We start from the raw sequence: 56,399 nt of genomic DNA, 5'->3' as shown, positions 1-56,399 counted from the left end.
CATAGAGGCTGGCGACACCGACGAGCTCTCCCATCAAGCGTTGCATGTCCCGCCGCCATTCCTCGAATTGTCTTCCGGCCGGCGCGGCGGCAATGACAACGGGCAGGCGCCGCCCTTCCATGCAAACAATATCGAGCAGGTCGTCGACACCTGCAGCAGTCACAGCCGTGGGACCACTACGAAGAACTGCCTCGCCGTCCATCGCGTCAACGGCGTCTAGCAGCAGCCGGACAAGCTTCGGGGCTTTGGGAGAAGGCACGGCAACGCCCGACGGCGCGACCGGCTCGATATTGATCGAAAACCAGCTTCGCCGCTGCGATTTGCTACGTACGACCGCAACGGTACTTACCCATGTCACTTTGTCGGGACGGGTTTCTCGCAACTGCCAGCCACACGCGTCGTGAGTGGCCGCGTGCAACAGCACCACTTGAGGTGAGAGAGTGGGATCCCCGGTGTCGAATCGCTCTACGTCATAGCGCTTGAAGCGCAGCCAGGAGCGAAGCTGCTCCTTCACCCTTGCAATCGCCTCGTTGAAGTCGAGCGACAGCTCGAATGCCGTCCGGTAGGGGATGCCCGGCCTCGGGGCGGTGTCGGCTGAAGGAATCTCTATTTCAGCGCTTGGCATCGGGTGACCACTCCTCCGCAAAGGTTTCGGTCTGACGAAGGACCCGCTTGATCGCCTCTTCGGCGGCGTCCGGCGGGTAGCCGTGCACCGCGAGCAGGCGCTTGATGGTGGAACGCAGCTTGGCGCGTACGTCTTCGCGGGAGGTCCAGTCGACGGTGATGGACCGGCGGACGGACGCCACCAGGTCGCGGGCGATGCCGGCGAGCTGCCCCTCCTCCATCTCGGCGACGGCCGACGCGTTGTCCGCGACCGCGTCGTAGAAGGCCAGTTCGTCGTCGGTGAGCGCCGGGCTGAACTGCTGCCCGCGGTTGGCTTCCGCGCTCACCTCCTTCGCCATGGCCACCAGCTCGGCGATGATCTCGGCGGAGGTCAGGTTCTGGTTGGTGTAGCGGCGCATCAGCTCGACAAGGCGCGCGGAGAAGGCTTCCTGGCGCACGATGTTGTGCCGGGTGACCTTCCGCATGGTCTGCTCGATGGCCCGCCGCAGCGCCTCGATGGCAAGGTTCGGCGTCTTGGAGGCGCGCAGCTTCTCCAGGTACGCCTCGTCCAGGTGGGACAGGTCGGGCCGGTCGATGCCGGCGGCGGCGTAGATGTCGGTGACCCCACCGGCCTCGATGACACCGGCGGTGAGTTCACGTAGGTAGAGCGCCACCTCGGCGGGAATGGGCAGGCCGCGGGAGCGGCGGTTCTCCACGTCGTACTTGGCCATCCAGACGCGTACGGCCTGGAAGAAGGCGATGTCGTCGCGGAGGTCGTTGATGTCGCCGCTGCTGGCGCAGAGCGCGTAGAGCCGGTCGAGCTTGGCGGCGGCCTGCCGGAAGCGTTCGGCGAGGGTCGGCTCACCCGGCTCGGGCTGGTTCTCCGGCAGGCTCGGGTCGCGCAGATGGTCGATGGTGCCGAGGACGGCGGCGGTGAAGGCGTTCTTGGCGCCCGAGTTCAGCACGCCGCGCCAGTCGTACCCGGCCAGGATCGTGCCGCACAGGACGTCGTGCAGGTCTCGGACGCTGGCAACCGCCTCGCCGGTGTCCCGACCGACCGGCTGGGTGTCCTGGTCGCGCTTGGTGTATTCGGCGAGCGCCTCGTGCAGGCTCTGCGTGATCGGCGCGTAGCCGACCAGCAGGCCGTCCTGCTTGCCGCGGAAGGTCCGGTTGACCCGGGCGAGCGCCTGCATCAGCGCCGCGCCGCGCATCGGCTTGTCGAGATAGAGCGTGTGCAGCGGCGGGGAGTCGAACCCGGTGAGCAGCATGGACTGGACGATGATGAGTTCCAGCTCGTCATCGGGGTTCTTCGCCCGGTTGCGGATGACCTTGGTCTGCGAGGGCCGCCGGACGTGCTTGCGGATGTGCGGCTCGTCGTCCGGGCCGCCGGTGTAGACGACCTTGATCTTGCCGAGGTCGTCGGCGTCGGAGTGCCAGCCCTCGGGCAGCCGCGCGATCATCTCGTCGTAGAGCCTCGCGCAGATGTCCCGGGTCGCGCACACGATCATGGCCTTGCCGGGCCCGCCGATGTACTTGCGTATCTGCTCGGATCGGGCCTGCCAGTGCTCGACCAGATCGGCAGCGAGCGCCTCCACGCGATCTGGGGCGCCGTAGATCGCGTTCATCACCGCGACCGTGCGCTGGACACGTGCCTTCTCGGCGTCGTCCAGCCCGGCGGTCAGCGTGTCGGCCCGCTCGTCGATCGTCTCCGGGTCGATGTCGGCCGGCAGGTCCACCGGGATGAGCCGGCTCTCGTGGTAGACGCGGACCGTCGCGCCGTCGTCGACAGCCCGGGTCAGGTCGTAGATGTCGATGTAGTCGCCGAACACGGCCCGGGTGTCACGATCCGCCTCGGAGATCGGCGTGCCGGTGAAGGCGATCAGCGTGGCGTGCGGCAGCGCGTCACGTAGGTGCCGGGCGTAGCCGTCGAGGCTGTCGTAGTGACTGCGGTGCGCCTCGTCGACGATCACGATGATGTTGCGCCGATCCGACAGCAACGGATGCTTGCGGCCCGCGTCACGCTCATCGCGGGTACGCCCGAACTTCTGCAACGTAGTGAAGATGATCCCGCCGGTGCGCCGGTTGGTCAGCTCGTTGCGCAGGCTCTCCCGGGTGACTGCCTGCACCGGCCGCTCCGGCAGCAACTCGCTCGCGGCGAACGCCTCCAGGAGCTGCTCGTCCAGGTCGGTGCGGTCAGTGATGACCACGATCGTCGGGTTACCCATGCTCGGATGGGTGGCGATCTGGTGGGCGTAGAACTCCATCTCCATCGACTTGCCGGAGCCCTGCGTGTGCCAGACGACGCCGGCCTTGCCGTCGCTGCGGCTCGCCTCGACGGTCTTGCGGACCGCCTTCTCCACCGCGAAGTACTGGTGCGGCTTGGCGATGCGCTTGATTGCCCCGCCCCGCGCCTCGGCGAAGGCGACGTAGCCGTGCAGCAGCTCCAGAAACCGGCGCGGCGTGAACAGCCCGAAGAGGGCCAGGTTCAGCGCCAGCTCGTCGTCACTCTTCGGCGGCTGCGGCACCGGCTCGCCATCGTCGTCGACGTTCCACGGCGCGTAGTGCTCCAACGGCGTGAAGGCGGTGCCGTAGCGAGCGGTGATCCCGTCCGACACGACGCAGACGACGTTGGCCCGGAAGGCCAGCGGCAGCTCTTCGACGTAGGTGCCGACCTGCCGGTGGGCGCCCCGCAGATCGGCGTACGCGTCGCCGGCCTTCTTCAGCTCGATCAGCCCGACGGGCAGCCCGTTGAGGTAACAGACGACGTCGAACCGACGCTTGTGGTCGCCCTCAGTGACCGTCACCTGGCTAGCGACCAGGTAGTCGTTGGCCGCCTCGTCCCGTAAGTCGACCAGCCGGATGGTCGGGTTGCGCTCGGCGCCGTGCTGGTCGGTGTAGACGATCGACCGGATGCCCTTGACCATCAACTCGTGCAACCGCCGGTTCTCGGTGACGGCGTCACGAGACCGGGCGCTCAGCACCTGGGCAACCGCCTCGTCGACCTCAGCGGGCGGAAGCAGCGGGTTGAGCCGGGCGACGGCGTCACGCAGCCGGCCAGGCAGGATCAGCTCTGCCCACGACTCGCGCTCCCCGGTCCCGGGCGCAATCGACGATCCGGGAAAGTGCTCCCAACCCAACTCGCCCAAGGCATCGAGCGCAAGCGCCTCCCACTGTGCTTCCGTCATGTCGCGCAGATGGGGCAGTCGGTCTGCGTTCATGTCGCGTCCTCCACCGCCTTCTCAGCATCCCGCATTCGAATCGCCCCCGACATCAAACCCGGCAACAACGTATTTCGCAAAGCGGCAATACTCCCACTTTCTCGACCCTTCACGGTTGCCAAGTCGTCAAGTTCCCGGAGCGCTAGCTCCAATCTCTGACTGTCGCCGGCTGGCACAGCGATCGGCCACGATGCCAGCTCGGTCAGCGGAATGCGATCGACCGTCGCACCGTGAACGGCGCGCTGACGAATAACTCCCTGAAATGATTCACTCAAGAATGCATTGAGCAACGTTCGTGGTCCAACCTCCTCCTCGCGCGGCCTAAGCAACGCCATTCGTCGACCCAGACAGGCGCGTATTCCTGGGGGCATAAGCGCCGCCTCGCCGAGACGTGTCTCGTAAGAGAAGAGAACATCTCCTTGCTGGGGCGTTACTCGCCGCGTCCACCGCTCAAAGTCTTGCTCGGACAAGTGGGCCGATTCTTCAAGCATGAGCCGACCGCCTCTTAGGCTGCTGACACTCAGGAAGAACGGACCTGAATCTGTCTTTTTCGGTGTCGCATGAGGCCCATCGAAAATGTCAGCAATCTTGCCGATCGTCGTCATTTTTACGTCAGAAGTGGTCGCTTTCAAGTACTGGATTCTTGCCAAACGGTGGACAGTGGCCGCTATTTTCTCGTTGACCGCAATCTTGTCGTCTAGCGCCCCGAGCAGAGAGGCAACCGCCGACTGATAGAACCTGCTAGGCAGGCGTAGCGTTTCAGCATCGAGAAAACGTTCAAACTGGAAGTTGCTAATCCCGGTAGACTGATTTTCATAGCCTGCGGCCCTGCCAGAGTTATACATGTCCTGAAGCCCGTAGTATGCATAGCGCGGAACGACGGAGCTAGAGAATCGGACAACGCGACAGAAGCTGGCTGGAATTACCGGGGCATCGAAAGAATCGATTATTGACTGGTCGACAAAGAGAGTCCTGCCTGTCGATTGCCCACGGGCACTACTCCCGCCGGAGATCTCCAGGATGACATCTCCTGGCCGGAGAGTGCGTTGCGGGAGCTTGCTGTCCTTTTCCCAGCGATGTGGGACCCCGACTAGCCGCTTTGCCTGAACATTGGAGAAGTCAGTCCCGCGAATGATAGCGACGAGGGAATGGCCGGGAAGCGGCTGGTCCGATCCCCAGCCACCGCCCCTGGCGAAGTCAATGATTTCGCGGAACGGGACCCGTGGTGTCATGGCAGCTTCTCCAACTGGGTACGCAGGACCTGCTCCAACCTCACTGACTCGTCGAAGTGGTCGTAGAGCTCCTTCTTGAGACGCTCAATCTTGTCGGCAATCGGCTCGTCCCCGGAGGTGTCCGCCTCTGCTGCGGCCACATGTCGGCCCGGGGTGAGCACGTGGTCATGCTTGCGGATCTCATCGAGCTTGGCCGAGTAGCAGAAGCCGAGTTCGTCTTCGTACTTCCGGTCCTCGGCGCGGGCCGACGCGGTGCCGCGCCAGGCGTGGTACGCCCCAGCGATCTTCGCCAGGTCCTCGTCCGTCAGGACGCGCTCGGTGCGGTCGACCATCGTGCCCATGTTCCGGGCGTCGATGAAGAGCACCTCGCCGCGCCGGTCTGCGAGCCTCTTGCCTCCCTGCGGCCCCTTGTCCATGGCGAAGAACCACAGGCACGCCGGAATCTGGGTGGTGCGGAAGAGTTGCGGCGGCAGCGCCACCATGCATGAGACCAGGTCCGCCTCGACCATCGCCGCCCGGATCTCGCCCTCGCCCGACTGCTTTGACGACATCGAGCCGTTGGCGAGCACCACGCCCGCCGTTCCCCGCTCCCCGAGCTTCGCGACGATGTGCTGCAACCAGGCGAAGTTGGCGTTGCCGGCCGGCGGCACGCCGTAGCGCCAGCGCGGGTCCTCGACGCTGCGCGCCCAGTCCGACATGTTGAACGGCGGGTTGGCCAGCACGAAGTCGGCGCGCAGGTCGGGGTGCTTGTCCGCGTGGAGGGTGTCTTCCCAGCGCGGCCCGAGGTTGCCGGTGATGCCGTGGATGGCGAGGTTCATCTTCGCCAGCCGCCAGGTGCGCTCGTTTGACTCCTGGCCGTAGACGGCGATGTCGTCGCGCCGGCCAGTGTGGTTGAGCACGAACTTCTCGGCCTGCACGAACATGCCGCCCGATCCGCAGCACGGGTCGTAGACCCGGCCGGAGTAGGGCTCCAGCATGTCGACCAGCAGCTTGACCACGCTGCGCGGGGTGTAGAACTCGCCGCCGCGCTTGCCTTCGGCGCGGGCGAACTTCTCCAGGAAGTACTCGTAGACCTCGCCGAGCACATCGCGCGCCGGCCGGTCGCCGTGGCCGGTGAACCGGGCGTCGCTGATCAGGTCGACCAGCTCACTCAGCCGCCGCTGGTCGACGTTGTCCCGGTTGAAGATCTTCGGCAGCACGCCGAGCAGCGCCGGGTTGGACTTCATGATGGCGTCCATGGCGTTGTCGAGCAGCATCCCGATCTCGCCGCCCTTGGCCCGCTCCGCCAGGTGCTCCCAGCGACCCTCCGCCGGCACCCAGAAGACGCCGTGGCCGGTGTACTCGTCGACGTCGTCGAGAAACGCGTCCACCCGGTTCTCGGGGATGCCCTGGTCGAGCACCTCCTGCTTGATCTGTGCGCGCCGCTCCTCGAACGAGTCGGAGACGTACTTGAGAAAGACCAGGCCCAGGACGAAGTCCTTGTACTGCGCGGCGTCCATCGAGCCGCGGAGCTTGTCGGCGGCCTTCCAGAGGGTGTCGCGAAGGTCGGCCATGGTCGGCATGCCGGGCAGTGCGCTCTGCTCGGCAGCCCTCTTCCTGGGGGGCATGGTGCTCCTCGTATCCGTATCTGCGGTGCGGTCAGTCTTGCCGGTCACGATGGGGGCGGTCCAGCCAGCGGCGGGCCCTCCGTGATGGTCAGGGTGCCGTCGGTGAGCCCGGCCACAGCCTGCTGGCCTAGGTCGTCGAGCAGGGCGAGCTCTCGGCGGGCAAGGTTACGGCGCGCCTCCATGGCCGCGAGCAGCGCGTCGAGCCGCGCCACGTCGGCGGGAGGCAGCAGCGGAAGTTGCAGGTCAGCCAGCCGGGATGCGGCACGCACCGCTCCGCTCGGCCGCTGCTTCCGCACGGCGTTGACCAGTGCCTCCAGCACCCGGGGGGTGAACCGATCACGACCGTCCGGGCGGATGCGAAGGATTCGCGTCGGATAGTCGACAACTGAGAAGCCCTGCTCGTCGTGGTAGGCCCGCAGTCGGGGCGTCACCGTCACCAGGACGTCACCGGGTTCGGTCAGCCGGGCACGGGGGTACCGCTGCGCGAAGACGGCCCGGTCGATCCGGCGGGCGCCGATCTGGGCGCCGCCGGTCATCTCCGGCGGCCCGATCACGGGATTGTGGCCGTCGGCGCTGACATCGGCGGCGGCGATCCGGCTGCCTTTGAGTAAGGCGAGGTGGCCGTCCCGGACGAGCGCGGCGATGGACTTCGTCGGCGCCCGCCGGATCTCGTCCCGCGCGGCCACATGCGTGCGCAGCCGGGGGCGCGGTTCGGCTAGCCGGTCGAGCTCCACCTCCGAGTCGGCCAGCTCCGCGACGGTCACCCGTCCGTCGCGTGTCAGGTCACGCAGGGTGGCGGGCCGGCGCGCGCTCAGCGGGCGCCGGGGCGCCGTCAGGTCCGCGATCCGCACCTGACTGGCGTACGCCCGGAGGTGCTGGTCGGGCTGGTGGCCCTCGCGCCGCCAGGTGGTGACGTCGAAGACCAGGTCCTCGACCACGTTATCGGTGAGCGGCCGGTCGGAGACGTCCGCCAGCAGGACCCGCCCCTGCCACTCGGGGGCCTCCTCGTGCCTCAGCACCCACAGCGCGCTCTGGTAGCCGGGTCGGAAGGGCATGATCCCACCGGGGAGCTGGACGACGGCCTCGACCCTGCCGGTGGCCAGCAGGTCGTTGCGGGAGCGGGCGGCCGGCTTGTAGGGCGGCAGTGCGCCGACGAGCAGCTCGGCGGGGCCGCACACCACGGCGGTCTGCCCCGGCGTGAGCGCCCTGGTCAGCTCGACGAGCTCGGCGAATGGGTCGAGATCGGTGCGCGCCTCGGCCGGCCGGTAGGGCAGCCGCATGAGCACCACGTCGGCGGCGCGCGTGCCCGGCGGTCGGCCGGCGGCGATGTCGAGCTGCCAACTGCCTCGTGAGACGCCGTGCACCACCAGCCGGCGGCGAGCGAGGCGGGCCAGGAGCCGGTTGGCCTCGGCGGCGAACATGACCGGCTCGTGCTCCCCGAGCGCCTGTCGGGCTGCCATCAGCAGGTCGCCCACGCCGGCGTGCGGATCGGCGACTTGGACGAGGCCGTGCAGGTCAGCGTGCTCCCGAACGCCGGAAAGCTCGACCATCAGACGCCCCAGTTGCGGGACGACCGCTTCCTCGTAGAGCTGCGGCACGTTGAACCGGTGCCGGACGGCGAGCACCCGCTCGTACGCCTGGGCGGCCCCCCACGCTGCCTCGATCAGCTCGTCCACCACCTCGGCCAGCCAGGCCGCTTCGAACGGCATTGCCTCGATCTCCGACCGGAGCAACTCGTCGTCCCAGTCGACCTCGGTGGCACGTTCACGAAGTGCCTCGATGACGTGCCGGTCGGTGTAGCCCTCGGGGCGTAGCGGCTCGTCGTCGAGGTAATGCAGGCAGATCAGCGCCGTCGTGGCGCTGACCAGTTCCTCCGGGGTGAGGCCCCGACGCCGGCCGGCGCCTGACGAAGCCCCCGCCTGGAGTGCCAAGCACGAGAGCACGTGAAGGCGGAGGTCCGGCTCGATGGATCGACGCTCGGCGCGACCGGTGTCTACCAGCCAGTCGACGACTTCGCGCGCCTTGAACAGAGGCCGCCCACGATCCGTCTGCGCTGGTGCGGGGAATCCCGGGTAGCGGCGACGCCAAGTGGTGACCACGGGGCGTTGCACCGCGGCCAGCTCGGCGATCTCGGGCAGGGAGATGAGGTCTGTGGTGCCGGCCATGGTCACCTCCTTCCACTCGACGAACACCTTGGGCGAACGGGTCGACAATAGATTGTGGGACCGTGTTAATCAATCGAGACGCTGATAACCCTGGTTATCAGGAGCACGATCGCCGCTAGCTGGCCTTCGCCTGTAACGGACTGCTGTGATTCATCGGCATCAGCAAGCGGCCGATTACGGAGCCGCAGCATCCCATCTGGAATCGGAGTTCTTCATGCGTAAGACGACGACCCTCGCCCTGGCCGCCACCGCCCTCATCGCGCTCGGCTGCGGCGCCGGCTCCACCGATGAGCCCAGTAGCTCGGGTGGCGACAGCGCCGCCAAGGGCGAGGAGAAGGCGGCGAAGACCGCGAAGATCGGCCAGCCCGCCCGGGACGGGAAGTTCGAGTTCACGGTGAAGTCGTCCAAGTGCGGCGTCGCCAAGGTCGGCGACAGCGTGCTCGGCGAGAAGGCGCAGGGCCAGTTCTGCCTGGTCACGATCAACATCAGGAACATCGGCAAGGAAGCCCAGATGTTCGACGGCAGCAGCCAGAAGGCGTACGCGGCCGACGGCACCGAGTACTCCTCCGACACCGGCGCGGCCATCTACGCCAACAAGAACGCCGAGACGTTCCTCAACGACATCAACCCCGGCAACCAGGTCACCGGCGTCGTGGTCTTCGACATCCCGAAGAACGTCAAGCTCACCAAGCTCGAGCTGCACGACTCGCCGTTCTCCGGCGGCGTCACCGTCGCCCTGAGCTGACCCCGCCGCGCCGAGGGCGGCCCCGCGAAGCCCGCCCTCGGCGCACGGTATCCCGCCAACTGCCAGCACGAGTCTCTACGCGAGGAGATCGATATGCGCAGCGCGATGGACCGGACCGTTCCCGGCCCCACCACCCGCCCGGGCGGCCGCAAGGACCGCCGCCGACCCAACCCGCAGCAGCCCACCCTCTTCGACAGCCCGCTGCCGCCCGCACCTCCCGGCGTCTACCTGACCAATGTCTACCGCCTGCGGGTCCCGCCGACTCCCGACGGTCTGCGGGAAGCGCTCAACGTCGACTACCTGAGAGGAAGTGGCTTCGAGGCCGTTGCCCGGGAGGTCGCCGGTGCGCCGGCGCTGCTGGTGCACGGCACCGTGCCGCGCCTGCGCGCGGAGTGGTGCGACGTGCTCGCTGGCCTCACCGGCGAGGAGGTCGACCTGGGATACAGCAGCGGCGGGGGCACGCTGTTTCTGGCCGTCGACGAACGCGCCTACGTCCTGGCCTACGGCACCCTGGGCCGCTTCATGGTCGAGCACGAGGTGATCGACCCGACCTTCGGAGTCTCCTTCGCCGTCCGGGCGCTCCTGCCGAGCGAGATCCGGCAGGTCCGCCGCCGCGTCGTCGGCACCAGCGGCCGGGTGGACCGCAGCCTGGTCCCCGCCGGTCAGCCCATCCGGATGTACGGCATCGACAAGTGGGGCGAGATCGTCGGCCAGGTGTGTGGCCGTACGGACAATCCACGCCTGACGGTCTGCCGACGTACCGGCAAGCCGACCAGGGTCGAGGGCGGTGACGCCCTGCGCGTCCATCTCTGCGTCGAGCCCGAAGGGCTCCTCGCCGACCTGCGGGAGATCGAACGCGTCTGCCAGCAGGAGTCTCCCCTGGCCGACCTGGAGTTCATCACGCAGATCCGCCCGGTGGCGCCGTCCGATCCCCGGGTGCCCGCGCTGGTCGCCACCCTCGATCAGCGGCTGGGCCTGGCCGATCCGACGGCCCTCGGCGTGGCGGTGCCCGGCGATCTGGTCGCGGAGATCGAGCACGTCGGGTCGTATCGGTTCCAGGTCCCGAAGTCCGGCCAGCGCCCGACGCTGACGGCCGAACTGGATCTGGCGGCGATCCTCGACCACACCGGCCGAGCGTTGGACGGCGACAGGTGGACCGGTCTGCGCAACGGGAAGGTCACGCTCTTCGCCGACGCGGGTGGCACCGAGGAGATGGTGTCGACTCGGGCCTCACGCTGGCTCACCGCAGAGGTGGCCGTCGGTGCCAGCCACCTGCTGCTGCAGGAAGACGCCTGGTACGAGATCGGCAACCGGCATCGCGAGTTCCTGCGGCAGGAGATCGCCGAGATCCTGGCCCGCTCGTCCGACATCGTGCTGCCGCCGTGGACGCCCGACCTCGTCGACGAGGACGCTTACAACCGTGCGGCCGCCCGCCGTGATCCTCGGCTCGTGCTGCTCGACAAGAAGCTGCTGCGGACGGTGCAGCACCGGCGCGGCATCGAGGCCTGCGACCTGCTCGGGCCGGGTGGCGAGCTGATTCACGTCAAGCGGGGGTCGAGCAGTGCGCCGCTGAGTCATCTCTTCGCCCAGGGCATCACCTCCGTCGACGCGCTGCGCTACGAGGAGGACGCGCGCACCAGGCTCGTCGAGGTGGTGCGGCAGCAGCCGAACGGACGGGACCTCGGCATGGACTTCCGGCCCCGGAAGGTCGTCTACGCCATCGCGCTCGGCGCCGGCCGGGCCGTCACCGTCGACTCGCTCTTCACCTTCGCCCAGGTCGCGCTCTACCGGGCGATGAAGACGCTACGCGGCGAGGGCGTCGAGGTCGAGGTCGTCGGCATCCCGCCCGCCTGACGCGCTCGCGACGACCGCACTGTTCGCCGAGGCCGTCGATCACGACCTCGGGTCACGACATCTCCCCCGCCTTTCCTCAGACGTCAGGAGGCGTCCGTGCGTCCCGATGAGTTCCTGCGCGCCCTGGACCTGCTCCCCACTCCCCTGCACGAGCGCGCCGTCGCGCTGCGCGCCTACGCCCGCGTCACCCGCTGCGAGGACTGCCAGCGCATCGGCGACGCCGTGCGGCTGGCCCTCACCGCCGCGCACTACGACGAACTCGCCTCGGCCCGGCAGCTGCTCGACACGGCGGAGCAGCAGGCCGCCCGGCACGAGGTCCACCGCCCGCAGCCGAACCCCGAACGCGGACGCGGCCGGGTCGGCCGCTGGGCGGGGACGTCCGCGCCGCTCGTCGCCGCGACCGACGCGAGCTGGAAGGGTCGCGCCGGCGGCATCGCGTACGTCGTCAGCGACGGCCACTACGGCCTGCGCAGCCGGGGCACCGGCCGACTCGACCCGACGGGCCCGTCGCGCGTGCTGATCAACGAGCTGCGGGCGGTCGACCTCCTGTTGTCCGCGTACGACGAGGCGCCGGCCGGCATGACCGTGCTGCTGGACAGCCTGACCGCCCTGCGGTACCTGCACCGCTGGCAGGCCGGCGAGTCCGACGCCATGCCCGCCGGCTACAGCCTGCGCCCGCGCAGTTCGTCGGCCCAGCCGACCCTGGTCCGGCTCGCCGAGCTGGTGGGCCGACGGCCGGATCTGTCCTTCGCACACGTCAAGGGGCACAGCGGCCACCCCCTCAACGAGGCCGCCGACGGCCTGTCCCCCATGGCCCGCCGCCGGCTCGGCGAGCCCTTCGACGTGCGCCCCCGCGCGCACGCGCTGGTCGACGCGTTCCTCCGCGACTGGCACACCACCGTCGCCAGCTGACCACGCCGGCTCACTTCTCACCCCGGGAGATGATCGTGGTTCTCGATGGCCAGCACAGCGTCGACTCGTACACGGAGGCGTTCCCTTCCTGGGTCGGCCCCGGCCTGATCCTCCGGCAGACCGGCCCACCGGTGACCTTCCGCCTGCCGAGCCACACCCCCTGACCGTCCAGCCCGCTGACCCAGACCAGCCGCACACATCCGGAGACGAGCATGCCGGTCCCCCGTCAGCCGCCCGACCACACCATCTGGCTCTCCTCGATCACCGTCGCCGGGTTCCGTGCCGTCGGCCCGGAACGCACTCTGCGGATCGACCCCGGCCCCGGCATCACCCTGGTGGTCGGGCGCAACGGCTCGGGCAAGTCGAGCTTCGCGGAGGCCGTCGAGCTGGCGCTGACCGGCGACAGCGCCCGCTGGGCGGAACGCCACATCGACTGGCGTACGGGATGGCGCAACCTGCACTCCCCCGACCCGTGCTGGATCGTGGCGCAGCTGCACGTCGACGGGGAGACGAAGCCGGTGACGGTGACCCGGTCCTGGCCGCTCGGCGCGACGTTGGCCGACGCGGAGGTCACCGTCGCCAGCGAGCGGGGGCGGCACTGGAGCCTGGCGCAGCTGGGGCTGGCCCGCCCGCTAAAGCGGTATCGGCCGTTCCTCACCGCCGCCGAGCTGAGTCGGCTCACCGACGCCAGCCAACGGGTCCTGCCCTCCAGGTGGGCGCCGGAGAGCCCCTTCCGGTTCGTCGTCGCCGACGACCCGGTGCGGGGCATGGACCCGGCAATGGTGGACGGCGTGGCCCGGGTGCTCGCCGCGTTGGCCGTGCGGCGGCAGATAGTGGTCTTCACCCACGACGTCCGCCTGCCGAAGGCGGTACACCGGCTCGGCCCGGGCAGGGTCCGGATCGTGGAGGTGACCCGTGCGCAGCGGTCGGTGGTGACGCTGCGGCCCACCGGCGACCTGTGACGCGCTGCTGGCGGGGAGCACCTCGTTGTCGACCTCGAACGGCACTCGGCGGTTCGGCCAACGAGCGGCGGGACGGCCGGAGATCGATGGCACTCTTTACGAGCGTGAAATCGGCTGTTACCTTTTCAAAAATCTTGCAGGAACTTGCAAGCACCCGGTTTCGCGTCCTGTCCGGAGATGACCATGCCCGTACCGCCAGCCTCGCGTGCCCGAGCCACCCTCGCCGCCCTGCTCTGCGCCGCGCTGGTCAGCGTCGCCGCGCCCCTGGTCACCGGGCCCGCACCGGCCGTCGCCGGGATCGACTCCCGCACCCTCGGCGCCCGGTACGACAGCGCCGCATCGCGAATCACGTTCCGGGTCCACTCGTCCGCGGCCACCCGGATGACGGTCAATCTCTACGCCGCACCCACCGGTACCCAGGAGAACGCCAGCTACCTGCTCACCAGGGACACCGCCGGCACGTTCAGCGTTACCGTCGACGTCGCCGCGCTGCGCAACGCGGGCATCACCAGCACCGTCTACTACGGCTACCGGGCATGGGGACCGAACTGGCCGTACCGCACCGGCTGGACGAAGGGTTCCTCGGTCGGATTCGTCGCCGACGTGGACGCCGCCGGTAACCGGTTCAACCCCAACAAGCTCCTGCTCGACCCGTACGCCCGGGAGATCAGCCACGACCCGCTGCGGCCCGGCATGACCACCTCGACGGTGTACGCCTCCGGCCCGACGCACCGCAACGTCGACAGCGGCCCGCACGCGGCGAAGGGGGTCGTCCTGCCGACCACCACGCCCGCCTTCGGCACCAAGCCGGGCCGCGCCCTGAAGGACGACCTCATCTACGAGGTGCACCTGCGGGGGTTGACCCGCAACGACCCGTCGGTGCCGGCCGCCTACCGGGGCACCTACCGGGGCGCGGGAATGAAGGCCGCGTACCTGGCCTCGCTCGGAGTGACCGCAGTGGAGTTCCTGCCGTTGCAGGAGACGCAGAACGACACCATCGACGTCGACCCGACCGGCACCGCGGGCGACAACTACTGGGGCTACATGACTCTCAACTACTTCGCCCCGGACCGCCGGTACGCCTACGACCGCTCGCCGGGCGGGCCGACCCGTGAGTTCCAGCAGATGGTGAAGGCGTTCCACGACGCCGGGATCAAGGTGCTCCTCGACGTGGTCTACAACCACACCGGCGAGGGCGGCGTCTACAGCTCCGGTGGGTCGAACGTCTACGACATCGTCTCCTGGCGTGGGCTGGACAACCCCACCTACTACTCGCTCACCGCCGACCGGCAGTCCTCCTGGGACAACACCGGCGTCGGCGGCAACTACAACACCTACAATCCGGTCGCCCAGGACCTGATCGTCGACTCGCTGGCGTACTGGAAGAACACGCTCGGGGTCGACGGCTTCCGGCACGACCTCGCCTCGGTGCTCGGCAACACCTGCCAGCACGGCTGCTTCTCCTACAGCCGCACCGACCCGAACACCGCACTCAACCGGATCACCCGGGAGATGCCGCCCCGACCCGGCGGCGGGGGCACCGGCGTCGACTGGATCGCCGAGCCGTGGGCCATCGGCGCCGGGACCTACCAGGTGGGCAACTTCCCCGCCGGCTGGTCGGAGTGGAACGGGCAGTACCGGGACACGCTGCGCCGCGACCAGAACAAGCTCGGCGTCAGCCCGGTCACCCCGGGCCAACTCGCCGACCGGTTCGCCGGCTCCTCCGACCTCTACGGCGACGACGGCCGGCGGCCGTGGCACTCGGTCAACTTCATGGTCGCCCACGACGGGTTCACCCTGGCCGACCTGTACGCCTGCAACGGCAAGAACAACAACCAGGCGTGGCCGTACGGGCCGTCGGACGGCGGCAGCGACGACAACATCTCCTGGGACCACGGCGGGATCGCCGCCGACCAGCGCCGGGCCGCCCGCAACGGGCACGCCTTCCTGATGCTGTCGGCCGGCACCCCGATGGTCACCGGCGGCGACGAGGTGCTGCGCGGCATCCGCTGCAACAACAACCCGTACAACCTGGACTCGTCGGCGAACTGGCTGGGCTGGAGTCCGACCGCCGAGCAGAGCACCTTCCGCACCTTCGCCTCCCGGCTGGCCGCCTTCCGCCACGCGCACCCGGCGCTACGGCCAGCGAACTTCTACTCCGCCGCCGACACCAACGGCAACGGGCTTGCCCAGCTGGCCTGGTTCACCCCGGCCGGCACCAGCCCGGACGGCGCGTACTGGGGCAACGCCAACAACCACGCGCTGGGCTGGCGGATCGACGGCACCGAGTTCGGCGACCCGGCCCCGGCGATCTACGTCGGCTACAACGGCTGGTCGGGGGACGTGAACTTCACTCTGCCGTCCCCTGGAGCCGGGAAGAGCTGGTACCGGGTCACCGACACCGCCACCTGGGCGGAGGGCGCCAACCAGGTCGCCGTACCGGGGTCGGAGACACTGCTCGGCGGCCAGGGCACCGGCTATCTGCTGCGCGGTCGCAGCCTGCTGCTACTCATCGCCCGCTGACCCAAAAGGCGATGCGCCGCCGTCGAACTGGGGTCCGACGGGCGCGCCTACGCGTCAACCCTCGAAACTCACGCCGAACGGCGTCAGGTCAGAGGGAGTGCGGCCACTGCCTGGATCTCGATGAGCAGGTGCGGGTGGGGTAGTTGGTGCACGGCGACGGTGGTGCGGGTGGGGCCGGTGGCGTCGAAGTACTCGGCCCAGACCTGGTTGTAGCCGCCGAAGTCGTTCATGTTGACGAGGTAGGTGGTGACCTGCACGAGGTCGCTCAGGTCGGCGCCGACCGTCTTCAGCAGATCTTGGATGTTGTCGATGACGGCCCTGGTTTGCGCGCGGATGTCGAGGTTCGTGGTGCCCAGTTCGTCGACGTCGACGCCGGCGAAGGTGTTGTTGGGGCGGCGGCTGGAGGTGCCGGAGACGAAGACGAACCCGCCGGCGACCTTCACGTGGGGAAACGCGCCCCGGGGTACGGCCTTGCCGGCCACGACGTGCGCCTGCGCGCCCGTGCCGTGGCCTGCTGCCGTGTGCTGGTTCGTGGTCGTGTCCTGGTTCGGGGTCATGCCGATGCTCGCAGGGAGGTGGTGCCGAGGTGTTCGACGACGGCGCGGACGTGGGCGCCGGGTTTGAGGGGCACGGCGGCGGTGGCGGCGCCGGCGAGGAACACCCAGCCTTCGCGTAGGCGTACGCCGTGGCGGCCAGCGAGGCGGATGCCTTCGTCGAGGGCGCGGCGGGGGTCGCCGAGGATCGCGGCGGTGGAGCCGACCTGCGCCACCCGTCCGTCGATCTCCAGCAGCACCCCGAGGTTGTCGAGGCCGTCGGGGACCGGGGACCAGGGGCCGATGGTGAAGGCGGCGGCGGAGGTGTTGTCGGCGACCACGTCGGGCAGGGAGAACGTGAAGTTGGCGTAGCGCGAGTCGATGACCTCGATGGCCGGGGCGACGGCGCGTACGGCGTCGGTGAAGTCCCCGACCGGCTCGCCCGGTTCGGGCAGCCGGTCGAGCAGGAACGCCACTTCGGGTTCGACGCGGGGGTGGATGAACCTGGTGGGGTCGAGGGTGCCGCCGTCGGGGACGTGCATGGTGTCGGTGAGCCGGCCCCAGATGACCTCGTCCACGCCGACCTGCGCCATCTTCGCCTTGCTGGTCAGGCCCATCTTCAACCCGATCAGCCGCTCGCCGCGGTCGAGGCGACGCTGGATCAACGCGGTCTGCACCGCGTACGCGCCATCCACGTCCAAGCCCGTCTCCGCCGCAAGCTGCGGAATGGCGGTGGCGGTGTCGGCCGCCTCGCCGAGGCGCTCGGCGATACCGGCGGTGTCCGGCCCGATCATGGGGTCTCCCTCGTTCGCGACTGCGCGGCTCGCACGCCAGGCTCGATTCTCGCGCTCACTGTGCCGCGCCCGTCTGTGCGCGACCGTCGGCGAGGTCCAGTGCCACGTCCACGATCATGTCTTCCTGCCCGCCGACCATGCGGCGGCGGCCCAACTCGACCAGGATCGAGCGCACATCCACCCCGTACTTGTCCGACGCCCGCTCCGCATGCCGCAGGAAACTCGAATACACCCCCGCATACCCCAGCGACAGGGTCTCGCGGTCGACCTGCACGGGCCGGTCCTGCAACGGACGCACGATGTCGTCGGCGGCGTCCATCAGCGCGAACACGTCACAGCCATGCTCCCACCCGTGCAACTCCGCCACCGCCACGAACACCTCCAACGGCGCGTTACCCGCCCCCGCACCCTGCCCCGCCAGGGACGCGTCGACCCGCACTGTCCGACCGTGCGCCGAACCCAGCGGCCCGTCGCCGAGGATGCGCCCGTGCTCCACGGCGACGACGCTGTTGGCGACGCCGAGGGACAGGTTGTGGTGGGCGTGGATACCGATCTGCGTTTCCGGCTCCAACACCTGCCGGTACGCGTCCACCCGCTCGGCGACGTCGGACATGAGCAGTCGGCCGCCGGAGTCGGTGACGTAGACGCAGTGCGCCCCGTACGACTCCATCAACTTCGCCTGCCCCGCCAGAGCGGCCGGGTCGTTCATGTGCGACATCATCAGGAACCCCGACACGTCCATGCCGTTCTCCCGCGCCCACGCAATGTGCTGCGTCGAAATATCGGCCTCCGTGCAGTGCGTCGCGATCCGCACACTCGTCACCCCGAGCGCCTTCGCCGCCTTCAAATCAGCGATCGTGCCGATCCCCGGCAGCAGCAGCGTCGTCAGCTTCGCGTTCGTCATCACCTCGGCCGCCGCCGCAATCCAGTCGGCGTCACTGGCCGCACCATGGCCATAGTTCACACTCGACCCCGCGAGACCGTCGCCGTGCGCGACCTCGATCGCGGCCACCCCGGCGGCATCGAGCGCGGCGGCGATGGTGCGGACCTGCTCGACCGTGTAGCGGTGAGCCACGGCGTGCATGCCGTCGCGCAACGTCACGTCCTGGATATACAGATCAGTCACGACAGCACCCCCGAAGCAGCCTCGGAACGCACCGCCACCAGCCGCTCCGCCGTGCGCAGCGCCGCCGACGTCATGATGTCCAGGTTCCCCGCGTACGCCGGCAGATAATGCCCCGCGCCGGAGACCTCCAGGAACACCGACACCTGCAACCCGCGCAGACGCCGACCCAACGACGGCACGTACGCATCGACCCGGTCGAACTGCACGTCCTGCTTCAACCGGTACCCCGGCACGTACTCCCGCACCGCCGCCACCATCCGCGCCACCGAGCCGGCGATCGCCGCCCGATCCGCATCCGCGTCCTCGCACAGGCAGTACACCGTGTCACGCATCAACAACGGCGGATCCGCCGGATTCAACACGATGATCGCCTTACCACGACCAGCGCCACCCACCACCTCGATCGCCCGCGCCGTCGTCTCCGTGAACTCGTCGATGTTCGCCCGCGTCCCCGGCCCCGCCGACCTGGAAGCGATGGAGGCCACGATCTCGCCGTACGCCACCGGCGTCACCTGACCGACGGCCGCGACGATCGGCACGGTCGCCTGCCCACCACACGTCACCATGTTCACGTTGCGCTCACCCAGGTGCTCGTCCAGGTTCACCGGCGGCACCACATACGGACCGATCGCCGCCGGCGTCAGATCCACCACCAGCCGACCATGCGCCGCCAACACCGCGTCGTTGTAACGGTGCGCACCCGCCGACGTGGCATCGAACACCAACTCCACCTCGGCGAACTCCGGCATCGCGACGAGGCCGTCGACACCCTCGGCGGTCGTCGCCACACTTAACCGCCGGGCCCGCGCCAGACCGTCGGAGTCGGGGTCGATGCCCACCATCGCCACCATCCGCAGCGACTCCGACAACCGCAACACCTTGATCATCAGATCGGTGCCGATGTTGCCCGACCCGATCACCGCCACACCAACGCTCACGACGCCTCCCCCTCACCGAAGACCGCGACGGTCGCCAGGCCATTCCACGCACGCACCGCGAAGACCGCCGGCGCGCTCACGACGCTTCCCCCGAGAAACAGGTACGCACCGAACCCAGCCCCGAGATGCGCGCCTCGTACGCCGCGCCGGCTGTCACCGGCACCATCGGACCGAGCGCCCCGGACAGCACCACATCCCCCGCACGCAACGGATCACCGGAGCGTGCGAGGGTCTGCGCCAACCACTGCACCGCGTGCAACGGATTACCCAGACACGCCGCGCCCGCCCCAACCGACACCGGCTCACCGGCCTGCTCGAGAACCATCCCGCACAACCGCAGATCCACATCGGCGAGCCGACGCGGCGTCGTACCCAGCACGAACAGGCCGCTGGAGGCGTTGTCCGCCACCGTGTCCACGATCGAGATGTCCCACCCCGCCACCCGCGAATCCACGATCTCGATCGCCGGCAACACATGATCGACCGCCCGGATCACATCCGCGCTCGTGATCCGCTCGTCCGGCAGATCCGCACCCAGCACGAACGCGACCTCCGCCTCCACCCGGGGCTGCAACAGCCGGTCGAGGTCGACCTCCGCGCCGTCGGGCACCGCCATGTCGTCGAGCAGCACACCGAAGTCTGGCTCGAAGACACCGAAGCTCTCCTGCACCGCCCGCGACGTCAACCCGATCTTGGCGCCCACCCGCCGGTGCCCGGCGTCCAGCCACTGCCGGACCTGGAGCTGCTGCACCTGGTACGCCGTGTCGATGTCGGCCTCCGGCAACAACCGCCCCCGCAGCGGCGCACACGGCTTACCGCTCTCCCGCGCCTGGAACAGTTCGTCGGCTGCCGACTCCATCGCGCTCATGTCAGGTCCACGCAGACGTTGGTCAACTCGGAATAGAAGTCGAGGGAGTGCACGCCACCCTCACGCCCGATCCCCGACGCCTTCACCCCACCGAACGGCGTCCGCAGATCCCGCAGGAACCACGTATTCACCCACACGATCCCCGCGTCCAACCCCATACCGGCCCGGTGCGCCCGACCCACATCCCGCGTCCACACCGCCGCCGCCAACCCGTACTCCGTGCCGTTCGCCAACGCGAACGCCTCATCCTCATCATCGAACGGGGCCACATGCACCACCGGCCCGAAGATCTCCTCGGTATTGGTCCGCGCACCCGCACCCAGCCCGGTCAACACCGTCGGCTGCACATAAGCCCCGCCATCACGGGCGTCACCGAAGGCCGGCACGCCGCCCCCGGTCAGCACCTGCGCACCCTCGCGCCGGGCCAGGTCGTAGTAGCCGAGCACCTTGTCCCGGTGCTGATGCGAGATCAACGGCATGTTCACCGTCGCCTCGTCCGCCGGCCACCCGAACGACAGCCCGGCAGCCCGCTGCGCCAACCGCGCCGTGAACTCCTCGAACACCGGCCGCTGCACATAGACCCGCTCCGTGCACAGACACACCTGACCACCATTGGTGAAACTCGACCGCACCGAACCCGCCACCGCCACGTCCAGATCCGCGTCCGCGAACACCAGACCGGCGTTCTTGCCACCCAACTCGAACGACACCGGCCGCACCCCATCAGCCGCCGCCCGCATGATGGCGCTACCAGTCGACGACTCACCGGTGAACGTGATCGCGTCCACACCCGGATGACGGGTCAGGAACTCGCCGGCCGAATCCGGACCGAAGCCGTGCACCAGATTGAACACACCCTCCGGCACCCCAGCAGCGGCCATCACCTCCGCCAACAACGTCGCCGACGCCGGCGTCTCCTCACTCGGCTTCACGATCACGGCGTTACCGCAGGCCAGCGCCGGAGCGACCTTCCAGGTGAGCAGCAACAGCGGCAGGTTCCACGGCACGATCACCGCCACCACACCCACCGGCTTACGCACCGCATAGTTCAACGCCCGGCCGCCGGTCGGGGTGACCGTCGTGAACGACTCCGTCGGCGCCGTCGCCACGATCTCCGCAAACGCACGGAAGTTCGCCGCACCACGCGGAATGTCCAACGTGCGCGCCTGCGAAATCGACTTGCCGGTGTCCGCGACCTCGGCGGTCACCAGATCGTCGAAACGACGCTCCAACTCGACGGCGACCCGACGCAACACCTCCGCCCGCTCCCGCTCCCCCATCCGCCCCCACGGCCCCCGCAACGCGGCCCGCGCGGCGGCGACCGCGTCGTCCACACACCCCTGGTCGGCCTCCACCACCTCGAAGACCGGCTCACCGGTGACCGGACTGCGCTTGACGAACCGCCGCCCACCCTCGACGAACTCACCGCCCACGAAGTTGCGCAGGGTCGGTGGGTCGGCGCCCGGGTGGCCGTCGCGCAGACTCACCGGCCAGGATGACTCGGCCATCGTCAGGTGTCCCTTCCGGTTCAGGTGCGGGGTTCGGTCCGTTCGCTGCCGGGGTCGGCGACGAGCGCGACCACGGCGGCGTCCACGGTGGGTTGGCCGGTCACGGCCGCCGCGGCCTCGTCGGTGACGACCAGGACGGTGGTGCCGACGCCGACGTTCAGAGGGTCGACGGCGACGAGGTCGGGCCCGTCGCCGTGCGGGCGGACCAGGACGAGCCGCCTGCCCTGCAACGCCGGCAGGATGCGGTCGGCCCACACCTTGCCGACGACGTCACCGAGCACCATCGGTTTCTCCCCGCAGGCCGGCGATGACCTCGCGGATGCGGGCCGGTTCGGGCGCGTCCAGCAGGGCCGCCGTGGTCGGGTGGGGCTTCGGGTAGACCTGGGAGCTGCGCAGCTCACCGTGGGCGCGGATGGCGGCCTCCCCGGCGGAGACTGCCTGGCGTACGGCGGCGAGGGTGCCCCGGACGGCGACCGCGAGGTAGCCGCTGGTGACCCGTTCCACGGCCACGCACCGGACGTCGGCGGTCTTGATCATGGCTTCGATACCCGCCGAGAGGGCCACCAGGCCGCGTGTCTCGACGATTCCGATCGCGATGTCGGAGGACATGGCTGATTCTCCTTAACCGGTTGTCAGTTGCCGACGAGGTCAGGCTCGGCGGCCAACGCGCTCACCGCGTCGCAGGGGCTGGCGAAGACGATCGAGCGCACCGAGCGGCTGCGCGCCCGGGCGGTCTCCTCGCCGATGTCCACCGCCTCCTCGACGGTGGCGAGGTCGCCGCGCACGGCGACCGCGACGATGCCGCCGCCGAGGCGTACGACCTTCGTCACCTCGACCTCGGTGGCCTTCACCATCGCGTCGACGGCGTCGAAGATGGGGGTGTAACCCTCGGCTTCGACGAAGCCCACGGCCACGTTTCGCATGTCTGCTCCTTGCTCTGGTTGCGGGTCGGCTTCGGTCAGGGACGCTCGGGCAGGTTCCAGGACAGGACGGCGGCGCCGGTGCCCCAGATCGGGCCGTACGAGTGCAGCTGTGCCGGGCCGTTGGCGGCGCCGGTGCCGGCGGCGAACGCGAGGGCCCGGAACTGGCTGTCCGCCTGGGCCTGCCGGGCGTAGTCCTCGCGGATCGCGAGCGCCTCGTCGACCTTGCCGGCGGTGAGCAGGTCGAGTACGCGGGTGTTCCACTGCTCGTGCGCGGGTGTGCCGATGTGGTCCTGGCCCGGCTCGATCCACTGCTGGATGAGTCCGGAGGAGAGTCCGCTCACCACGACGACGGCGGCGCGCACTCCGGCGTCGCGGGCGGCGGCGGCACCGGCCCGGCCGACGTCGGCGAGGGTGTCGGCGTCGGCGTACAGGTTGCAGGAGACCTGCGCCCAGCGCAGCTTGCGCTCCGGGTCGAGCAGCGCGGAGGTGACGATGGTCCCGGCGTCGATCGGGAAGCCCTCGTAGCGGGTGCGGCGCGCCTGCTTGCCGTCGGCCTGCACCCGGTCGGCCCACCGCTCGCTGAACTCGACGTCGAAGCGCAGGTCGTAGCGGAGCAGGCCGTAGTCGTAGGCGTACCAGTTCTCGTCGACGTGTTCGCCGCGCGGGTTGGGGTCGCACTGGAACTGGTGGCCGAGGACGGTGAACCACTGGGTGGACAGCAGCAGGACGACGTCGGGCTCCAGCCGGCGCAGGCGCTCGCCCACGTCGCGGGCGGCCGAGGCCAGTGCCGCCCAGCTCGGTGCGGGTTCCTTCGCGAGCAGGTGGGGCATGCCGGGCACGAGCGCTCCGGCGACGATTCCGGTCCGGTCAGCCATGGGGGCTCCCCTCGGGCAGCCACTCGACGACGGCGTTTCCGGTGCCGATGATCGTGCCGTAGCCGAGCACGTCACCGGCGACCTTGGGCCAGCCCATCGCGGCGAGCAGCCAGGTGAGGCTGCCGGCCTTCGTCTCCGACGCGGTCGCCTCGATGTGTTCGGTGATGAGTTCCCGCAGCGGGGCGGTCGGTCCCCGGCGGATCGCTTCGAGCAGCTTCATGTCCCACCGGTACTGGTGGTTGTTGTACGGGTGTTCGCGTTCCATGTCCTCCGGCAGCGCCGGCTCCTCGTGCCAGTGCAGGTGCGACAGGGAGTTGGAGGCGAGCAGCACGGCGCGGCGGCCGGTGGCCTCGACGGCGCGGCGGGTGGCCTCGCCGAGCACCTCCATCTCCTCCAGCGCCGCGTCGGAGTAGAAGTACGGGTTATTGTTCGCCGACAGGGAGACCACGGGGATGTCCCAGGCGGGGTTGGCCAGGTGCAGGGCGCCGATGGTGGCGTAGTCGACGCGTACCCGGGGGTCGCGCATGGCGCGGGTGACCAGGCCGAGGCCGCTGGCCTCCTCGACGAGGGCCTCGCCGAGTTCGACGTCGGTGCGGAAGTCGTAGCGGTAGCGGAAGAGGTGCGGGAAGATCGGCTCGACGGAGATGCCGCGCGGGTTGGGCGCGCAGTTGACGTGGTGGCCGACCATCGTGATCCAGTGCGGGGCGTGCACGATCAGCACGTCGGGGCGGTGCACCTCCTGGATGCGCTTGCGCAGCCGCTCGTAGGCCCAGCGCAGCGTCTCCCAGCCGCCGGTGGAGCGGGGCTCGTTCTGCGGCGGGTTCTCCGCGTAGATCAGGTGGGGCGGGTGCGGGCTGAGGCAGCCGGCGACGATGCCGGCGCGGGCCGGGGCGGCCTGCGGGGCCGGGGCGTTGCCGGCGCCGCCGCCGGGGCGGGGCCTGGTGGTCGCCACCGGCACCCGGAAGACCCTGCTCATGACCGCCCCTCCCCGGTGAGGACGCGCACGTACGCGCGGTGCTCGGCCGTGCCGCCGAGGATCTGCATCCCGTCGTCGTCGAGGGCTATCTCGTCGGCGGCCAGCGCGGCGTCGTGCCGCAGCCAGGCCCGCAGGGGTGCCGGGTGTACGCCGTGCAGTTCGACGAGGCTCTCCTCGGCCAGGCCGCTGCCGGGCGCGACGTAGGCCAGCCGGCGCTGGCCGCGCCGCCCGGTGTAGGCGGGCCGGTCGGTGGTGGTGAGGCGCAGCCAGCTCCGCTCGTCGCGCAGCCGCTGCCGCTCCTCGGCGGTGGCGGCGCGGTCGGCCTCGCCGTCGGCGTCGAGGACGACGCCGTAGCGCTGGCGGGCCTCCTCGCCGGTCAGGTAGTCCTGCCGGACGTCCTCGGCGACGGCGTCGGGCGCGCGGTCCAGCGGGTCGCCCCAGCCGCCGCCACCGGCGGACTCCATGACCAGCACGTCCCCGGCCCGCATGGGGAAGCCGGCGATCTTGCCGGGGGTGTCGAAGTCGACCCGTCGGCCGTCGGCGCGGCGCAGGTGGGTGACCGTCTGGGCGCCCGGGCCGCCGTGGCGCAGCCCGTACGGGGGGACGGTGGTGCGGTCGGTCTGCACCGAGTACGACCCGCCGCTGGCCAGCAGCCGGGTCTCCCGCCGGCTGCCCAGGCCGCCGCGGTGCGTACCGTCTCCGCAGGAGCCGGCGCGCAGCTCGCAGGCCTCGACCAGGATCGGGATCTCGGTCTCCAGCCGCTCGACGGACTGGATGGTGGAGATGTCGCCGAGGTCGACCGGGTTCATCGCGCTGGGGCCGTCGGATTCGAGGAAGCCGCCGTTGCCGCCGGCCGGGTAGTCGTAGTAGAGGTAGGGCTGGCCGGTGTGCTCGTCCACGCCGCCGATGAGGTTCTGGAAGGTGGTGCCGAACTGGTCGGCGGCGATGAGGTCGGGTGCCACCTGGCTCAACGCGGCCATCACGGCGGAGATGACCCGCTTGCGGACCTCGCTGTGGGCGTTGGCCGGGGCGGGGTAGCTGACGTGGACCACCGTGCCGGGCTCGGTGCGCACCCGCAGGGGCCGGAACGCGCCGTGGTTGACCAGCCCGCCGGGATCGAGGGCGGACTTGACGGCGATGAACACCCCGGCGACGGTCATCGCCCGCGACGAGTTGACCACGGCGGCGACCTGGGTGGAGGAGCCCCGGAAGTCGGCTTCGATCTCGTCGCCGTCGACGGTCAGCCGGCAGCGCACGATCGCGGCGTCGTAGTCGCCGTCGGTGTAGAGGTCGAGGTAGTCCTCGTAGCGGTAGGTGCCGTCGGGCAGCGACCGGATCATGTCCCGCAGCCGCTGCTCGGTGCGGTCCATGTTGGCGGCGACGCAGTCGAGGATCAGCCCGGTGCCCCAACGGTCGACGAGCTCCGTCAGCCGTCGTTGCGCGGTGTGGCAGGCGGCGATGCTGGATTCGAGGTCGCCGCGGCGTTCCTCGGCCATCCGGACGTTGGCGAAGAGGATGTCGAAGGCGGCCCGGTTGGGGCGGCCGGCCTCGATCAGCTTGATCGGCGGGATCCGCAGCCCCTCCTGGAGGATCTCGGTGGCCTGGCCGGAGACGCTGCCGGGGGTCATGCCGCCGATGTCGGCCCAGTGCATCCGGACGCAGGGGAAGAGGAACAGCTGCCCGTCGACGAAGACCGGGCTGATCAGGGTGACGTCGTTGAGGTGGCTGCCGCCCCGGTACGGGTCGTTGACGATGTAGAGGTCTCCGGGGCGCATCTCGGCGGCGAAGTCGGCGAAGATCTCGGCCACCGAGGCGGGCATGGCGATGACGTGTCCCGGCATGTCCCGGCCCTGGGCGACCATCTGCCCCGAGGGGTCGAAGAGGGCGCAGGAGAAGTCCTGGGCGTCGGCGATCACCGGCGAGTGCGCGGTACGGAAGATCGTCTGTCGCATCTCGCGGACGATCGAGATGAGACTTTCGGTGACGACTTCCAGGTCGATCGGATTCACAGTCATGCGGATGCCTCACTGATTTCCGGTGTCGGTCCGTATCTGCCGCCGGCGGGGACCTGGACTGGTCAGGGCGAGTGGACCACCGTGGGTTGAACCACCGTAGAGTGGACCACCATGTGGTCCTAGAGTTATATTATGAAACCTAGCAGCCGGAAAGGCAGGGAAGCAAGATGTCGTACGCCACTGACCCGACGCCCGACGAGGGCGCCGCCCCACGCGAGTCGGGCACCCAGGCGCTGGACCGCGCCCTGGGCGTCCTGCTGGCCTTCCGGGGTGACGCCGTCGAGCGCAAGGTCAGCGACGTCAGCCGCGAACTGGGCCTGCACAAGTCCACGGCCAGCCGGCTGTTCCGCGCGCTGGCCGACGCCGGCTTCCTGCAACGCAACGAGGAGAACGGCACCTACCGCCTCGGCGTCGCCGTCTTCGAGCTGGGCGCCCGCTTCCTCGCCGGCATCGACCTGCACGCGCTGGCCCGGCCGCTGCTGCACCAGCTCGCCGAGCACGAGGGCGAGAGCGTCAACCTCGCCGTCCTGGAGGGCTCCGACGCCATCTCGCTCTACGTCGTGCAGGGCACCCGCAACGTGCAGCTCGTCAGCCGCCTCGGCCGGCGCATCCCGCTGTGGTGCAGCGCGGCCGGCAAGGCGCTGCTCGTCGACCACGACGACGACGCCCTGCGCGCCCTGCTCGCCACCGTGCCGCTCAGGGCGCTGACCAGCAACACCATCACCGACCTGGACACCTTCGTGGCGCACATGGCCACCGTGCGGCAGCAGGGCTGGGCGCTGAACGACCAGGAGAGCGAGCACGGGCTGCGGGTGGTGGCCGCCCCCGTACGCGACCGGCACGACCGGGTCACCGCCGCGATCAGCATCTCCGGGCCGATCTTCCGCCTGGACGACACCCGCACCCGGGAGCTGGCCGACGCCGCCTGCCGTACCGCCGCCGAGCTGTCCCGGCAGCTCGGCCACGGCTTCGGCGACAGGTGGGGCGACTGACCGCACCGTCAGAACCGCTCCTGGGTGACCTCGGGCAGGATCCGCACGTGCAGCACCGCCGGCCCGGTCACCGGCAGCACCTCGTGGAACGCCGCCTCCGCGCCGGCCTGGTCGGTGACCGTCCAGGCCGGTACGCCAAGGGACCGCGCCACGGCGGCCAGGTCCCGGGCCGGGAACCGGGCCAGCGCCGGGTCGACGCCGCGCGGGCCGAACTTGCGCACCTCCGCGCCGTAGCCGCCGTCGTCGAGGACCACCAGCAGCACGGGCGCACCGACCCGGGCCAGGGTGTCCAGCTCCCCGAGGCCGGTGAGCAGGCTGCCGTCGCCCTCGAAGGCGACCACCGGCCGGTCCGGGCGGCCCACCCCGGCCCCGACGGCGTACGGCAGGCCGACGCCGATGCTGCCGAACTCCCAGGGTGCGATGAACGCGCGGTCCACGGCGGACGAGTCGAGCAGCAGGTTGGGCCAGCCGCCGAACTGCCCCACCCCGACCACGGTGGTGCGCCGGGCCGGGAGCCGGCGGGCGCAGATCCGGATGAACGCCCGGGGGTCGATCCCCGCTGCCCCCTCGACGAACTCGATGCCGTCGAACGGGTCGGCCGCGGCGATCTGCGCGGCCAGGGCGGGGCTGCGCCAGTCCGGGCGCTCGCGCGGGTCGAGCCGGGCCGTCACGGCCCGCGCGGTGGCCGCCGCGTCCCCGACGATCCCCAGGTCGACGGGCCAGCGCGCCCCCAGCGCCCGCGCGTCGGCGTCGACGGCGACCACCCGCGCCGCGGGGAAGAGCGCGCCGTGGTCGGCCGTCCACCGGTTGAGTCCGGCGCCGAAGGTGACCACCAGGTCCGCGTCGGCCAGCACCCGCCGGGTCAGCGGGCGGGCCAGGCCCCCGGCCACCCCCAGGTGGTACGGGTGCCCGGCGAAGAGCCCGGCGGCCAGCACGGTGGTGGCGAGCACCGCGCCGCAGCGGTCGGCAAGCCGGCGTACGCCGTCGGCCGCCGCCTCGGCTCCCCGCCCGGCCAGCAGCACCGGGCGGCGGGCGGCGGCCAGCAGGCCGACGAGGTCGGCTACGGCCGCGTCGGTGGGCGGCGTCGGCGCGGGCCGGTGCGTCACCGCGCGGGCCGGCGCGGGCGCGGCACCGGCCGGCACCGGCTCGTCCTGCAGGTCGATGGGCACGTCGAGGACGACGGGGCCGGGCCGTTCGGCGGCGGCCCGGAACGCCAGGCCGACGTCGCGGGCGGCGGTGGCCGGCGCCGCCACGGGCACGAACGCCCCGGCGGTGGCCAGCGCGAACGGCTGCTGCGGGAAGCTCTGCACGTGCAGCGGGTCGCCGGGCGGGGTGTCGCCGGCGATCAGCACCAGCGGCGTGCCGGCCTGCCGGGCGATGGTCAGCGCGGCGCCGGCGACCGCCAGGCCGGGGCCCTGGGTCACCGTGACGACCCCGCACCGGCCGGTGGCGCGGGCCCAGCCGTCGGCCATCATCACCGCGGCGTTCTCGTTGCGAGCGGCCACGAACCGGACGCCGTGGCGCTGCACCAGGTCCGCGACCAGGAACATGTTGGCGTCGCCGAGCAGCCCGAAGATCGTGTCGACCCCGTGCGCCACGATGGCGTCGGCGATCGCCTCGCCGGCCCTCACCGGGGGTCCCGGGCGAGGTAGTCGCCGGCGGGGCGCAGCGCCACGCTCAGCGCGCCGAGGTAGGAGTCGTTGGCGGCGGCCTCGAAGCGGGGCCCGGCCAGGCGGGCGGCCCGCTTGGTCATCGACCGGCCGACCGGGGAGGTGGCGAGCAGCCGCTCGGCGATCCCGGTCGCGGCGTCGGCGAGCCGCTCCGGCGGCACCACCTCGGTCACCAGGCGCAGGTCGCGCAGCTCGTCGGCGGGGATCCGGTCGCCGAGCAGCAGCCAGCGCTTGGCCAGGTCGGCGCCGACGAGGTCGGCGAGGATCGCGATGCCGCTCCAGGTCAGCGGGATGCCGAAGCCGACCTCCGGGAAGGTCGCGAAGCAGGTGTCGGCGGCCACCCGCAGGTCGCTGGCCAGGCCGAGCACCGCGCCGGAGCCGATGGCCGGGCCGTTGAACGCCGCGACGGTGCTCTGCTCCAGCCGGTACCACCGTTCGACCAGCTCGGCGGTGCGGCGCTGCACCGACATCGTGGCGCGGGCGTCGAGGGTGGCCAGCTCGTGCAGGTCGGTGCCGGCGCAGAACGCGGTGCCGGCGCCGGTGAGCACGACCACCTCGGTCCCCTCGTCGCGGGACAGCTCGTGCAGCACGTCCTCGAAGCGGGCGAGCATCGCCAGGTCGAAGCTGTTGCGCCGGGCGGGCCGGTTCAGCGTCACCCGGGCCAGCCGGCCGTCGCGGTGCAGCAGCACGGACTCGTCGGCATGGTGTGCGGCGGTCATGGCGACTCCGTATTCAGTAGGGCACGGTCGACAAGCGCGGCGGCGTGGCCGACGTACGACAGCGGGTCCAGCAGGCCGGCGAGTTCCTCCGCCGGCAGGGCGGCGGTCACCTGCGGGTCGGCGCGCAGCGTCTCCGCGAACGGGCGGCCCGCATCGAGGCTGTCGCGGACGATCCGCATGACCAGGTGGTGGGCCTGCTCCCGGCCGAGCGGACCGGCCAGGCGCAGCATCACCGCCTCGGAGAGCACGAGCCCGCCGGTGAGGTCGAGGTTCGCGCGCATCCGGTCGGGGTTGACGCCGAGGTCACCGAAGACGTCGACCAGCCGCTGCATCGCGCCGCCGAGCAGGATGAAGCACTCCGGCAGCAGCTTCCACAGGGTCATCCCGACGCCCATGTCCCGGTCGTCCTGGGCGACCATGGTCTGCAACGCCAGGGGCACCTGGGCCCGCAGGGTGCCGGCGGCGGCGATCACCGCCTCGCAGCGGATCGGGTTGCGCTTGTGGGGCATCGTGCTGCTGCCGACCTGGGTGGCGCGCTGCGACTCGTACGCCTCGCCGACCTCGGTGCGGCCGAGGAAGTAGACCTCCCGGGCCAGCTTCTCGGCGCTGGCGGCGACGAGGCCGAAGACCATCAGGCACTCGGCGAAGCGGTCCTGGGTGGCGTGCCAGGGGGTGTCGGCGACGCCGAGTCCCAGGTCGGCGGCGACCGCCTGCTCCAGCGCGAACGCCTGCGCGCCGTAGCCGGCCATCGTGCCGGCCGCGCCGCCCATGCTGGTCACCAGCAGCCGCTGGCGCAGTTGCCGCAGCCGGACGCGGTGGCGTTGCAGCTCGTCCTGCCACACCGCGCAGCGCAGGCCGAACGTCGTCGGCAGCGCCTGCTGCCCGTGGGTGCGGGCGGCCATCGGGGTGGCGCGGTGGCGCAGCGCGAGCCGCCGCAGCGCGCGGACCAGCTCGTCGACCTGCCGCTGCACGATGTCCAGGCCGTCGCGGGCCCGCAGGACGAAGCCGGTGTCCATCACGTCCTGGGTGGTGGCGCCGAGGTGGACGTAGCGGCCGGCGTCGCCGGGGCAGGCGGCGGTGAGCGCCCGTACCAGCGGCACCAGGGGGTGCACGGTGTCGGCGGCGTCGGCGGCGAGCACCGCCGTGTCGAGCCGCTCGACGCGGGCGGCCTCGGTGATCGCCTGCGCGGCGGCGGATGGGATGATGCCCAGCTTCGCCTGGCCCCGGGCGAGGGCGGCCTCGACGTCGAGCCAGGACTGCATGAGCTGCCGGTCGTTGAAGACCCCGCGCATCTCGGCGTTGCCGAAGAAGCTGGTGACGGTCAGCGAGTCCAGGAAGCACGATCCGAGCTGCATCAGCGTTCCCCCTCCGCGACGAGCAGTTCCCGGGCGGCCCGCCGGTCGACCTTCCCGGACGGCAGCAGCGGCAGGTCGGCGACGGTACGGATGAGAGTCGGCACCTTGTGCCGGGCCAGCCGTTCGGTGGCGGTGCGGGTGAGCCGGTCGACGTCGCAGTGCCCGCCGGGGACGGTCACGACCAGGGCCGCGATCTCCTCCCCCCAGCGGGCCGACGGCACGCCGAGGACGCACACCCGGGCCACGGCCGGGTCGTCGGCGAGCACCGCCTCGACCTCGGCGGGGTGCACGTTCTCGCCGCCGCGGATGATCAGTTCCTTGATCCGGCCGGCCAGGGTGAGGACCCGTTCGTCGGTGAGCGCGCCCAGGTCGCCGGTGCGCAGCCAGCCGTCGCTGGTGATCGTGGCGGCGGTGGTGAACGGGTCGTCGGCGTAGCCGCGGGTGACCGAGGCGCCGCGTACCAGCAGCTCCCCGACCTGCCCGGCGGGCAGCGGGGCGCGGGTGGCGGGGTCGACCACGGTGGCCTGGAGGTCCGGCAGGACGCGGCCGACGGTGTCACCGGGCGCGCCGCAGGTCCCGTCGCCGGGGTCCAGGCTGATCGTCGGGCCGGCCTCGGTCTGGCCGTAGACGACCGCCACCCGGTCCAGGCCGAGCACCCGTCGGGTGCGGGTGAGCAGCGCCGGGGTGCACGTGGCGCCGCCGAGGAAGCCGACCCGCAGCGACGACAGGTCCCAGCGTCCGGGTTCCCGCTCGACACGGTCGGTGAGCATCGACGCCATGGTGGGCACGGCCTGCACCACCGTGCACGCGTGCCGCTGGATCTGGTCGAGGACCGGCTCGGTGCGGAACCGGCGGGCGGAGACCCAGAGCGCGCCCGTCACGAGCGCCAGCATCGCCCCGCTGCCGAGCCCCGCCGCGTGGGCCAGGGGCAGCGGCGAGGCGATCCGGTCGTCGGCGCGCAGCCGGGCCGCCTCGGCCGTCCAGGCCGCGTTGGCCAGCAGGTTGCCGGCGCTCAGCGACACCATCTTGGCCGGGCCGGTGGAGCCCGAGGTGAACTGGATGTTGCAGGGGGCGTCGGGATCACCCACGGGTGCGGGAACCGGGCCGTCCCAGCCGGGCAGCCCCGACAGAGCCCCGGATCCCAGGTCCGCGTCGAGGACGTGCCAGCCGTCCGGGCGCTCGCCGGGCGGCAGCGCCGCCAGGACCCGCGTGACGGTGGACGGACCGTGCCGGTCGCGGACCCGCTCGGCGGCGTAGAGGCGCCGGGGCCGGCTGCGGGCCAGCGCCGAGGTCAGCTCGGGCCCGGTGAGGCCGGGGTGCAGGGTGGTCAGGGCGGCGCCCCGCCAGGCCGCGGCGGCCAGCAGCACCAGCCAGGCCAGCCCGTTCTCGGCCCAGACCGCGATCCGGTCGCCGCGGCCGACGCCCTGGGCCGCCAGGACGGCGGCGGCCCGGCCGGCGAGGTCGGCGAACTCCCCCGTGGTCACCGGCCGGGCCGGATCGTCGAAGACGTACAGGGCGCGGTCCGGCTGCCGCGCGGCGCGTTCCAGCACGGTGAGGTCGAGGGCTGGCGGGATCACGGATCACTCCTTGGTCAGCAGCAGGTTTCCGTGGTCGTCGACCGTGGCGGCCCATCCGCCGCCGACGACGGTGGTGCTGCCGTTCTCGCGTACGACGGCGGGTCCGACGACGGCGCAGCCCGGCCCCAGGTCGGCGCGGCGCCACACGGTCGCCTCGACCCAGCCGCCCGGGCGGTAGAGACGGGTCCTGCCGGGCTGCGCCGGGCCGCCGGTCGGGGCGGCGAAGCGGACGGCCGGGCGGGGCCCGAACGCGGTGAGCCGGCAGTTGACGATCTCGGCGGGGTGGTCGGAGCGGGTGTAGGCGTACCGCTCGGCGTAGGCGGCGTGGAAGGCCGCCACCAGCTCGTCGGCGGTGGCCGGCAGCTCGGGCAGGGCGACGGCGAGGTCGAAGCTCTGGCCCCGGAACCGCATGCCGACCGACAGGCCGAAGCTGACCTGGTCGGGCTCCACGTCGTCCTCGGCCTTGAGCTGGGCCAGGGCGGTGTCGCGCAGGTCGGCCAAGGCCGCCCGCACGGCCGCCAGGCCGTCGTCGTCGGCCGGTACCAGCACGGTACGGACGTAGTCGTGGCGGGCCTGGGCGGTGACGAAGCCGAGCGCGGAGAAGTTGCCCGGCACCGGCGGAACGAGGACCCGACGGATGCCGAGTTCGTCGGCGAGGTCGGTGGCGTGCATCGGGCCGGCGCCGCCGAAGGGCATCAGCACGAAGTCGCGCGGGTCGTGCCCGCAGGCGACGGAGATCTCCTTGATCGCGCTGGTCATCTTGACCGTGGCGAGGGTGAGGATGCCGTGCGCCAGGTCCAGCTCGTCGAGGCCGAAGTCGCCGGCCAGCCCGGCCAGGGCGGTGCGGGCCGCGTCGGGGTCGAGCGGCACCTCCCCGCCCAGGCTCTCCTGCGGGTCGAGGTGGCCGACGAGCAGGTGCGCGTCGGTGGTGGTCGGCTCGGTGCCGCCCCGGCCGTACGCGGCCGGACCGGGGGTCGAGCCGGCGCTGCGCGGCCCGACGCGCAGTTCCCCGCCCCGGTCGCGCCAGGCGATCGAGCCGCCGCCGGCGCCGATCGTGTTGATCTCGACCTGGAAGGTGCGGTTCGGGTAGCCGGCGATCTTCCCGTCGTTGGTCATCAACGGCGCGCCGTTCTTGATCAGGCAGACGTCCGTGCTGGTGCCGCCGATGTCGCAGGTGATGACGTTGGGATAGCCGGCGAGCGAGGCGAGGTGCACGGTGGCGGCGACCCCGCCGGCGGGCCCGGAGAGGGCGAGGTTGATCGGCAGCCGCCCGGCCTCCTCGGTGGAGACGACACCGCCGCTGCTCGTCATGATCGACAGCGGGTGGGCGTAGCCGCCGTCGGCGAGGGCGCCGCCGAGTCCGCGCAGGTAGTCGGCGACGGTCGCCCGCACGCTGGCGTTGAGCACGGTGGTGGCGAACCGCTCGTACTCGCCCTGCTCCGGCACCACGTCGGAGGAGACGGTGCAGACCAGGTCGGGGTACCGCTCCGCCAGCCGCCGCGCCGCGGCCCGCTCGTGGGCGGGATTGCGGTACGAGTGCAGCAGGCAGACCGCCACCGCCCGGGGACCGGCGGCGGCCACCCGGTCGAGGGCCTCGTCCAGCTCGTCGGTGTCCAGCGGCCGGACCACGCTGCCGTCGGCGCCGATGCGTTCGCGCAGCACGTGCCGGTGCCGGCGCGCGACGAGCGGCGGCCGGGCGCTCTCCTTGACGCTGTAGAGGCGGGGCCGGTGCCCGAGGCCCATCTCCAGCACGTCCCGGAAGCCCTCGGTGGCCAGCACCGACACCGGCTCGCCGGAGCCTTCGAGCAGCGCGTTGGTCACCCGGGTGGTGCCGTGCACGAAGCGGTCGACCGTGTCCAGGCTGACACCGAGCTTGGCGAGGCCCTCGAAGATCGCCGCCGCCGGATCGTGCGGGGTGGAGAGGGTCTTGGCCTCGGCGAGCCGGGCGGTGGCCGGCTCGTAGACGATGACGTCGGTGAAGGTGCCACCGATGTCGACGCCGATGCAGAGCATGGCGAGCCTTTCGGATAGGGGGTGGATGGCGTCGGCGACGGGTCGGGCCGCTAGAAGTTGACGCCGTAGCGGCGCAGGGTCCGTCCCGTGACCAGACGCAGGATCCAGTCGAAGAGGTAGCCGAGCAGGCCCAGGGCGATGATGCCCACGAAGACCCACTCCGTCTTGGCGTAGTTGCGCGCCGTCCAGATCAGCGATCCCAGGCCGCTCTGGGCGGCGACGATCTCGGCGGAGACGATCGTCAGGAACGAGTTGCCCATCGCCAGCCGGGCCCCGGTGACCACGTGCGGCACCGTCGACGGCAGCACGACCGAGACGAGGCTGCGTACGGGGCCGGCGCCGAGCGCGCGGGCCGCCCGCATCCGGATCTCGTTGACCGACAGCACCCCGGCCAGGGTGTTGAGGGCGACGATGAAGACGGTGGTGTAGAAGATCAGCGCCACCTTCGACGCCTCCCCCGGGCCGAGCCAGATGATGGCCAGGGTGACGAAGGCGATCGGCGGCACGAAGCGGAAGAACTGGATGTACGGGTCGAGCATCAGCCGCAGCCAGGGGATGCAGCCCATCAGCAGACCCATCGGCACGCCGACGAGCACGCCGAGCAGCCAGCCCGTGAGGATGCGGGTCGAGGACGCGCTGACCGAGTCCCACAGGGTCCCGTCGCGGACGAGCTCGACCGCGCCGTCGAGGGTGAGCCGCGGCGAGGGCAGGAAGAAGGCCGTGTAGTTGCGGCTGACCAGGTCCCAGATCAGCACGCCGAGCAGCACCGACAGGACCGACAGCCCGATGCGGGTCAGCCGGGGCCAGCGGTTGCGGCGGGGGCCGGTCGTCGCCGCCGCCCTGGTGCGGTCGGGGACGGTGGGTGCCTCGACTGTCATCGCCCCTCCGTCCGGTCGTCGCCCGCGCCGGGCCGCCCGTCGTGGCCGTCGTCGAGCCCCTGGGCGCGCAGCGTCCGGGCCACCTCGGCGCCGATGTCCTCACGCAACTCCCGGAAGAGCGCCGCGCAGGCCGGATCGGTCAGGTCACGGGGGCGGGGCAGGTCGCAGCGGTAGTCCTTCTTGATGGCCGCCGACGGTCCCGCGGTCATCGTGACGATCCGGTCGCCGAGCAGGATCGCCTCGCCGATGTCGTGGGTGACGAAGATGATCGTGGCGCCGGTCTCGCGCCAGATCCGGTCGAGTTCGACCTGCATCACGAGCCGGGTCTGGGCGTCCAGCGCCCCGAACGGCTCGTCCATCAGCACGACCGAGGGGTCGTTGGCCAGGACCCGGGCGAGCTGGGCCCGCTGGCGCATGCCGCCGGAGAGCTGCTCGGGGAACCGCTCGGCGCTGTGCGCGAGGCCGACCATCGCCAGGTACCGCTCGACCACCGCGTCGCGCTGGGCCTTCGGCACGCCGCGCATCTGCGGCCCGAAGGCGACGTTCTGGCGTACGGTCAGCCAGGGGAACAGCGCCTCGGCGCTCTGGAAGACCACGCCGCGCGACACGTCGGGTCCGGTCACCGGCTCGCCGCCGCAGGTCACCTCGCCGGCCGCCGGCCGGACGAAGCCGGCGACCGCGTTGAGCAGAGTGGACTTGCCGCAGCCACTCGGGCCGAGCAGGCAGACGAGTTCACCGGCGGCGATGTCGAGGCTCGCGCCGCTGACGGCGACGAACTCGCCGAAGCGGATGTCGACGTCGCTGATGCGGATCGGGGAGCCGGCGCGGCTGGCGGGTCGGCCGGCGAAGGTCGTGGCGGGTGCGGTGCCGTCGACTGTCACGCCACCCCCTTGACCATGACGGTCGCCGGGTCCGCCTTCTGGGTGACGATCTTGCTGTCCTGCTGGAACTGGGCGATCTCGCCGTAGCGCTTGAGGTCGTCGTCGGTGAAGTCGCGGACCTGGCACTGGACGCCCTCCAGCAGCGTCTGGGCCTCCTTCGCCGGCACCTTGATGGCCTTCTCGGTGACCGTGCCCGCCTTGGCGGGGTCCTTCGTGAGCTGCTCGCACGCCTGGCCGATGGTCTGGACGACCTTCTTGGCGGTCTCCTTGTTGGCCTCGTACCAGGCGCCGTCGACCCCGATCACCAGGTTGTAGACGTAGCCGATGTCGCCGCTGGTCAGCAGGACCTTGCCGCCGTTGGCGACGCCGCGCGACGGCCACGGCTCCCACATGATGTAGCCGTCCACGTCGCCGCGTTGCAGCAGGGCCGGCATCTCGGCGGGCGAGGCGTTGACGAACTCGACGGACTCCCGGCTGATGCCGCGCGCCGCGAGGACCTTGTTGGTGGCGTACTCGTTGACGGTGCCGGGGACGACGCCGTACTTCTTGATGCCGGATACGTCGCTGACGCCGGAGCGCGCCACGAGCTTGATGAAGCTGGGCGACTGCGAGAAGACGGCCAGGCCCTTGATGTCGCCCCGGGTGGCCCGGTTCAGCAGGCTCGACTCGGTGCTCGCCGTGAACTGGCCCTGCTTGGCCAGGATCGCGTCGAGGCCACCGGTGCCCTCCTGGAACTGGGTGACGGTGACGTTCAGGCCGTTGGCTCCGAACAGCTTCTCCTGGTCGGCGAGGTAGATCGGGGAGTACGCCGGGTCGACGCCGACGCCGAAGTTGACCGCCGCCGACGGGGCCGCCTCGCCGCCACCGGACTCGGTCGGGGTCTGGTTCTCCGCGCATGCCGCAACGGCGGCGGTCACCAGCAGGGCTGCTACCGCAGCTCGCAATGCTCGCATTCTCATGGCTACCCCAGATACCTAGCGGCTCATATTATGGTTACCGTTGCTTAATATGGGACGCTACTGCCGGACGGTGGGCGCAGTCAAGAGATTCGACCTCACCTTCCTGCAACAGACAGTAGCCGTCGATGATCGCCAGCTGACGGGTCGAATCCGCGATCACAAACCGGGAGCCCGATGAACACGCAGGACAAACGGGCCCATGCCGCCCGGCCGCACCCGCCGCCCACCGCCGAGGCGACCGGGTCGACCACTCTGCGTAGTCAAGGATCCGCCAGCGGCGGTCGGCTCGTCGCGCAGGCGCTCGTCGGACTGGGCACCTCGCTGGAGCGGACGTGGACCCCGACCGAGACGATCCTCTACGCCCTCGGGGTCGGCGCGGGACAACGCGACCCGGCGGCGGAGCTCCGCTTCACCACCGAGAACTCCACCGGACACCCGCAGCGGGTGCTGCCGACCTTCGCCAGCGTGCTCGCCGCAGACCCGCCGCCCCTGGGCGAAGTCACCGCGATCCGGCACGCGGAGGAGGCGCTGACCCTGTTCCGCCCGCTGTCACCCGCCGGGCAGGTGCACACCACCGCCGCCGTGACCGCCCTGCACGACCAGGGCAGCGGCGCCCTGGTCGAGGGCCTGGACGGGGTGCCGCACCTGCTGCTGCCGCACGCCACGCCGCGCACGTCTCCCGGCTCCACGACCCGGCGGGCGCGCTCGTCGGCACCGTACGCCGGGCCATGTTCGTCATCGGCGCCGGCGGATTCGGCGGGCGTCGCGCCCGGCCCGCCCGCTGGCAGCCGCCGGCCGACCCGCCCGAGCACCGGATCGTCGCCACCGTCCGCCCGGACCAGGCGCTGCTCTACCGGCTCAGCGGAGACCGCAACCCGCTGCACTCCGATCCGGCCATCGCCGGTCGGGCCGGGCTGCCCCGCCCGATCCTGCACGGCCTGTGCACCTTCGGCTTCGCCGGCCGGCTCCTGCTGCCCCTCGTCGGCGACGACCCGACCCGCGTCCGGCACGTCCGCGTCCGCTTCGACGCCCCGCTGCACCCGGGCGACACCCTGACGGTGCACGCCTGGCGGCGCCCGTACGGCGTGGTCTTCCGCGCCACCGACGGGACCGGACGGGTCGTCCTGGACCGGGGCGTGCTGGCGGTCTCCGCCCGGTGACCGCCCGCCTGCCCGCCCAACGGTGAGGCGCCGACCGCGGCGGGGCGGGGCCTACGGGACCGTCTGGCCGCGGTCGGCGGTCACGCCGTCACGGGCCCGGCGCGCGGAGCCGCTCGACCGCGTCCAGCCTGCGGCGCAGCAGGGCCCGTTCGGGTTCGGTGCCGGCCAGGCCGAGCGCCTCCCGGTACGCCCCGGCGGCGTCGGCGTGCCGGCCGAGGCGGTGCAGCAGGTCGGCCCGGGCGGCCGGGTAGGGGTGGTGGCCCCGCAGCAGCGGCTCGTCGGCCAGCTCGTCCAGCAGCGCCAGGCCCGCCTCCGGGCCGTCGCGCATCGCCACCGCCGCCGCCCGGTTCAGCGCGACCACCGGGGACGGCGCGAGGGCGAGCAGCACGTCGTAGAGCGCGACGATCTGCGGCCAGTCGGTGGTGGCGAGGTCCGCCGCCTCGACGTGCAGGGCGGCGATCGCGGCCTGCACGCCGTACGGGCCGGGCGGGCCGCCGGCCAGCGCGACGGGCACCAGGTCGAGGCCCTCGGCGATCATGCGGCGGTCCCAGCGCCCACGGTCCTGCTCGTCGAGCAGCACCAGCTCGTCGTTCGGGCCGGTGCGGGCGTCGCGACGGGCGTGGATCAGCAGCATGAGCGCGAGCAGCCCGGCGACCTCCCGGCCGGCGGGCAGCAGCCGGCGCAGGATCCGGGCCAGCCGGATGGCCTCCTCGGCGAGGTCGAGCCGCTGCAGGCGCGGGCCCCCGCTGGCCGCGTACCCCTCCGTGAAGATCGAATACACCGCCTGGAGCACGCCCGGCAGCCGCTGCGGCAGCTCCTGCGCCCCGGGCACGCGGAACGGGATCCGGGCCTCGTGGATCTTCTTCTTCGCCCGGGTGATCCGCTTGGCCATCGTCGCCGTCGGCACCAGGAAGGCGCGGGCCACCTCGGGCGTGGTCAGGCCCGCCAGGTAGCGCAGGGTCAGCGCCCCGTGGTCCTCGGCCGCGAGAGCCGGGTGCGCACAGGTGAAGAAGAGCTGCAGCCGCTCGTCCGGCAGCTCGCCGCCCGGCATCCGGGCGGGGGCGGGCTCCGCCCGGTCCGCCTCCGCCTGGAGGATGGCCAGCCGCGCGGCGAGGGCCTGGTCCCGGCGCAGCCGGTCGACCGCCCGGCGGCGCGCGGTGGTCATCAGCCAGGCGCCGGGCCTGGGCGGAACGCCGTCGACCGGCCACCGGGTCAGCGCCGCCTCGACGGCCTCGGAGGTGACCTCCTCGGCCAGGTCCAGGTCGCCGAAGCGGCGGACGAGGGCCGCCAGCAGCCGGCCGCGTTCCTCACGGAACACGGCCTCCACGACCGCCGCCGGCGCCTCGTCCGTCCCCCCGGTGTCGGCGGGCGCTCCGCCCACCGCGCTCAGCCCCCGAACTCGGCGACCGGCCGGACGACGACGGCGCCGTTCCCGCGCGCGCCGGGGCAGCGCGCCGCCCAGTCGAGCGCGACATCGAGGTCCGGCACGTCGATCACGTAGAAGCCGCCGAGGATCTCGCGGGTCTCGGCGAACGGCCCGTCCGTGACGGTCCGCCTGCCGTCCTCGCCGACCCGCACGGTGGTGGCGGTGACCAGGTCCGCCAGCGACTCGCCGGAGACCAGGATCCCTGCCTCGCGCACCTGCTTGTCGTACGCCATCCAGTCGCTGACGTCGCAGCCGGCGGCCCCGCCGTCCTCGCCGACCGCACCCGCGGTGATGAGCAACATGTACTTCATGATCCGACTCCCCTCAGTGTCGCGTCGCCGCTGCCGTACCGGGCGACGCCGTACGACATCACTACGGACGGGGGACGGCCGATTGGACAGCCCGCCCGAAGATTCTTTCCCGACGCGGCTCCGGCTACCGGTGCAACCCGTCGTTCACTCAGGCCTCCGGCAGGAGGTGACCCAGCCCGGTCAGTTCCAGCACGGCGTGGGCGGGGCTCTGCGGGGAGGCGGTGACGCGCAGGTGCGCGACGATGCGGGCGACCTCGTGCAGAACCCGTACGCCGGTGCTGCTCAGGTGGGTGACCGGGGTGAGGTCGATGGTCAGCGGCAGGCTGCCGCCACGGCTGGCCTGCATGATCGCGGCGCGCAGCCGAGGGCCGGTGACCAGGTCCACCGGCCCCCGCACCCGCAGTTCCCGGCCCGCCGGGGCCTCGACGACAGCGGCGGCGAACTCGTCAGCGACGGTGGCCTGCTTGTGGGGGCCGGCCGCCTGGGCGGCAGCGGCGGTGGTGACGTTGGCGGCCTGGCCGATGTGGTGGTGCATGCTCACGGTGGTGCCCGCGTCGGTGTGGCTGACCTCCGCCCGGTCGACGAGGCCACGGATCATCGTCAGCCCACGGCCGCGACCGCCCGGGTCGCGCGCCGGTGGCCGCCACCGTCCCTCGTCGGTGCAGGTGACGTGCACGACGCCCTGGTCGTCCAGGGCGCCGTGCACGGTGAACGTCCCCGACGTGCCATCCGGGTAGGCGTGGTCGACGGCGTTGGTGGCGGCCTCCCCCGCGGCGTGGACGAGGTCGCTCACGTCCGGGCCGCTGGCCCCGAGCCGGGCGAGCCAGTCGCCCATGACCTGACGCATCGGCCGCAGCGCCGTCGTGTCGGCGGGCAGCGTCAGGTGCAGGGGCGCGACGGGCTCCGGCAGAAGATGGGCGGCGAGGAGCGTGGTGTCGTCGCCGAAGCCACCGCCAGCCAGGGCGAGACGTTCCGTGACCAGGGTGCAGATCCGGTCGGGCAGCCGCTGCGGGACGGTCGTGGCCGCGTCCAGTATCGCCCGCCGGGCCGCCGCGGCGGCGTCGGCCAGGACGCGGGCGCCGTCGTGCAGGTTCTGCCGGGGTCGCTCGATCAGGCCGTCGGTGTAGAGCAGCAGGACGTCGTCGGCCCGCAGCCGGCAGGTGTGCACCGGGGCGGGGCCCGCTCCGGTGCCCAGTGGCCCCGCCGGTGCCAGCGGCAGGTACCGGCTGTCGCCGGTGGCGCCGACCACCAGCGGCGCCGGGTGCCCGTGACTGGCCGCTTCGAGCGCCCCGTCGCGGGGGTCGAGCACCGCGAGGCAGGTGGTGGCCGCCCGGGTCGCGAGGGCGCGGGCCGCGAAGTCGTCCAGGACCGCCAGCACCTGTGACAGGTCGCCGCCCGACTGCAACGCCTGCCGAGCGACCGTACGGAGCTGGCCCATGGCCGCCGCGGCCGTGGCGCCGTGCCCGACGACGTCGCCGACGGTCAGCGCCAGCCGCCCGTCGGGCAGGGGAACCACGTCGAACCAGTCCCCGCCGGCGACGAGGTCGCTGCTCGCGACCAGGTAGTGGGCGGCGACCTGGACGTGCGGCAGGACGGGCAGCACGTCGGGCAGGAGGCTACGTTGCAGTTCCAGGACCAGACCGGCGGCCTGCCGGTAGCGCCGTTCGGCGGTGGCGGCGGCGGTCTCGGCGGCCTGCCGGGCGGCCACCACGGGGGTGGCGTCGACGGCCTGCACGATCACCCCGCGCACCGAGCCGTCCGGGTTGCGCCACGGCGCCATGTCGAACGTGTAGAAGGCCTCCGTCAGCGTGCCGTCGCCGTTGCGGTCGGTCAGGACGCGCTGCTCGTAGCCGTGCGAGCGGATGCCGTGCAGTGCCTGGTCGAGCAGTTCGAAGACGTGCTGGCCGGCAAGTTCGGGCACCGCCCGACGGAAGGGCTCACCGATCAGGCCGCTGCGGTCGCCGACGGCGGCGCGTACCGCCGGGTTCGCGGCCACCACCCGCAGCTCGGGCCCCTCGAAGATCCACACGAATCCGGGCAGCTGCTCGAACCCGTCGAGCACCGCCTGCGGGTCACCGGAGGACCAGCGTGCATGCGGAGCGGTCACCGACGTCCGCCCTCACCCGTGCCCACCAGCAGCACCCTGTCATGCCCGCGCCCACCCGTCCAATCCGCCACGTGCCGCTGGCCGGCGGCGGGCTCCGGTACCGGAGCCCGCCGCCGGCCAGCGGGGCGGCCTCGGGGCGCGCGCCGGCGGTCCTTGACCACGCCACCGGGTTGGCCGTAGGTTCCAGCCCTACATTGACGCCGATAGTTCGATGCGGCCGGCGGCGCCCGGCCCCGACGCGACAAGGACGGTCATGACGATCACCCGCCGCTCGCTGCTCGGCACGGTCGCCGCGGCCGGCCTGGCCACGGCCGTCGCGCCGGTCCTCGCCCCCGGCACGGCCCAGGCCGCCGCCTGGAAGAAGCGCCTGACCGGCGCCGACCTCGACACCAACCACCGGTGGCGCGTGGCGGGCACGGACCTGGGCATACCGTACGTGCTGGAGAACGGCTCGATCGGCTACCTGTTCGGCGACACGTTCGACACCCCGTGGCCCGAAGGTCCGCCGGTGCCGAACGACTGGCGCTCGCCGGTGCTGCTGCGCTCCGCCGTGCACCCGGGCGCCGCCGGCGGGATCGTCTTCGACAGCGCCGCCCGGGTGGCGGGCAACGGCCGGGCCCCGGAGCTGATGCACAACGGCCACCACGGCATCGGCATCGACGGGCTGTGGGAGGTGACCGTCATCCCGAACGACGGCATCGCCTTCCCGGAGACCGGCCGGCAGCTCGTGTCGTACATGAGCATCGAGAACTGGAACTCCGCCGGCCCGGCCGGGCCGCACTGGCGCTCGCGCTACGCCGGGCTGGCCTACAGCGACAACGGCAACGACTTCATCCGTACGCCGCTGAAGTGGTGGAACGACGCCACCAACACCGACCCGTTCCAGATGTGGACGATGCAGCGCGACGGGGACTGGGTGTACGTCTTCTCGGTGCGCGCCGGGCGCCAGCACGGGCCGATGATGCTGCGCCGGGTCCGCTGGGACCGGCTGTTCTCCCCCGAGTCGTACGAGGGCTGGGGTTGGAACGGCAGCAACTGGGGCTGGGGCCGCCCGTGCACGCCCATCCTCACCGGCCGCTTCGGCGAGCCCTCGGTGCGGCGGCTGGCCGACGGCACCTGGGTGATGTCGTACCTGAACTGCGCCACCGGGTGCATCGTCACGCGCACGGCGGACGGGCCGGACCGGGTCTGGACGGCCGAGCGGATCCAGGTCACCTCCTGGCAGGAACCGGGCCTCTACGGCGGCTTCATCCACCCGTGGTCCAGCCGGCGGGCCAACGACCTGCACCTCATGGTCTCGAAGTGGACCAGGACGCCCGACAACCGCAGCACCGCCTACCACGTCAGCCAGTTCGTCGGGTCGGCGTGAGCCCGCTGCCGTCACCCACGCCCGGTCCGGCAGCTCACCCGCCGGCGGGTGGGGTGGTCGTAAGGGCGCCGGGCCCGGTGACGTCGAGGACGTCGAGCAGGCCCAGCAGTCCGGCGAGCACGACGGCCTCGTCGTGGGTGAGGGTGATGCTGCGGGTGGCGTCGGGGTCGTCGCCGTCGGGGTAGACCAGCTCACGCCGGCCGCCGATGTGGTGGGTCACCACCCCGACGCGCACTCCCGCGTCGGTGGTGAACATGCGGCGGAACCCGATACCGGGCAGCGGGGTCAGTTCGACGTCCATCGGATACTCCAGGGAATGCGGGAGGGCCGGAACGGTTCGGTCCCGGCGCGGCGGGGGTAGGTGGCGCGGTGGGCCGGCCACACGGCACCGGAGGCGGCGCGGCCGGCCCACCGCCTCAGCGGGTGAGCAGCAGGCGCAGGCCGGCGAGCGTGGCCAGGTGCGGATCGGCGGGCATCGTGACGACCCGGCCGGTCAGCGCGGCCAGCCGGGCCCCGAGTTCGGGGTGCACCGCCCCGCCGCCGGTGATCAGCAGCCGGCGGCGTCCCCGCCACCCGGGCCGCGCGCCCAGGCGTCGTACCGCGGCGGCGATCAGCGGCACCTGGTCGAGGGCGTTGGGCACGTCGACACGCTCGGCCGCCTCGACCGCACGGTCGGCGATGTGGGCGATCTCGGTGCGGCCCTGTCCGATGTCGACGGCGACCACGTCGTCGCCGTCGAGGTCGGCCCGGCAGGCCAGGGCGGCGGCCAGTGGCTCCTCCACCGTGGCGACCCGCCCGCCGAACGCGTGGCGGACCGCCGCGACCAGGAGGTCCTTCTGCCGCAGGGTGGCGGTGGCCGGCACGCCGACCACGACCGGGGAGACGTCGTCGCCCGGCCGTCCGCTCGCCGCGGCCACCACCCGCAGCAGGTGTACGCAGCCGAAGAAGTCGGTCACCACGCCGTGCCGCACCGGCCACGCCAGCTTCACGTCGCCGGTGTCGCGCAGCGCGATGGCGGCTCGCCCGACGGCCTGGGCGCCGGCCGAGTTCCACGCGACGACGGCGGGCTCGGCGACGACCGTGCCGGACGTCGGCGTCCACATCCGCACCGTCGAGGTGCCCAGGTCGAGAGCGACGGGATGGCGCAGGCCGAGGCGGGCGTACGCGCCGGGGGTCAGCACGGTCACCGCCCCCGGGGTGGGACGGCCGCGACGACGGCGTACGCCCCGGGTCGGGGTCCGTCGTCGACGGACGGGGACAGGATGGATCGAGAATGCGGCAGGGTCGGCATGGTGCTCCAAGCCAGGGGCCCGCGTCGAGGACGCGGGGAGGCGGACGGGCTTCAGACGGCGAACGTCAGCCCGGGCGGAGCGCGGTCGGCCGACCAGGCGGGCACGCAGCCGGGAATGGCCCGCCGCGTGCTCCGGAAGACGATGCACAGCCCGACGGACCGGGCCGCGGAGAGCACCATGAGCAGCACGGTCAGCATCAGCAGCGCCGGCAGCGAGACCCGCTTGCCGGCGCGGCGGAGCCCGTGCCGATCCTGCATGCGCCCACCATAGCCGGGCGACCTGCCGGCCAGCCACGCCGTCGCCCGGCGGGCGGGCCCTACAGGCGGGCGGCGAGCGGGCGTGCACCGGGCGCTGGTGGGAGGGCGGCGAGCGGGGTGGGCCCGTCGCCCCGGCGTACCGGGCCGGTCGGCCCTGCCGTCAGTGCCGCCGCCGCGCCGAGGATGGGACCGGACGCCACCGGATCCTGGAGATGATCAGCATGTGCAACTACTGCGGCTGCCGGGACTTCCCCCTGATCGGTCGGCTCTCCGCCGAGCATGAGGCGATCGCCAACGCGGCGGGCCGGGTGCGGGACGCGGTGCGGGCCGGCGGCGCGGAGGCACCGGCGGCGCTCGACGCGCTGCTGGCCCTGCTGATCCCGCACACCGCCACCGAGGAGGAGGGGCTCTTCGTCGAGTTGCGGGCGGAGGGCAGCCTGGCCGACGCGGTGGCGAAGCTCTGCGCCGAACACGAGGACATCCACGGCGTCCTAGGCGCCGTCGACCGCACCGCGCCCGACTGGCCGGCGGTGCTGGCCGCCCTGGACCGGCTCCACCGGCACATCGACAACGAGGAGCACGGCCTCTTCCCGGCCGCGGTGATCGCGCTGCCCATCCCGGCCTGGGACCGGATCACCCCGGCGGCCGGTGCCGCGCGGTAGGGCGCACCCGGGGGGCCGTCACCGCCGCTGCGCCGTCGGCGTGCCGCTGGTCTCCGGCTGGTACCCGCCCGCGCGGCGCGGCTTCGCGATCGGCGTGTTCGGCATCGGCATGGGCGGCACGGCGATCGCCAACTTCACCACCGTCCGGCTCGCCGACGCCTACGGCGACCGGGCGCCCTTCCTGCTGGTGGCCGCGATCCTCGCCAGCTACGCGGTGCTGGCGTTCCTGCTGCTGCGCGACGCACCGGAGCGCGTCCGGCCGACGGGGTCGGCGTGGGCGCGTCTGGCCACGGTGGGCCGGCTGACCGTGACGTGGCAGTTGTGTTTCCTGTACGCGGTCGGCTTCGGCGGGTTCGTGGCCTTCAGCGTGTACCTGCCCGCGTACCTGGGCACCGCCTACGGCCTGGACGCCGCCGACGGCGCGTTGCGTACCGCCGGGTTCGTGGTCCTCGCCGTCCTGGCCCGCCCGCTGGGCGGCTGGCTCTCCGACCGGCTGCACCCGGTGCCGGTGCTGGTGTGGTGCTTCGCCGGGGTGGCCGCCTTCGCGGTGGTGCAGGCGTTCGAGCCCGCCCTGCTGCCCGTGGCGACCGTCGCGCTGCTCGGGATGGCGGTGCTGCTCGGCGCGTCCAGCGGGGCCGTGTTCGCCCTCGTCGGCAGGGTCGCACCCGCCGACCAGGTGGGCGCGGTCACCGGGCTGGTCGGTGCCGCCGGCGGGCTCGGCGGGTTCGTCCCGCCGCTGGTGATGGGCTGGGTGTACGGCGTGCAGGGGTCGTACGCGATCGGTCTGATGCTGCTCTCCGACGTCGCGCTGGCCGCGGCGGTGTTCACGGCGGTGAAGATGGGCGGCCTGGCCAGGCGCGACCCCTGACGCGTTACGGAATCATCCCGGAAAATCCGACCGGCGGGCACTCACCCTGATCGCACGAAGATCAGCGCGAGTGCCCGCCGTCCTCTATGACTGCTCGCTGACCTGCGAGCACTACGAATCCGCCGATGCGACAGGCCCAGGGGCTACCGAAACTTTTCCGGAAATTCTTGCTCGGCCGCGCGCGGCGCTGCCATACTCCACATCCATCAGGGTCGATGACGGCGGGTTCGCGGCCCGTGCGCCGCAGCCCGCCGGGGCGGCCCTGATCCGGCACACCCCCACCACTCCGGTCCGCCCCCCGACGGTGCGGACCGGCCCCGGAAGGAGCAGGAATGACCGAGAGGCACCCCCGGGACACCCGGTCGAGATCGCGTTCGCGGGCGCGCGCGGCCATCGTCGTCGCCGCCGTGGGACTGCTCGCGGCGACCGGCGCCACGGTCCTGCCCGGCGCGGCGAGCGCCGGGACCACGCTGGGCGCGTCGGCGGCGGAGCGCGGTCGCTACTTCGGCGCCGCCGTCGCCGCCAACAAGCTCAGCGACAACACCTACGTCACGATCCTGAACCGCGAGTTCAACTCGGTGACGCCCGAGAACGAAATGAAGATCGACGCCACCGAGCCGCAGCAGGGGCAGTTCACCTTCGGCAACGCCGACCGGATCGTCAGCCACGCCCGTAGCCGGGGCATGAGCGTGCGGGGCCACACCCTGGCCTGGCACTCGCAGCAGCCCGGCTGGATGCAGAACATGAGCGGCAGCGCGCTGCGCCAGGCGATGCTCAACCACGTCACCCAGGTGGCCACCCACTTCCGTGGTCAGGTCGTGGCCTGGGACGTGGTCAACGAGGCGTTCGCCGACGGCGGCAGCGGGGCCCGGCGCGACTCGAACCTCCAGCGCACCGGCAACGACTGGATCGAGGCGGCGTTCCGGGCCGCCCGGGCCGCCGACCCCGGCGCCAAGCTCTGCTACAACGACTACAACACCGACGACTGGAGCCACGCGAAGACCCAGGCCGTCTACGCGATGGTCCGCGACTTCAAGCAGCGCGGCGTGCCGATCGACTGCGTGGGCCTCCAGTCGCACTTCAACAGCGGATCGCCCTACCCGGGCAACTACCGCACGACCCTGTCCAGCTTCGCCGCGCTCGGCGTCGACGTGCAGATCACCGAACTGGACATCGCGGGGGCCTCGCCCACCACGTACCGCAACGTGGTCAACGACTGCCTCGCGGTGGCCCGGTGCACGGGCATCACCGTCTGGGGCATCCGGGACAGCGACTCCTGGCGGGCCTCCGACACGCCGCTGCTGTTCGACAACGGCGGCAACCGCAAGCCCGCGTACGACGCCGTCCTCGCCGCACTCAACAACGGCACGCCCCCGCCGACCTCGCCGCCGCCGACGACCGGCCCGACCACCCCGCCGCCGGGCGGCAGCTGCACCGCCACCCTGCGCGACGGCACCCGGTGGGGCGACCGGTTCAACAGCGACGTCACGGTCAGCGGCGCCACCAACTGGACCGTCGTCGTCGCGGTGACGCCCCCGCAGAAGGTCTCCGCCACCTGGAACGGCACCCCGAGCTGGGACGGCAGCGGAAACGTCATGACGATGCGCTCCAACGGCAGCGGCAACGTCTTCGGGTTCACCACGATGGCCAACGGCAACTGGACGCGCCCGCAGGTGCGCTCCTGCACCGCCTCCTGACCGTCGGGTGACCGGGCGGCCCCGGGGACGGCGCCCACCGCGCCGCCCCGGGGCCGCCGGGCCACGGGCCCGGGCCGGGTCGCCAGCGGTACGCGGACGCGACCGCACTCCGCCGCCGGGCGGCGCTGGCGCGGACCGGGTATAGCTGACTAAGGTCAGGTTTCATGGAGACGGAGCTCATCGCCGCCGTGCGGCGGTTCAACCGGACGGTGACCCAGCGGGTGGGGGCGCTCGACGACGAGTACATGGCGCGCGCCCGCCCCCTCGCCCAGGCCCGCCTGCTGTGGGAGATCGGCCCCGGCGGCGCCGAGGTCGCGGCGCTGCGGTCCCGGCTCGGGCTGGACTCGGGGCACCTCAGCCGCCTCCTACGCGCCCTGGAGGGCGACGGGCTCGTCACCGTCGGGCCATCCGACCAGGTGGGCGGGGACGGGCGGGTCCGGGTCGCCACGCTGACCGCCGCAGGCCGGGCCGAGTGGACCGAACTCGACGAGCGCTCCGACGAGTTCGCCCGGTCGATCCTCGCCCCGCTGACCGGGCGACGCCGCGAGCGGCTCGTCGCGGCGATGGCCGAGGTGGAACGGCTGCTCGTCGCGTCGATGGTGCTGATCGAGCCCTGCCCGCCCGGCGACCCGAGGGCCCGTGCCTGCATGCGCGCGTACGCCCGGGAGGTGGCGCGGCGCTTCGACGGTGGGTTCGACCCGGCCCGCAGCAAGCCGGTCCACGACGAGGAACTCGTCCCACCGGCCGGCGTGTTCCTGCTCGCCACCCTCAACGCCGAGCCGGTCGGCTGCGGCGCGGTGAAGCTCCACCGGGGCGCGCCCGCCGAGATCAAGCGGGTCTGGGTGGCGGACTCCGTACGCGGGCTCGGGCTGGGGCGGCGGATGCTGGGCGAGCTGGAACGCCACGCCGCCGAGCGGGGCTGGAGCGCCGTCCGGCTGGACACGAACCGCAACCTCACCGAGGCGATCGCGATGTACCGGGCGGCCGGCTACCGCGAGATCGAGGCGTACAACGACGAGCCGTACGCCCACCACTGGTTCGAGAAGCGCCTGACCCGGTGACGGCGCGAGCGGCGGGACGGCCGGCACTTGCCGGACCCTCCGCATTAATAGATACTTGTCGATGTTCCTGAGCCGGACGTGATCGGGCAGCCGGGCAGCCCTCGATCGGAACCCCGCCCTGTCCACCGTCTGCGGAAGAGGAACCACCCATGAGGACCAGACTCCGAGTGCTGGGCGCCGCCCTGGTCGCCGCCGCGCTGACCGCCCTGGCGGCGGTGGCGGTCGCCCCGCCGGCGTCCGCCGCGACCCTGACCGAGGTGACGAGCTTCGGCCCCAACCCGAGCAACCTGCGCATGTACCTGTACGTGCCGGACTCCGTCGCGCCCCGGCCGGGGCTGCTGGTCGCGGTGCACTACTGCACCGGCACCGGCCCCGCCATGTACGCCAACACCCAGTACGCGGCGCTCGCCGACCGGTACGGCTACATCGTCGTCTACCCGTCGGTGACCCGCAGCAGCCAGTGCTTCGACGTCTCCTCCCCGCAGGCGCTGCGCCGCGACGGCGGCAGCGACCCGGTGGGCATCAAGTCGATGGTCGACCACGTCCGGCAGCGCTACGCCGTCGATCCCGACCGGATCTTCGCCACCGGCATCTCGTCGGGCGCGATGATGACAAACGTCCTGCTCGGGCTCTACCCCGACGTGTTCAGCGCCGGTGCGGCGTTCTCCGGGGTCCCCTTCGGCTGCTTCGCCACCACCAACGGCTCCGAGTGGAACAGCGAGTGCGCCAACGGCCAGGTCACCAGGACCGCGCGGGAGTGGGGAAACCTGGTCCGCAACGCCTATCCGGGCCACACCGGGCGCCGGCCCCGGATGCAGACGTGGCACGGGACGAACGACGAGGTGCTGCGCTACCCGAACTTCGGCGAGCAGATCAAGCAGTGGACCGACGTGCACGGGCTGAGCCAGACGCCGACGTACACCGACAGTCCGCAGGCCGGCTACACCCGCACCCGTTACGGCGGCAGCGGCGACCGGGCGCCGGTCGAGGCGATCAGCATGCAGGGGGTGTCGCACAACCTGCCGGTCGACGCCGCGCAGGCGATCCGCTTCTTCGGCCTCGACGCCGCCGCGCCCCCCACCACGCCGCCGCCGACCACGCCGCCTCCCACCACGCCGCCTCCTACCACCCCGCCGCCGAGCACTCCCCCGCCCAGCACTCCGCCGCCCTCGCCGGGCGCCTGCCGGGTGGGCTACACGGTCAACGCCTGGAACGCCGGCCTGACCGCCTCGGTCACCGTCACCAACACCGGCACCACCACGGTGAACGGCTGGTCGCTGGCCTTCACGCTGCCCGCCGGCCAGAGCATCACCAACGGCTGGAACGCGACGTACGCCCCGACCAGCGGCGCGGTCACCGCCCGCAACGTCTCCTACAACGCCACCATCGCCCCCGGCACGTCGGTCAGCGTCGGCTTCCAGGCCATTCACACCGGCGACACGGGACGGCCCGCCTCGTTCACCCTCAACGGCGCCACCTGCGCGACCGCCTGAACCGGCCGGGGCGGCGCCGGCACCCGGCGCCGCCCCGGCGGCAGGCCCGGACCAGTGCCGGTCAGTCGTTGCCGGACGCCGGCGGAGCCTGGCCCCGCCCGGCGTCCCTGACGAACAGGATCCCGTCGGTGTCGGCCACGTGGGCCGGGTCGAGCGGGGCGTAGCCGAACCAGGGCGACACCCGGGCGGCGGGCGTCGTGCCGGCGAGGGCGGTGGCCAGTCGGCGGACGTCGACGAGGTGACGCTCCGCCGGCAGCGCGTACAGCAGCCCTTCCACGGTGTCCGGCGGCGGGGCGTCGACTCCCTGGTGGCGGATCGCGCCGACGGCCGTGGCGAGGAAGGCGTACTCCTCGCCCAGGTGGGCGTCGACGATCGCGCCGGCGCTCCACCACTGCACCGGCAGTCCGCCCATCCGCATGCTGCTCCTGTTGCGCTGGAGGTGGCCGTTGTGGGCGTTCACCAGCGCCGGCCCTCGTCCGGCGATGGCGAGCAGGTTGGCGGCCATCATGGAGTCCCGCACGCCGAGCAACCGCGCCATGCGGCTCGGCGACGGGTCGGCCATCGCGTGGTGGTAGCGCAGCAGGCCGACGGCGGTACGCCCGTACAGGCGTGCCCGGTGCCACTCCTCCGGTGTGGACGCCGCGATCAGGTGTGGCGTCTGCGCGTCGAGCAGGGCCACCAGGTCGTCGGCGAGCAGCCGCAGCCGGCCGGCGTCGGGCGTGCGCCCCACGGACCGGGAGGGGTCCGTCATCGCGGCGGGACTGGTCCACCGCTCGTCGGCGCCGAGCAGGCGGTCGAGCGTCTCCGCCGCGCAGGGAAGCAGGTCGGCGTCGACCCGGGCGGCGAGGTAGGCGTGCAGTGCGGTGAGGGCCTGCCGGGGGCTCGCGGCGCCGGTGATCTCCAGCGGGCCGTCGAACCCGGCGAACCGCACCTGCTCCGCCGGGGGCCGCCCGTCGTTGTACGCGCGCATCCAGCGCACCAGCTCGCGGTTGGCGGCGAAGGCGCCCCACCCGTGGCTGAACCCGCGCTCCATGACGTCGTCGAGGAGGCCGGTGCCCGAGGTGACGTGGTCGTCCACGACCAGCCCCATCACGCAGTCGCTCTCGATCGCGATCGTCCGGTAGTGCTCCCGCTCGACGAGTTGCCGGAAGAGCTCGTTCCGCAGGTCGAGCAGGGCGTCCTCGCCGTGGGTGGGCTCGCCGAGGGCGAGCAGCCGCGGCCTGCCCGGGAGCAACGCCATGACGGCAGCGGGGTCGACGGCACGGGCGGCGTCTGCGACATCAGCAGTCATGCCCTCAACGGTATCGTTGAACCGACGGTGCAAACTTCTCTCCGATATCAGCAGAGTGATGACGCCAAACCCTCAAAGCAGTGGCAGGCTCAGGCCGGTCGACCTGGCGCGCGCGCACGGCCTGTCGACGCAGGCGGTCAGGAACTACGAGGCGGCCGGCATCCTTCCGGCCGCGGACCGCACCCCGCACGGCTACCGCACCTACACGGCGCTGCACGCGCAGGCACTGCGCGCGTTCCTCGCCCTCGTGCCCGGACACGGGCATGCGACGGCCACGTCGATCATGCAGGCGGTCAACCGGGGCGCGACCGAGGACGCCCTGCGGCTCGTCGACGAGAGTCACGCGCAGCTCCTCGACGACCGCCGCACCCTCCAGGCCGCCGAAGCCGCTGTCGGTGCCCTCGACCCGGTGCCGCAGGGACGGAGCAACACGTTCGTCGGTCCCCTGTCGAGAAGGCTCGGCATCCGCCCGGCCACCCTGCGCAAGTGGGAACGCGCGGGCGTGCTCCAGCCGCGCCGCGATCCGCAGACGGGCTATCGGGTCTACAGCGCCGCCGACGTGCGCGACGCCCGGCTGGCCCACCAGCTCAGGCGGGGTGGCTACCTGCTGGCGCAGATCGCCCCGCTGATCGCCCAGGTCCGCTCCGCCGGGGGCGTCGCGCCGCTCGGGTCGATGCTGCGCGACTGGCGCGCCCGCCTCGCTGCCCGCAGCCGCGCCATGCTGACCGGCGCCGCCGCCCTGGACGCCTACCTCGACTGCCGACCGGTCCCGCCCGACGACGGGCCGGGCGCCCCCGGCACCGCCCCGCCGGCCACGGATCCGGTCCGGCCGCCGGGTGAGTCCGCCTGATCGTCCTCGGCCTCACCGCCACTCAGGCGGGGCCACCCGCTGCCCGCTCACCCGGCCGTACGAGCAGTTGCCAGTAGTCGCCCGCCGGGTCGTGAGCCGTGAGCCATCGCCGGAGCGCTACGAGCGACGCCCGGTGCGACACCGAGCTGACCGCGTACCACCGGTGCAGCAGCAGCTCGTGGATCCGGACAGCCTGTGCGGCGTGCTCGAGCACCAGGCCGTCGACGGCCCGGACGACGGCCACCTCCTCGGCCCGTCCCCGCAGCAACGCGGTGCAGTCGATGTCCGTGGCGACCTCGATCCCGTCGCCGGCGGCGAGGACGGAGAACTCGACGGTCCGGTCCCGCCCGCCCACCTCTACCGTCTGCGCGAAGACGAGGACGTCGTCGCCCGGGGGCGTGAGCATGCCCCCGGCGGCCACCCCGGGTGGGACCACGTAGTGCACCCAGAACGTCATGCGCAGATGCTAGCCACCCTCGCGACCCGGCTCCGGGGACGCCGTCCTGCCCGGCGTGGGGTCGACCGCGTCACCGTCGGCGGTGGTCGGGACGGGGCGCGGCGAGCGGCGGACCTGCCATGTCCGACCGGGTTTCCGGACTCCGGAGGGGTCTTGTCCCCCGTGCGAGCTACCCGCAAGTGTCCACCGCACGGGGACGATTGCGGCGGCGGAACTCCATAGGTTTCTTCGTGTCCGCGGCGCTCCGGTCGCGGTCTGCGAAGGAGTCGTCATGCGCTTCGTCACACAGCTTCTCGCCGTCGCCGCCGTCGCCCTCGTCGGCGGGCAGAGCGTCGCCGCCGTCGAGGGCAGCTTCCTCCTCACCCTGGTGATCGGCGCGGTGACGGCAGTGCTGGGCGTGGTCGTCTACCGGTGGGTCGTGCGGCGCACCGAGCGCCGTGAGCCGACCGAGCTCGGCCCGGACGGTTGGGGCGGGAAGCTGCGCCGCGGGGCGCTCATCGGCTTCGCCATGTTCGCTGCCGTCATCGCCAACATCGCGTTCCTCGGCGGTTACCACGTCGAGGGCTGGCCGCGATCCGTCGTCAGACGCGCGGGATGACGACCTTGGCGACCTGCTCGGCGTCGGCCAGGTCCTGCGCGTCGGAGCCGCCGCGGGAGTAGACGTCGATCTGCAGGGCGCCGTGCAGGACGTAGAGGTGCCCGGAGTGCCAGTACGCCTTCTCGCCGACCCCGTCCACCGGCCTGGCCGCGGCGACGGTGACGTCGAAGTCGGCGGCGGTGGTGCGGCTCAGGAAGATCGTGAGCTGGCCGTGGTTCTGCTGCCACTGGCAGAAGCGGGTGACGTCGCCAGCGTCGCCGCCGTCCTCGTCGTTCCGGGTGACCTCGCGGCCGGTCAGGTCGACCACCTCGGCCTCGGTGAGCAGGGTGCAGGGGTCGGGGATGCCGCCGGCTCCCCGCACCGCACCCGGGTCGCCGTCCGCAGTCCCGGCCGGCGTCGGGGAGGCGGCCTCGGCGGGCGGCGCGAGCGTGGCGTCCGCGGTCGGTGAGTCGCCGGCGGTGGTGGATCCGGTGAGGTCGCAGCCCGCGGTGAGGCAGACGGCGACGAGTGCGGCCAGGGTGACGGATCGGTGCTTCACGAGGTCTCCTCGCAGGGGTACGGGATGCGGGTCAGTTGGTGCCGAGGCCCTTGTCGAGCACCTTGGCCGAGGCGGTGACGGTCGCGGACCGCACGGGCCCACCACCGACCGTGTAGAGCGCGTAGGTGTGCGTTTCGGTGCTGCCGACGTCGCCGGTGCAGGAGAAGAGGAACTCCTGCGAGCCTTCGAGATCCACCGGGCCGTACGTGCCCGGCGTGTTCGTCGGATCGTCCACGGACAGGGCCCCGCCGGTGGCGCCGGTGATCTTCCACTCGATGACCAGGGGCACGGGGTCGGCGCGGAAGACGGCGGTGCCCTCGGCGCACTTCGGCTGCCGGGCGACGCGCAGGTGGACGATTCGCGGGCCGGCGACCGGCGTGGTGGCCGGGTGCGACGGCTTCGCCGTGGCCGGCTTCCCGTCGGCGGGCTCCGTGGCGGCCGGCCGCGTCGGCGCCGGCTCCGTCCCGGCTGGCGACGGCGGCCGTGCCGAATGCGCCGTAGCGGTCGCGGCGGACGGGCCGACGGATGCCACCGCGTCGGCGTCGCTGTCCCGAGTGGTCGGCCCGGTCGCCGCGCACCCCGACATCGTCGCGGCGATGAGCAGGGAGATGGCCGCTGGCCTGGTAGGTCGGATCACGTCGGAAGGATGGACGGCGGCGCCAAAGGAAGCCCAAAGGTCGTGCCGGGTTCAGCCGGCGAGCAGCGCCGCCACCGCCTCCGCCAGCGTCGTCGCGTCCGCCTCCCGGTAGGCGCGCGCCACCTCCGCCGGCCCGAGCCGGGCCCGGGCCTCGGCCTCCGCCCGGTCGCGGTCGGCGATCTCGTCCGGGGTGAAGCTCGGGGCGCCCAGCGCGGAGCGTTCCCGCTCGGCGAGCGCGAGCAGCCGCAACCCGCCCGCCGCGTCACCGTCGAGGACGTCGAGCTGCGCCAGCCCCTCGACGGCGTCCAGCTGCCCCTCGGCGATGCCCAGCTCGGTGTAGATCGCCAGGGCCTCCCGCATCGCCGATCGCGCGGGGGTGGGCCGGCCGCGGCGCCGGTCGATGGTGGACAGGTTCGTCAGCGCGGCCGCCTCCCCGCGCCGGTCGTTCAGGGCGCGGAACCCCGCCAGCGCGCGGTGGAACAGCTCCTCCGCCTCGCCGAGGCGGCCGATGCAGCGCAGCGTTCCCGCAGTGTTGTTGGACGCCGCCGCGACCATCCGGGCGTCGGACTGGTCCTCGGCGATCCGCAGCGCCTCGTAGCCGAACGCGAGCGATGCCGGGTAGTCCTCCTGCGCCTGAGCGGTGATCAGCAGATTGTTCAGCGCCGCGACCATGCCGGTCCGGTCGCCGAGCTCACGGAACGTGGTCAGGCCCTGCTCGCCCAGCCGGCGGGCCGCCGGCAGGTCACCGGAGTTGCGGGCCAGCGCCGCGGCGGCCCGCAACGCCCGGGCGCGCAGGGCGGACGGTGCCGGCGGGGCGGCGGCCAGCGCGCGATCGAGCCAGGCCCGGCCCTCGGCCATCCGTCCGGCGACCCACCAGTACCACCACATCGCCGCGGCGATGCCC

51 protein-coding genes and 2 pseudogenes (2 of these 53 only partly in view) are annotated in these 56,399 nt (G+C 72.2%); 17 read left to right on the top strand and 36 right to left on the bottom strand.

Going from position 1 to position 56,399, the window contains the following annotated elements; all coding sequences use genetic code 11:
* The 5 genes in view from ACN27A_RS02855 to ACN27A_RS02835 are tightly spaced (at most 44 nt apart) and all read right to left on the bottom strand, a layout consistent with a single transcriptional unit that may run on beyond the window.
* Positions 1–625 carry the start of a hypothetical protein gene (locus ACN27A_RS02855; RefSeq protein ID WP_421449588.1) on the bottom strand. The gene continues 1,046 nt to the left of window position 1, outside the view, so 625 of the gene's 1,671 nt are visible here — the first part of the coding sequence; its start codon is at positions 623–625; its stop codon lies off the left edge, out of view.
* Positions 612–3,821, bottom strand: a complete 3,210-nt coding sequence (locus tag ACN27A_RS02850) for a type I restriction endonuclease subunit R (protein WP_421449587.1) — start codon at positions 3,819–3,821, stop codon at positions 612–614. Before ACN27A_RS02850 ends, ACN27A_RS02855 begins: the two co-directional genes overlap by 14 nt.
* Positions 3,818–5,053 (bottom strand): restriction endonuclease subunit S, encoded by a 1,236-nt coding sequence (locus tag ACN27A_RS02845; protein WP_421449586.1) that lies wholly within the window; start codon positions 5,051–5,053, stop codon positions 3,818–3,820. Before ACN27A_RS02845 ends, ACN27A_RS02850 begins: the two co-directional genes overlap by 4 nt.
* On the bottom strand, positions 5,050–6,660 hold the full coding sequence (locus ACN27A_RS02840; RefSeq protein WP_421449585.1) for a type I restriction-modification system subunit M: 1,611 nt from the start codon (positions 6,658–6,660) through the stop codon (positions 5,050–5,052). Before ACN27A_RS02840 ends, ACN27A_RS02845 begins: the two co-directional genes overlap by 4 nt.
* 44 nt (positions 6,661–6,704) lie before the next feature.
* Positions 6,705–8,825 (bottom strand): hypothetical protein, encoded by a 2,121-nt coding sequence (locus ACN27A_RS02835; RefSeq protein ID WP_421449583.1) that lies wholly within the window; start codon positions 8,823–8,825, stop codon positions 6,705–6,707.
* Between the two features lie 214 nt (positions 8,826–9,039).
* Between ACN27A_RS02835 and ACN27A_RS02830 the strand changes: the two genes are divergently transcribed.
* The 6 genes from ACN27A_RS02830 (at position 9,040) to ACN27A_RS02805 (ending at position 15,821) form a co-directional block, all read left to right on the top strand.
* A complete protein-coding gene (locus ACN27A_RS02830) occupies positions 9,040–9,570 on the top strand; it encodes a DUF4352 domain-containing protein (protein ID WP_421449582.1) in 531 nt (176 codons plus the stop codon).
* A gap of 93 nt (positions 9,571–9,663) precedes the next feature.
* A complete protein-coding gene (locus tag ACN27A_RS02825) occupies positions 9,664–11,424 on the top strand; it encodes a DUF6119 family protein (protein ID WP_421449581.1) in 1,761 nt (586 codons plus the stop codon).
* A 96-nt stretch (positions 11,425–11,520) separates the two neighbouring features.
* Positions 11,521–12,336 (top strand): ribonuclease HI, encoded by an 816-nt coding sequence (locus ACN27A_RS02820; protein WP_421449580.1) that lies wholly within the window; start codon positions 11,521–11,523, stop codon positions 12,334–12,336.
* Positions 12,337–12,371: 35 nt separating this feature from the next.
* On the top strand, positions 12,372–12,500 hold the full coding sequence (locus ACN27A_RS02815) for a hypothetical protein (protein ID WP_421449578.1): 129 nt from the start codon (positions 12,372–12,374) through the stop codon (positions 12,498–12,500).
* A gap of 48 nt (positions 12,501–12,548) precedes the next feature.
* On the top strand, positions 12,549–13,298 hold the full coding sequence (locus ACN27A_RS02810) for an AAA family ATPase (RefSeq protein ID WP_421449576.1): 750 nt from the start codon (positions 12,549–12,551) through the stop codon (positions 13,296–13,298).
* Positions 13,299–13,481: 183 nt separating this feature from the next.
* Positions 13,482–15,821: a glycogen debranching protein gene (locus ACN27A_RS02805; protein WP_421449574.1), complete on the top strand. Its 2,340-nt coding sequence runs from the start codon at positions 13,482–13,484 to the stop codon at positions 15,819–15,821.
* Between the two features lie 83 nt (positions 15,822–15,904).
* Here the strand turns inward: ACN27A_RS02805 and ACN27A_RS02800 are convergent, their stop codons facing one another.
* The 12 genes from ACN27A_RS02800 to ACN27A_RS02745 all read right to left on the bottom strand — a co-directional run bounded on the left by ACN27A_RS02800 (position 15,905) and on the right by ACN27A_RS02745 (position 26,377).
* A complete protein-coding gene (locus ACN27A_RS02800) occupies positions 15,905–16,378 on the bottom strand; it encodes a RidA family protein (protein WP_421449572.1) in 474 nt (157 codons plus the stop codon).
* A complete protein-coding gene (locus ACN27A_RS02795) occupies positions 16,375–17,148 on the bottom strand; it encodes a 2-keto-4-pentenoate hydratase (protein WP_421449571.1) in 774 nt (257 codons plus the stop codon). Before ACN27A_RS02795 ends, ACN27A_RS02800 begins: the two co-directional genes overlap by 4 nt.
* Before the next feature lie 55 nt (positions 17,149–17,203).
* Entirely contained in the window at positions 17,204–18,274 is a 1,071-nt protein-coding gene (gene dmpG, locus ACN27A_RS02790; protein ID WP_421449570.1) for a 4-hydroxy-2-oxovalerate aldolase, read from the bottom strand.
* Positions 18,271–19,212, bottom strand: a complete 942-nt coding sequence (locus ACN27A_RS02785) for an acetaldehyde dehydrogenase (acetylating) (protein ID WP_421449568.1) — start codon at positions 19,210–19,212, stop codon at positions 18,271–18,273. The genes dmpG and ACN27A_RS02785 overlap by 4 nt, the downstream gene beginning before the upstream one ends.
* Before the next feature lie 76 nt (positions 19,213–19,288).
* Positions 19,289–20,080, bottom strand: a complete 792-nt coding sequence (locus ACN27A_RS02780; RefSeq protein WP_421449566.1) for a 2-keto-4-pentenoate hydratase — start codon at positions 20,078–20,080, stop codon at positions 19,289–19,291.
* On the bottom strand, positions 20,077–21,588 hold the full coding sequence (locus ACN27A_RS02775; protein ID WP_421449565.1) for a 2-hydroxymuconic semialdehyde dehydrogenase: 1,512 nt from the start codon (positions 21,586–21,588) through the stop codon (positions 20,077–20,079). The genes ACN27A_RS02780 and ACN27A_RS02775 overlap by 4 nt, the downstream gene beginning before the upstream one ends.
* 20 nt (positions 21,589–21,608) lie before the next feature.
* A complete protein-coding gene (locus ACN27A_RS02770) occupies positions 21,609–21,872 on the bottom strand; it encodes a EutN/CcmL family microcompartment protein (protein WP_393403062.1) in 264 nt (87 codons plus the stop codon).
* Positions 21,859–22,197 (bottom strand): BMC domain-containing protein, encoded by a 339-nt coding sequence (locus ACN27A_RS02765; protein ID WP_089000517.1) that lies wholly within the window; start codon positions 22,195–22,197, stop codon positions 21,859–21,861. Before ACN27A_RS02765 ends, ACN27A_RS02770 begins: the two co-directional genes overlap by 14 nt.
* Positions 22,198–22,220: 23 nt before the next feature.
* Entirely contained in the window at positions 22,221–22,511 is a 291-nt protein-coding gene (locus ACN27A_RS02760) for a BMC domain-containing protein (protein ID WP_393403065.1), read from the bottom strand.
* 35 nt (positions 22,512–22,546) lie between these two features.
* Positions 22,547–23,386 carry a 2-amino-5-chlorophenol 1,6-dioxygenase subunit alpha gene (locus ACN27A_RS02755; RefSeq protein ID WP_421449563.1) on the bottom strand — a complete coding sequence of 280 codons (840 nt, stop codon included), beginning with the start codon at positions 23,384–23,386 and terminating at the stop codon, positions 22,547–22,549.
* Positions 23,379–24,362, bottom strand: coding sequence for a tRNA U-34 5-methylaminomethyl-2-thiouridine biosynthesis protein (locus ACN27A_RS02750; protein WP_421449561.1), 984 nt, complete (start codon positions 24,360–24,362; stop codon positions 23,379–23,381). The genes ACN27A_RS02755 and ACN27A_RS02750 overlap by 8 nt, the downstream gene beginning before the upstream one ends.
* Complete coding sequence (locus tag ACN27A_RS02745; protein WP_421449560.1) at positions 24,359–26,377, bottom strand: hydantoinase B/oxoprolinase family protein; 2,019 nt, start codon at positions 26,375–26,377, stop codon at positions 24,359–24,361. The genes ACN27A_RS02750 and ACN27A_RS02745 overlap by 4 nt, the downstream gene beginning before the upstream one ends.
* A 167-nt stretch (positions 26,378–26,544) precedes the next feature.
* On the opposite strand from ACN27A_RS02745, the gene ACN27A_RS02740 reads away from it, so the two are divergent.
* Positions 26,545–27,369 carry an IclR family transcriptional regulator gene (locus tag ACN27A_RS02740; RefSeq protein WP_421449559.1) on the top strand — a complete coding sequence of 275 codons (825 nt, stop codon included), beginning with the start codon at positions 26,545–26,547 and terminating at the stop codon, positions 27,367–27,369.
* A gap of 8 nt (positions 27,370–27,377) precedes the next feature.
* On the opposite strand, the gene ACN27A_RS02735 is transcribed toward ACN27A_RS02740, so the two are convergent.
* The 8 genes from ACN27A_RS02735 to ACN27A_RS02700 are packed head-to-tail and all read right to left on the bottom strand — an operon-like array spanning position 27,378 to position 37,415.
* Positions 27,378–29,000: a thiamine pyrophosphate-binding protein gene (locus ACN27A_RS02735; RefSeq protein ID WP_421449557.1), complete on the bottom strand. Its 1,623-nt coding sequence runs from the start codon at positions 28,998–29,000 to the stop codon at positions 27,378–27,380.
* Complete coding sequence (locus ACN27A_RS02730) at positions 28,997–29,758, bottom strand: enoyl-CoA hydratase/isomerase family protein (RefSeq protein WP_421449556.1); 762 nt, start codon at positions 29,756–29,758, stop codon at positions 28,997–28,999. Before ACN27A_RS02730 ends, ACN27A_RS02735 begins: the two co-directional genes overlap by 4 nt.
* Positions 29,755–31,113, bottom strand: a complete 1,359-nt coding sequence (gene purB, locus ACN27A_RS02725) for an adenylosuccinate lyase (RefSeq protein WP_421449554.1) — start codon at positions 31,111–31,113, stop codon at positions 29,755–29,757. The genes ACN27A_RS02730 and purB overlap by 4 nt, the downstream gene beginning before the upstream one ends.
* Positions 31,113–32,690 carry a class I adenylate-forming enzyme family protein gene (locus tag ACN27A_RS02720; RefSeq protein ID WP_421449552.1) on the bottom strand — a complete coding sequence of 526 codons (1,578 nt, stop codon included), beginning with the start codon at positions 32,688–32,690 and terminating at the stop codon, positions 31,113–31,115. The genes purB and ACN27A_RS02720 overlap by 1 nt, the downstream gene beginning before the upstream one ends.
* A 3-nt stretch (positions 32,691–32,693) precedes the next feature.
* Positions 32,694–34,703 carry a hydantoinase/oxoprolinase family protein gene (locus ACN27A_RS02715; protein WP_421449550.1) on the bottom strand — a complete coding sequence of 670 codons (2,010 nt, stop codon included), beginning with the start codon at positions 34,701–34,703 and terminating at the stop codon, positions 32,694–32,696.
* 50 nt (positions 34,704–34,753) lie between these two features.
* Positions 34,754–35,581, bottom strand: coding sequence for an ABC transporter permease (locus ACN27A_RS02710; protein ID WP_132239069.1), 828 nt, complete (start codon positions 35,579–35,581; stop codon positions 34,754–34,756).
* The gene (locus tag ACN27A_RS02705; RefSeq protein ID WP_357577105.1) at positions 35,578–36,462 is read right to left on the bottom strand and encodes an ABC transporter ATP-binding protein; all 885 of its coding nucleotides are present in this window, start codon (positions 36,460–36,462) and stop codon (positions 35,578–35,580) included. Before ACN27A_RS02705 ends, ACN27A_RS02710 begins: the two co-directional genes overlap by 4 nt.
* On the bottom strand, positions 36,459–37,415 hold the full coding sequence (locus ACN27A_RS02700; protein ID WP_421458356.1) for an ABC transporter substrate-binding protein: 957 nt from the start codon (positions 37,413–37,415) through the stop codon (positions 36,459–36,461). Before ACN27A_RS02700 ends, ACN27A_RS02705 begins: the two co-directional genes overlap by 4 nt.
* Before the next feature lie 180 nt (positions 37,416–37,595).
* Here ACN27A_RS02700 and ACN27A_RS02695 point away from each other — a divergent pair.
* Positions 37,596–37,982, top strand: a pseudogene (locus tag ACN27A_RS02695) (hypothetical protein); the annotation flags it as partial.
* 167 nt (positions 37,983–38,149) lie between these two features.
* A complete protein-coding gene (locus ACN27A_RS02690) occupies positions 38,150–38,581 on the top strand; it encodes a MaoC/PaaZ C-terminal domain-containing protein (protein ID WP_421449548.1) in 432 nt (143 codons plus the stop codon).
* An 88-nt stretch (positions 38,582–38,669) separates the two neighbouring features.
* On the opposite strand, the gene ACN27A_RS02685 is transcribed toward ACN27A_RS02690, so the two are convergent.
* The 3 genes from ACN27A_RS02685 to ACN27A_RS02675 form a co-directional block, all read right to left on the bottom strand.
* On the bottom strand, positions 38,670–39,962 hold the full coding sequence (locus tag ACN27A_RS02685) for an RNA polymerase sigma factor (RefSeq protein ID WP_421449547.1): 1,293 nt from the start codon (positions 39,960–39,962) through the stop codon (positions 38,670–38,672).
* A gap of 5 nt (positions 39,963–39,967) precedes the next feature.
* The gene (locus ACN27A_RS02680; RefSeq protein ID WP_421449545.1) at positions 39,968–40,318 is read right to left on the bottom strand and encodes a YciI family protein; all 351 of its coding nucleotides are present in this window, start codon (positions 40,316–40,318) and stop codon (positions 39,968–39,970) included.
* Between the two features lie 148 nt (positions 40,319–40,466).
* Positions 40,467–42,425, bottom strand: a complete 1,959-nt coding sequence (locus ACN27A_RS02675; protein WP_421449543.1) for a SpoIIE family protein phosphatase — start codon at positions 42,423–42,425, stop codon at positions 40,467–40,469.
* Between the two features lie 253 nt (positions 42,426–42,678).
* On the opposite strand from ACN27A_RS02675, the gene ACN27A_RS02670 reads away from it, so the two are divergent.
* Positions 42,679–43,794, top strand: a complete 1,116-nt coding sequence (locus ACN27A_RS02670; RefSeq protein WP_421449541.1) for a DUF4185 domain-containing protein — start codon at positions 42,679–42,681, stop codon at positions 43,792–43,794.
* Positions 43,795–43,828: 34 nt separating this feature from the next.
* On the opposite strand, the gene ACN27A_RS02665 is transcribed toward ACN27A_RS02670, so the two are convergent.
* From ACN27A_RS02665 to ACN27A_RS02655, 3 genes are all read right to left on the bottom strand, one after another.
* A complete protein-coding gene (locus ACN27A_RS02665) occupies positions 43,829–44,095 on the bottom strand; it encodes a potassium transporter TrkA (RefSeq protein WP_421449540.1) in 267 nt (88 codons plus the stop codon).
* A gap of 115 nt (positions 44,096–44,210) precedes the next feature.
* A complete protein-coding gene (locus tag ACN27A_RS02660; protein ID WP_421449538.1) occupies positions 44,211–44,981 on the bottom strand; it encodes a rod shape-determining protein in 771 nt (256 codons plus the stop codon).
* A 155-nt stretch (positions 44,982–45,136) separates the two neighbouring features.
* Entirely contained in the window at positions 45,137–45,343 is a 207-nt protein-coding gene (locus tag ACN27A_RS02655; protein WP_132239043.1) for a hypothetical protein, read from the bottom strand.
* Between the two features lie 221 nt (positions 45,344–45,564).
* On the opposite strand from ACN27A_RS02655, the gene ACN27A_RS02650 reads away from it, so the two are divergent.
* From ACN27A_RS02650 to ACN27A_RS02630, 5 genes and pseudogenes are all read left to right on the top strand, one after another.
* Entirely contained in the window at positions 45,565–46,005 is a 441-nt protein-coding gene (locus tag ACN27A_RS02650) for a hemerythrin domain-containing protein (protein WP_421458355.1), read from the top strand.
* A gap of 31 nt (positions 46,006–46,036) precedes the next feature.
* Positions 46,037–46,873, top strand: a pseudogene (locus ACN27A_RS02645) (MFS transporter); the annotation flags it as partial.
* 332 nt (positions 46,874–47,205) lie between these two features.
* Positions 47,206–48,570: an endo-1,4-beta-xylanase gene (locus tag ACN27A_RS02640; RefSeq protein WP_421449536.1), complete on the top strand. Its 1,365-nt coding sequence runs from the start codon at positions 47,206–47,208 to the stop codon at positions 48,568–48,570.
* A gap of 164 nt (positions 48,571–48,734) precedes the next feature.
* A complete protein-coding gene (locus ACN27A_RS02635; protein WP_421449534.1) occupies positions 48,735–49,631 on the top strand; it encodes a bifunctional helix-turn-helix transcriptional regulator/GNAT family N-acetyltransferase in 897 nt (298 codons plus the stop codon).
* Between the two features lie 149 nt (positions 49,632–49,780).
* The gene (locus ACN27A_RS02630) at positions 49,781–51,124 is read left to right on the top strand and encodes a PHB depolymerase family esterase (RefSeq protein ID WP_421449532.1); all 1,344 of its coding nucleotides are present in this window, start codon (positions 49,781–49,783) and stop codon (positions 51,122–51,124) included.
* 61 nt (positions 51,125–51,185) lie between these two features.
* Here ACN27A_RS02630 and ACN27A_RS02625 read toward each other — a convergent pair whose 3' ends face one another.
* Positions 51,186–52,415: an erythromycin esterase family protein gene (locus tag ACN27A_RS02625; protein ID WP_421449530.1), complete on the bottom strand. Its 1,230-nt coding sequence runs from the start codon at positions 52,413–52,415 to the stop codon at positions 51,186–51,188.
* Between the two features lie 58 nt (positions 52,416–52,473).
* Between ACN27A_RS02625 and ACN27A_RS02620 the strand changes: the two genes are divergently transcribed.
* On the top strand, positions 52,474–53,265 hold the full coding sequence (locus ACN27A_RS02620; RefSeq protein ID WP_421449528.1) for a TioE family transcriptional regulator: 792 nt from the start codon (positions 52,474–52,476) through the stop codon (positions 53,263–53,265).
* 22 nt (positions 53,266–53,287) lie between these two features.
* Here ACN27A_RS02620 and ACN27A_RS02615 read toward each other — a convergent pair whose 3' ends face one another.
* Complete coding sequence (locus ACN27A_RS02615; RefSeq protein WP_421449527.1) at positions 53,288–53,722, bottom strand: hypothetical protein; 435 nt, start codon at positions 53,720–53,722, stop codon at positions 53,288–53,290.
* Between the two features lie 271 nt (positions 53,723–53,993).
* On the opposite strand from ACN27A_RS02615, the gene ACN27A_RS02610 reads away from it, so the two are divergent.
* Entirely contained in the window at positions 53,994–54,320 is a 327-nt protein-coding gene (locus ACN27A_RS02610; RefSeq protein WP_421449525.1) for a hypothetical protein, read from the top strand.
* Here the strand turns inward: ACN27A_RS02610 and ACN27A_RS02605 are convergent.
* The 3 genes in view from ACN27A_RS02605 to ACN27A_RS02595 are tightly spaced (at most 51 nt apart) and all read right to left on the bottom strand, a layout consistent with a single transcriptional unit that may run on beyond the window.
* Positions 54,304–54,858, bottom strand: a complete 555-nt coding sequence (locus tag ACN27A_RS02605) for a DUF3558 family protein (RefSeq protein WP_421449524.1) — start codon at positions 54,856–54,858, stop codon at positions 54,304–54,306. The genes ACN27A_RS02610 and ACN27A_RS02605 overlap by 17 nt on opposite strands.
* Positions 54,859–54,889: 31 nt before the next feature.
* Entirely contained in the window at positions 54,890–55,495 is a 606-nt protein-coding gene (locus ACN27A_RS02600) for a hypothetical protein (RefSeq protein ID WP_421449522.1), read from the bottom strand.
* A 51-nt stretch (positions 55,496–55,546) separates the two neighbouring features.
* Positions 55,547–56,399, bottom strand: partial view of a BTAD domain-containing putative transcriptional regulator gene (locus ACN27A_RS02595; RefSeq protein WP_421449520.1) — the 3' end only. It continues 1,817 nt past the right edge of the window; 853 of the gene's 2,670 nt are visible here — the last part of the coding sequence; its start codon lies beyond the right edge, outside the window; the stop codon is at positions 55,547–55,549.

Source organism: Micromonospora sp. WMMD737 (assembly GCF_049179055.1).
Lineage (GTDB): Bacteria > Actinomycetota > Actinomycetes > Mycobacteriales > Micromonosporaceae > Micromonospora > Micromonospora reichwaldensis.
The sequence above is the reverse complement of the archived record's forward strand: the minus strand, read 5'-3'. Positions and strand labels throughout refer to the sequence as shown.

Coding starts and splice junctions, on each gene's coding strand:
- ACN27A_RS02850 (WP_421449587.1), bottom strand. CDS start 3,821: ATGAACGCAGACCGACTGCCCCATCTGCGCGACATGACGGAAGCACAG.
- ACN27A_RS02845 (WP_421449586.1), bottom strand. CDS start 5,053: ATGACACCACGGGTCCCGTTCCGCGAAATCATTGACTTCGCCAGGGGC.
- ACN27A_RS02840 (WP_421449585.1), bottom strand. CDS start 6,660: ATGCCCCCCAGGAAGAGGGCTGCCGAGCAGAGCGCACTGCCCGGCATG.
- ACN27A_RS02835 (WP_421449583.1), bottom strand. CDS start 8,825: ATGGCCGGCACCACAGACCTCATCTCCCTGCCCGAGATCGCCGAGCTG.
- ACN27A_RS02830 (WP_421449582.1), top strand. CDS start 9,040: ATGCGTAAGACGACGACCCTCGCCCTGGCCGCCACCGCCCTCATCGCG.
- ACN27A_RS02825 (WP_421449581.1), top strand. CDS start 9,664: ATGCGCAGCGCGATGGACCGGACCGTTCCCGGCCCCACCACCCGCCCG.
- ACN27A_RS02810 (WP_421449576.1), top strand. CDS start 12,549: ATGCCGGTCCCCCGTCAGCCGCCCGACCACACCATCTGGCTCTCCTCG.
- ACN27A_RS02805 (WP_421449574.1), top strand. CDS start 13,482: ATGCCCGTACCGCCAGCCTCGCGTGCCCGAGCCACCCTCGCCGCCCTG.
- ACN27A_RS02800 (WP_421449572.1), bottom strand. CDS start 16,378: ATGACCCCGAACCAGGACACGACCACGAACCAGCACACGGCAGCAGGC.
- ACN27A_RS02795 (WP_421449571.1), bottom strand. CDS start 17,148: ATGATCGGGCCGGACACCGCCGGTATCGCCGAGCGCCTCGGCGAGGCG.
- ACN27A_RS02780 (WP_421449566.1), bottom strand. CDS start 20,080: ATGAGCGCGATGGAGTCGGCAGCCGACGAACTGTTCCAGGCGCGGGAG.
- ACN27A_RS02775 (WP_421449565.1), bottom strand. CDS start 21,588: ATGGCCGAGTCATCCTGGCCGGTGAGTCTGCGCGACGGCCACCCGGGC.
- ACN27A_RS02770 (WP_393403062.1), bottom strand. CDS start 21,872: ATGGTGCTCGGTGACGTCGTCGGCAAGGTGTGGGCCGACCGCATCCTG.
- ACN27A_RS02765 (WP_089000517.1), bottom strand. CDS start 22,197: ATGTCCTCCGACATCGCGATCGGAATCGTCGAGACACGCGGCCTGGTG.
- ACN27A_RS02760 (WP_393403065.1), bottom strand. CDS start 22,511: ATGCGAAACGTGGCCGTGGGCTTCGTCGAAGCCGAGGGTTACACCCCC.
- ACN27A_RS02755 (WP_421449563.1), bottom strand. CDS start 23,386: ATGGCTGACCGGACCGGAATCGTCGCCGGAGCGCTCGTGCCCGGCATG.
- ACN27A_RS02750 (WP_421449561.1), bottom strand. CDS start 24,362: ATGAGCAGGGTCTTCCGGGTGCCGGTGGCGACCACCAGGCCCCGCCCC.
- ACN27A_RS02745 (WP_421449560.1), bottom strand. CDS start 26,377: ATGACTGTGAATCCGATCGACCTGGAAGTCGTCACCGAAAGTCTCATC.
- ACN27A_RS02740 (WP_421449559.1), top strand. CDS start 26,545: ATGTCGTACGCCACTGACCCGACGCCCGACGAGGGCGCCGCCCCACGC.
- ACN27A_RS02730 (WP_421449556.1), bottom strand. CDS start 29,758: ATGACCGCCGCACACCATGCCGACGAGTCCGTGCTGCTGCACCGCGAC.
- purB (WP_421449554.1), bottom strand. CDS start 31,113: ATGCAGCTCGGATCGTGCTTCCTGGACTCGCTGACCGTCACCAGCTTC.
- ACN27A_RS02715 (WP_421449550.1), bottom strand. CDS start 34,703: ATGCTCTGCATCGGCGTCGACATCGGTGGCACCTTCACCGACGTCATC.
- ACN27A_RS02710 (WP_132239069.1), bottom strand. CDS start 35,581: ATGACAGTCGAGGCACCCACCGTCCCCGACCGCACCAGGGCGGCGGCG.
- ACN27A_RS02700 (WP_421458356.1), bottom strand. CDS start 37,415: ATGCGAGCATTGCGAGCTGCGGTAGCAGCCCTGCTGGTGACCGCCGCC.
- ACN27A_RS02690 (WP_421449548.1), top strand. CDS start 38,150: ATGTTCGTCATCGGCGCCGGCGGATTCGGCGGGCGTCGCGCCCGGCCC.
- ACN27A_RS02680 (WP_421449545.1), bottom strand. CDS start 40,318: ATGAAGTACATGTTGCTCATCACCGCGGGTGCGGTCGGCGAGGACGGC.
- ACN27A_RS02670 (WP_421449541.1), top strand. CDS start 42,679: ATGACGATCACCCGCCGCTCGCTGCTCGGCACGGTCGCCGCGGCCGGC.
- ACN27A_RS02665 (WP_421449540.1), bottom strand. CDS start 44,095: ATGGACGTCGAACTGACCCCGCTGCCCGGTATCGGGTTCCGCCGCATG.
- ACN27A_RS02655 (WP_132239043.1), bottom strand. CDS start 45,343: ATGCAGGATCGGCACGGGCTCCGCCGCGCCGGCAAGCGGGTCTCGCTG.
- ACN27A_RS02650 (WP_421458355.1), top strand. CDS start 45,565: ATGTGCAACTACTGCGGCTGCCGGGACTTCCCCCTGATCGGTCGGCTC.
- ACN27A_RS02640 (WP_421449536.1), top strand. CDS start 47,206: ATGACCGAGAGGCACCCCCGGGACACCCGGTCGAGATCGCGTTCGCGG.
- ACN27A_RS02635 (WP_421449534.1), top strand. CDS start 48,735: ATGGAGACGGAGCTCATCGCCGCCGTGCGGCGGTTCAACCGGACGGTG.
- ACN27A_RS02630 (WP_421449532.1), top strand. CDS start 49,781: ATGAGGACCAGACTCCGAGTGCTGGGCGCCGCCCTGGTCGCCGCCGCG.
- ACN27A_RS02625 (WP_421449530.1), bottom strand. CDS start 52,415: ATGACTGCTGATGTCGCAGACGCCGCCCGTGCCGTCGACCCCGCTGCC.
- ACN27A_RS02620 (WP_421449528.1), top strand. CDS start 52,474: ATGACGCCAAACCCTCAAAGCAGTGGCAGGCTCAGGCCGGTCGACCTG.
- ACN27A_RS02615 (WP_421449527.1), bottom strand. CDS start 53,722: ATGACGTTCTGGGTGCACTACGTGGTCCCACCCGGGGTGGCCGCCGGG.
- ACN27A_RS02610 (WP_421449525.1), top strand. CDS start 53,994: ATGCGCTTCGTCACACAGCTTCTCGCCGTCGCCGCCGTCGCCCTCGTC.